Annotated in this window: 57 protein-coding genes and 1 tRNA gene (2 of these 58 running past the window's edge); 32 read left to right on the forward strand and 26 right to left on the reverse strand. The window is 48.6% G+C overall.

Annotated elements, in window-relative coordinates; translation table 11 throughout:
* A protein-coding gene (locus tag C504_RS18390) for a TetR/AcrR family transcriptional regulator (protein WP_018689779.1) crosses the window boundary here: on the reverse strand, nt 1-445 show its 5' portion. Its footprint begins 173 nt before the window's first position; only the first 445 of its 618 coding nucleotides appear in the window; it begins with the start codon at nt 443-445; the stop codon falls past the left edge of the window.
* A 211-nt stretch (nt 446-656) separates the two neighbouring features.
* Between C504_RS18390 and C504_RS0112945 the strand changes: the two genes are divergently transcribed.
* Nucleotides 657-1,808, forward strand: a complete 1,152-nt coding sequence (locus tag C504_RS0112945) for an efflux RND transporter periplasmic adaptor subunit (protein WP_018689780.1) — start codon at nt 657-659, stop codon at nt 1,806-1,808.
* Complete coding sequence (locus C504_RS0112950) at nt 1,808-5,053, forward strand: efflux RND transporter permease subunit (protein WP_018689781.1); 3,246 nt, start codon at nt 1,808-1,810, stop codon at nt 5,051-5,053. The genes C504_RS0112945 and C504_RS0112950 overlap by 1 nt, the downstream gene beginning before the upstream one ends.
* A 52-nt stretch (nt 5,054-5,105) precedes the next feature.
* Here C504_RS0112950 and C504_RS0112955 read toward each other — a convergent pair whose 3' ends face one another.
* From C504_RS0112955 to leuD, 4 genes are all read right to left on the reverse strand, one after another.
* Nucleotides 5,106-6,146, reverse strand: a complete 1,041-nt coding sequence (locus tag C504_RS0112955) for an aspartate-semialdehyde dehydrogenase (protein WP_018689782.1) — start codon at nt 6,144-6,146, stop codon at nt 5,106-5,108.
* Nucleotides 6,147-6,370: 224 nt separating this feature from the next.
* Nucleotides 6,371-7,474, reverse strand: coding sequence for a 3-isopropylmalate dehydrogenase (leuB, locus tag C504_RS0112960; RefSeq protein ID WP_018689783.1), 1,104 nt, complete (start codon nt 7,472-7,474; stop codon nt 6,371-6,373).
* 70 nt (nt 7,475-7,544) lie between these two features.
* The gene (locus C504_RS0112965; RefSeq protein ID WP_018689784.1) at nt 7,545-7,928 is read right to left on the reverse strand and encodes a RidA family protein; all 384 of its coding nucleotides are present in this window, start codon (nt 7,926-7,928) and stop codon (nt 7,545-7,547) included.
* Between the two features lie 6 nt (nt 7,929-7,934).
* The gene (gene leuD, locus C504_RS0112970; RefSeq protein WP_018689785.1) at nt 7,935-8,540 is read right to left on the reverse strand and encodes a 3-isopropylmalate dehydratase small subunit; all 606 of its coding nucleotides are present in this window, start codon (nt 8,538-8,540) and stop codon (nt 7,935-7,937) included.
* Between the two features lie 136 nt (nt 8,541-8,676).
* Here leuD and C504_RS0112975 point away from each other — a divergent pair, with 136 nt between their 5' ends.
* Both C504_RS0112975 and C504_RS0112980 read left to right on the forward strand, forming a co-directional pair.
* Entirely contained in the window at nt 8,677-9,576 is a 900-nt protein-coding gene (locus C504_RS0112975) for an HpcH/HpaI aldolase/citrate lyase family protein (RefSeq protein ID WP_018689786.1), read from the forward strand.
* Nucleotides 9,577-9,606: 30 nt separating this feature from the next.
* Entirely contained in the window at nt 9,607-9,813 is a 207-nt protein-coding gene (locus tag C504_RS0112980; RefSeq protein ID WP_018689787.1) for a DUF1737 domain-containing protein, read from the forward strand.
* Nucleotides 9,814-9,854: 41 nt separating this feature from the next.
* Here C504_RS0112980 and C504_RS0112985 read toward each other — a convergent pair whose 3' ends face one another.
* From C504_RS0112985 to C504_RS0113025, 9 genes are all read right to left on the reverse strand, one after another.
* Nucleotides 9,855-10,298, reverse strand: coding sequence for a metallopeptidase family protein (locus C504_RS0112985; RefSeq protein ID WP_018689788.1), 444 nt, complete (start codon nt 10,296-10,298; stop codon nt 9,855-9,857).
* 122 nt (nt 10,299-10,420) lie between these two features.
* Nucleotides 10,421-11,734: an NAD-dependent dihydropyrimidine dehydrogenase subunit PreA gene (preA, locus tag C504_RS0112990; protein ID WP_018689789.1), complete on the reverse strand. Its 1,314-nt coding sequence runs from the start codon at nt 11,732-11,734 to the stop codon at nt 10,421-10,423.
* A gap of 14 nt (nt 11,735-11,748) precedes the next feature.
* On the reverse strand, nt 11,749-13,098 hold the full coding sequence (locus C504_RS0112995) for an NAD(P)-dependent oxidoreductase (protein WP_018689790.1): 1,350 nt from the start codon (nt 13,096-13,098) through the stop codon (nt 11,749-11,751).
* 144 nt (nt 13,099-13,242) lie between these two features.
* Nucleotides 13,243-14,241 carry an ABC transporter substrate-binding protein gene (locus C504_RS0113000; RefSeq protein WP_018689791.1) on the reverse strand — a complete coding sequence of 333 codons (999 nt, stop codon included), beginning with the start codon at nt 14,239-14,241 and terminating at the stop codon, nt 13,243-13,245.
* A gap of 66 nt (nt 14,242-14,307) precedes the next feature.
* Nucleotides 14,308-15,174 (reverse strand): ABC transporter permease, encoded by an 867-nt coding sequence (locus C504_RS0113005; RefSeq protein ID WP_018689792.1) that lies wholly within the window; start codon nt 15,172-15,174, stop codon nt 14,308-14,310.
* A complete protein-coding gene (locus tag C504_RS0113010) occupies nt 15,175-16,047 on the reverse strand; it encodes an ABC transporter permease (protein WP_018689793.1) in 873 nt (290 codons plus the stop codon).
* Nucleotides 16,040-16,819, reverse strand: a complete 780-nt coding sequence (locus C504_RS0113015; RefSeq protein ID WP_018689794.1) for an ABC transporter ATP-binding protein — start codon at nt 16,817-16,819, stop codon at nt 16,040-16,042. The genes C504_RS0113010 and C504_RS0113015 overlap by 8 nt, the downstream gene beginning before the upstream one ends.
* Nucleotides 16,820-18,274 (reverse strand): dihydropyrimidinase, encoded by a 1,455-nt coding sequence (gene hydA, locus C504_RS0113020; RefSeq protein WP_018689795.1) that lies wholly within the window; start codon nt 18,272-18,274, stop codon nt 16,820-16,822. It abuts the gene before it with no gap.
* Nucleotides 18,275-18,446: 172 nt separating this feature from the next.
* Nucleotides 18,447-19,697 (reverse strand): Zn-dependent hydrolase, encoded by a 1,251-nt coding sequence (locus C504_RS0113025; RefSeq protein WP_018689796.1) that lies wholly within the window; start codon nt 19,695-19,697, stop codon nt 18,447-18,449.
* A 111-nt stretch (nt 19,698-19,808) separates the two neighbouring features.
* Here C504_RS0113025 and rutR point away from each other — a divergent pair, with 111 nt between their 5' ends.
* The 8 genes from rutR to C504_RS0113065 all read left to right on the forward strand — a co-directional run bounded on the left by rutR (nt 19,809) and on the right by C504_RS0113065 (nt 28,120).
* Nucleotides 19,809-20,471 (forward strand): HTH-type transcriptional regulator RutR, encoded by a 663-nt coding sequence (rutR, locus tag C504_RS0113030; RefSeq protein ID WP_018689797.1) that lies wholly within the window; start codon nt 19,809-19,811, stop codon nt 20,469-20,471.
* Between the two features lie 91 nt (nt 20,472-20,562).
* Nucleotides 20,563-21,594, forward strand: coding sequence for a LacI family DNA-binding transcriptional regulator (locus tag C504_RS0113035; RefSeq protein WP_018689798.1), 1,032 nt, complete (start codon nt 20,563-20,565; stop codon nt 21,592-21,594).
* 103 nt (nt 21,595-21,697) lie between these two features.
* Nucleotides 21,698-23,002: an ABC transporter substrate-binding protein gene (locus C504_RS0113040; protein ID WP_018689799.1), complete on the forward strand. Its 1,305-nt coding sequence runs from the start codon at nt 21,698-21,700 to the stop codon at nt 23,000-23,002.
* A 138-nt stretch (nt 23,003-23,140) separates the two neighbouring features.
* Nucleotides 23,141-24,007, forward strand: coding sequence for a carbohydrate ABC transporter permease (locus C504_RS0113045; RefSeq protein ID WP_018689800.1), 867 nt, complete (start codon nt 23,141-23,143; stop codon nt 24,005-24,007).
* A 13-nt stretch (nt 24,008-24,020) separates the two neighbouring features.
* Nucleotides 24,021-24,851, forward strand: coding sequence for a carbohydrate ABC transporter permease (locus tag C504_RS0113050; RefSeq protein ID WP_018689801.1), 831 nt, complete (start codon nt 24,021-24,023; stop codon nt 24,849-24,851).
* 10 nt (nt 24,852-24,861) lie between these two features.
* Nucleotides 24,862-25,866, forward strand: coding sequence for an ABC transporter ATP-binding protein (locus tag C504_RS0113055; RefSeq protein WP_018689802.1), 1,005 nt, complete (start codon nt 24,862-24,864; stop codon nt 25,864-25,866).
* Entirely contained in the window at nt 25,866-26,639 is a 774-nt protein-coding gene (locus C504_RS0113060; RefSeq protein ID WP_018689803.1) for an L-iditol 2-dehydrogenase, read from the forward strand. The genes C504_RS0113055 and C504_RS0113060 overlap by 1 nt, the downstream gene beginning before the upstream one ends.
* Nucleotides 26,627-28,120, forward strand: a complete 1,494-nt coding sequence (locus C504_RS0113065; protein ID WP_018689804.1) for a mannitol dehydrogenase family protein — start codon at nt 26,627-26,629, stop codon at nt 28,118-28,120. The genes C504_RS0113060 and C504_RS0113065 overlap by 13 nt, the downstream gene beginning before the upstream one ends.
* Nucleotides 28,121-28,242: 122 nt before the next feature.
* Here C504_RS0113065 and C504_RS0113070 read toward each other — a convergent pair.
* Nucleotides 28,243-28,317, reverse strand: a tRNA-Gly gene (locus tag C504_RS0113070).
* A gap of 189 nt (nt 28,318-28,506) precedes the next feature.
* Here C504_RS0113070 and C504_RS0113075 point away from each other — a divergent pair.
* The 5 genes from C504_RS0113075 (at nt 28,507) to C504_RS0113095 (ending at nt 31,859) form a co-directional block, all read left to right on the forward strand.
* Complete coding sequence (locus tag C504_RS0113075; protein ID WP_018689805.1) at nt 28,507-29,013, forward strand: prolyl-tRNA synthetase associated domain-containing protein; 507 nt, start codon at nt 28,507-28,509, stop codon at nt 29,011-29,013.
* 68 nt (nt 29,014-29,081) lie between these two features.
* Complete coding sequence (locus tag C504_RS0113080; RefSeq protein ID WP_018689806.1) at nt 29,082-30,146, forward strand: thioredoxin family protein; 1,065 nt, start codon at nt 29,082-29,084, stop codon at nt 30,144-30,146.
* Between the two features lie 145 nt (nt 30,147-30,291).
* A complete protein-coding gene (locus C504_RS0113085; RefSeq protein WP_018689807.1) occupies nt 30,292-30,972 on the forward strand; it encodes an LON peptidase substrate-binding domain-containing protein in 681 nt (226 codons plus the stop codon).
* Nucleotides 30,973-31,095: 123 nt separating this feature from the next.
* A complete protein-coding gene (locus C504_RS0113090) occupies nt 31,096-31,272 on the forward strand; it encodes a Trm112 family protein (RefSeq protein WP_035266768.1) in 177 nt (58 codons plus the stop codon).
* Complete coding sequence (locus C504_RS0113095; RefSeq protein WP_018689809.1) at nt 31,269-31,859, forward strand: TetR/AcrR family transcriptional regulator; 591 nt, start codon at nt 31,269-31,271, stop codon at nt 31,857-31,859. Before C504_RS0113090 ends, C504_RS0113095 begins: the two co-directional genes overlap by 4 nt.
* A 52-nt stretch (nt 31,860-31,911) precedes the next feature.
* Here C504_RS0113095 and C504_RS0113100 read toward each other — a convergent pair whose 3' ends face one another.
* Nucleotides 31,912-33,180 carry a ubiquinone biosynthesis hydroxylase gene (locus C504_RS0113100; protein ID WP_018689810.1) on the reverse strand — a complete coding sequence of 423 codons (1,269 nt, stop codon included), beginning with the start codon at nt 33,178-33,180 and terminating at the stop codon, nt 31,912-31,914.
* Nucleotides 33,181-33,304: 124 nt separating this feature from the next.
* Here C504_RS0113100 and C504_RS0113105 point away from each other — a divergent pair, with 124 nt between their 5' ends.
* The 6 genes from C504_RS0113105 (at nt 33,305) to xth (ending at nt 40,648) form a co-directional block, all read left to right on the forward strand.
* Nucleotides 33,305-34,177 carry an acyl-CoA thioesterase gene (locus C504_RS0113105; RefSeq protein WP_018689811.1) on the forward strand — a complete coding sequence of 291 codons (873 nt, stop codon included), beginning with the start codon at nt 33,305-33,307 and terminating at the stop codon, nt 34,175-34,177.
* A 228-nt stretch (nt 34,178-34,405) separates the two neighbouring features.
* Nucleotides 34,406-34,744, forward strand: a complete 339-nt coding sequence (locus tag C504_RS0113110; RefSeq protein ID WP_083923191.1) for a P-II family nitrogen regulator — start codon at nt 34,406-34,408, stop codon at nt 34,742-34,744.
* A gap of 29 nt (nt 34,745-34,773) precedes the next feature.
* Entirely contained in the window at nt 34,774-36,105 is a 1,332-nt protein-coding gene (locus tag C504_RS0113115) for an ammonium transporter (RefSeq protein WP_018689813.1), read from the forward strand.
* A 236-nt stretch (nt 36,106-36,341) separates the two neighbouring features.
* A complete protein-coding gene (locus tag C504_RS0113120; protein ID WP_018689814.1) occupies nt 36,342-38,993 on the forward strand; it encodes a DNA translocase FtsK in 2,652 nt (883 codons plus the stop codon).
* A 105-nt stretch (nt 38,994-39,098) separates the two neighbouring features.
* On the forward strand, nt 39,099-39,728 hold the full coding sequence (locus tag C504_RS0113125; RefSeq protein ID WP_018689815.1) for an outer-membrane lipoprotein carrier protein LolA: 630 nt from the start codon (nt 39,099-39,101) through the stop codon (nt 39,726-39,728).
* A 107-nt stretch (nt 39,729-39,835) separates the two neighbouring features.
* Nucleotides 39,836-40,648, forward strand: a complete 813-nt coding sequence (gene xth, locus C504_RS0113130) for an exodeoxyribonuclease III (protein ID WP_026317484.1) — start codon at nt 39,836-39,838, stop codon at nt 40,646-40,648.
* 12 nt (nt 40,649-40,660) lie between these two features.
* Here xth and C504_RS0113135 read toward each other — a convergent pair whose 3' ends face one another.
* Nucleotides 40,661-41,128 (reverse strand): cyclic nucleotide-binding domain-containing protein, encoded by a 468-nt coding sequence (locus C504_RS0113135; protein ID WP_018689817.1) that lies wholly within the window; start codon nt 41,126-41,128, stop codon nt 40,661-40,663.
* A 105-nt stretch (nt 41,129-41,233) separates the two neighbouring features.
* Complete coding sequence (locus tag C504_RS0113140; protein ID WP_018689818.1) at nt 41,234-41,917, reverse strand: response regulator transcription factor; 684 nt, start codon at nt 41,915-41,917, stop codon at nt 41,234-41,236.
* A gap of 160 nt (nt 41,918-42,077) precedes the next feature.
* Here C504_RS0113140 and C504_RS0113145 point away from each other — a divergent pair, with 160 nt between their 5' ends.
* Nucleotides 42,078-42,605 carry a L,D-transpeptidase family protein gene (locus tag C504_RS0113145; protein ID WP_245555202.1) on the forward strand — a complete coding sequence of 176 codons (528 nt, stop codon included), beginning with the start codon at nt 42,078-42,080 and terminating at the stop codon, nt 42,603-42,605.
* A gap of 18 nt (nt 42,606-42,623) precedes the next feature.
* On the opposite strand, the gene C504_RS0113150 is transcribed toward C504_RS0113145, so the two are convergent.
* From C504_RS0113150 to tsaD, 3 genes are read right to left on the reverse strand one after another with little or no spacing between them, the layout of a single operon-like run.
* Nucleotides 42,624-43,058 (reverse strand): EVE domain-containing protein, encoded by a 435-nt coding sequence (locus C504_RS0113150; protein ID WP_018689820.1) that lies wholly within the window; start codon nt 43,056-43,058, stop codon nt 42,624-42,626.
* 59 nt (nt 43,059-43,117) lie between these two features.
* Nucleotides 43,118-44,113, reverse strand: a complete 996-nt coding sequence (locus C504_RS0113155) for an NAD(P)H-dependent glycerol-3-phosphate dehydrogenase (protein WP_018689821.1) — start codon at nt 44,111-44,113, stop codon at nt 43,118-43,120.
* Nucleotides 44,110-45,192: a tRNA (adenosine(37)-N6)-threonylcarbamoyltransferase complex transferase subunit TsaD gene (tsaD, locus tag C504_RS0113160; protein WP_026317486.1), complete on the reverse strand. Its 1,083-nt coding sequence runs from the start codon at nt 45,190-45,192 to the stop codon at nt 44,110-44,112. Before tsaD ends, C504_RS0113155 begins: the two co-directional genes overlap by 4 nt.
* Nucleotides 45,193-45,291: 99 nt before the next feature.
* On the opposite strand from tsaD, the gene hemC reads away from it, so the two are divergent.
* The 6 genes from hemC (at nt 45,292) to C504_RS0113190 (ending at nt 51,272) form a co-directional block, all read left to right on the forward strand.
* Complete coding sequence (hemC, locus tag C504_RS0113165; protein WP_018689823.1) at nt 45,292-46,236, forward strand: hydroxymethylbilane synthase; 945 nt, start codon at nt 45,292-45,294, stop codon at nt 46,234-46,236.
* Between the two features lies 1 nt (nt 46,237).
* On the forward strand, nt 46,238-46,981 hold the full coding sequence (locus C504_RS18395; protein WP_169385127.1) for a uroporphyrinogen-III synthase: 744 nt from the start codon (nt 46,238-46,240) through the stop codon (nt 46,979-46,981).
* Nucleotides 46,982-47,064: 83 nt separating this feature from the next.
* A complete protein-coding gene (locus tag C504_RS0113175) occupies nt 47,065-48,414 on the forward strand; it encodes a COG4223 family protein (RefSeq protein WP_018689825.1) in 1,350 nt (449 codons plus the stop codon).
* 22 nt (nt 48,415-48,436) lie between these two features.
* Nucleotides 48,437-50,062: a heme biosynthesis protein HemY gene (locus C504_RS0113180; protein WP_018689826.1), complete on the forward strand. Its 1,626-nt coding sequence runs from the start codon at nt 48,437-48,439 to the stop codon at nt 50,060-50,062.
* A gap of 20 nt (nt 50,063-50,082) precedes the next feature.
* Nucleotides 50,083-50,559: a tellurite resistance TerB family protein gene (locus C504_RS0113185; RefSeq protein WP_018689827.1), complete on the forward strand. Its 477-nt coding sequence runs from the start codon at nt 50,083-50,085 to the stop codon at nt 50,557-50,559.
* Nucleotides 50,556-51,272, forward strand: coding sequence for a glutamine amidotransferase (locus C504_RS0113190; protein ID WP_018689828.1), 717 nt, complete (start codon nt 50,556-50,558; stop codon nt 51,270-51,272). The genes C504_RS0113185 and C504_RS0113190 overlap by 4 nt, the downstream gene beginning before the upstream one ends.
* On the opposite strand, the gene C504_RS0113195 is transcribed toward C504_RS0113190, so the two are convergent.
* Entirely contained in the window at nt 51,269-52,513 is a 1,245-nt protein-coding gene (locus C504_RS0113195; RefSeq protein WP_018689829.1) for an MFS transporter, read from the reverse strand. The two genes, C504_RS0113190 and C504_RS0113195, sit on opposite strands and share 4 nt — an antisense overlap.
* A 131-nt stretch (nt 52,514-52,644) precedes the next feature.
* On the opposite strand from C504_RS0113195, the gene C504_RS18965 reads away from it, so the two are divergent.
* Complete coding sequence (locus C504_RS18965; protein ID WP_018689830.1) at nt 52,645-52,938, forward strand: YggT family protein; 294 nt, start codon at nt 52,645-52,647, stop codon at nt 52,936-52,938.
* Nucleotides 52,939-53,019: 81 nt separating this feature from the next.
* Here C504_RS18965 and ppa read toward each other — a convergent pair whose 3' ends face one another.
* Nucleotides 53,020-53,547 (reverse strand): inorganic diphosphatase, encoded by a 528-nt coding sequence (gene ppa, locus C504_RS0113205; protein WP_018689831.1) that lies wholly within the window; start codon nt 53,545-53,547, stop codon nt 53,020-53,022.
* Between the two features lie 125 nt (nt 53,548-53,672).
* On the opposite strand from ppa, the gene C504_RS17910 reads away from it, so the two are divergent.
* On the forward strand, nt 53,673-54,287 hold the full coding sequence (locus tag C504_RS17910) for a hypothetical protein (RefSeq protein ID WP_018689832.1): 615 nt from the start codon (nt 53,673-53,675) through the stop codon (nt 54,285-54,287).
* Between the two features lie 3 nt (nt 54,288-54,290).
* Here the strand turns inward: C504_RS17910 and C504_RS0113215 are convergent, their stop codons facing one another.
* From C504_RS0113215 to C504_RS0113225, 3 genes are all read right to left on the reverse strand, one after another.
* On the reverse strand, nt 54,291-54,800 hold the full coding sequence (locus tag C504_RS0113215; RefSeq protein WP_018689833.1) for a GNAT family N-acetyltransferase: 510 nt from the start codon (nt 54,798-54,800) through the stop codon (nt 54,291-54,293).
* A 106-nt stretch (nt 54,801-54,906) separates the two neighbouring features.
* Nucleotides 54,907-56,727: a translational GTPase TypA gene (gene typA / locus C504_RS0113220; protein ID WP_018689834.1), complete on the reverse strand. Its 1,821-nt coding sequence runs from the start codon at nt 56,725-56,727 to the stop codon at nt 54,907-54,909.
* A gap of 108 nt (nt 56,728-56,835) precedes the next feature.
* Nucleotides 56,836-57,671, reverse strand: the end of a protein-coding gene (locus tag C504_RS0113225; RefSeq protein ID WP_018689835.1) for a M3 family metallopeptidase. Its footprint extends 1,204 nt past the window's final position; 836 of the gene's 2,040 nt are visible here — the last part of the coding sequence; its start codon lies off the right edge, out of view; it ends in the stop codon at nt 56,836-56,838.

The raw sequence follows: 57,671 nt of genomic DNA on the forward strand, positions 1-57,671 counted from the left end.
ACCTGCTTAAGTCTGCATTGCCTTGTTTGATAGCACGCTCAATGCCCTCGGTGATAATGACCAGCATATCTGCTTTCCACTTAACTTCGATGTCTTGAGCAAGCTCCTGATTGATGCCGGTTAGTTCAACGCCATGCGGGGTTTCATCGACATAGCGGTGCATTTTGAGAATCGCATTATCAATGCAGGCGAATAATTGGTCACGCAATGTGTCGTGCTTATTAAAAGCGTCTTTGGCTGAAAGAGCAGAGTTCTCCATCAGTTGATGGCTTATCGCCCTAAAGATGTCGGATTTGTTTTTGAAAATTTGATACAATGCAGGGCGCGATATTTTTGCTTCACGCGCAATATCGTCCATCGAGGTTTTCTTAAACCCGTAAGTAAGGAAAACGGTCAGCGCTGATTGTAGAATCAGGCCGCGCTTATTGTCGCAGAAATCTAGCATGATGTTGACACTATGACATTCTTTGGTATTTTGTCAAACGTGATGTTCCTGACATTTGGATTAAGGTTATGAAATCAGTACCTTACGTTGAGTTATCTTGTACGCTTAAAATATTGGTTAACTCAAATGATTGGCCAGCCATTGATAATTAAAAAAAACTAGGGTTTAGGAACATAAATAATACCTTACGTGGAAAGTTACGGATAAAACGATGAAACTTCATCAATTTGCAGCAATGGTTGTTTTGCTGTTGGCAGCCGCGTGGGTGTTAACGGGCGACTTTTCTTTCGTTGGTAGTGCTTCTACTGAAGATGGCAAGCCAAATACTGTTGTCGAGAGACAAGAAGAACAAGCCAAAACTGAAGATCGAGCATTGCAAGCGGTTGGCGTGGCAAAAGTGCCATCAATTCAGCATGCTCGTTCAGTTCGCATTTCTGGCATTACCCAAGCAGATAAGAGTTCTGAAATTTCAGCCCGCACGTCGGCTGCCATTGATGAGCTGAAAGTTTCGCAGGGCGATGTTGTTGTAAAAGACCAAGTCATTTTGAAATTGGCCTCTGAGGGCCGTGTAGAAGCATTGGCAAGCGCGCAGCAAAGTCTTGAACAAGCTCAGATTGATGCAGAGGCTAAGCGTAAACTTGTTGAACGTGGAACGCTTCCTAAAGTTCAGCTCGATCAAGCAATGTCGGCACTGCGCTCAGCAGAGAGCGGGCTTGAAAAAGCCAAAGTTGAAATGAGCCTTCTCGAGGTTAAAGCACCGTTTGCCGGTGTGGTTGATAATTTGAAAGTAGAGGCTGGCACATCTGTTCAAGCTGGAACGCCTGTTGCTACGCTTGTTGCTTTGGACCCAATTATCGGCATTGGCGAAGTTAATGAAAGCGACCTACCAATTGTTAAGGTTGGCAATGAAGCCTCGCTGCGGTTGGTCACAGGAGAAGTTGTTTCCGGTAAAATTCGTTATATCAGCCGTGTCGCACAGGCAACAACACGTACCTATACGGTAGAAGTTGAAGCGCCAAATGCTGACATGAACATTCCAGTTGGTATGACATCGGAAGTTATTTTAAAGGGCGAACCTGTTTCTGCAAAACCAGTTCCACGCTCTGTTGTTACGCTTAATGTTGATGGTGAGCTCGGTGTCAGAGCCGTTGATGAGAACGATGTCGTTTTGTTTTATCCGATTGATATTGTCGATGACTCGACCGGCGGGTTAATCCTTGGCGGCATACCGGAAGATGCGCGTATCATTGTTCAAGGACAAAATCTTGTATCGGAAGGCCAAAAAGTTCAGGCCGTTGAAGCAGATCAAGAACAAATCGATAAGTTAATTGAAGAGACACGCAGCCAGATTGAGGGTCAGTAATGGGTTTTCTCGATATTGCAGTTAAAAATGCGCGCCTCACAATTATGGCGCTTTTGTTCTTTTTGGTCGCTGGTGCACTTTCTTATATTAGCATTCCAAAAGAAGCCGAACCTGACGTTCAAATTCCGGTCATTTATGTAGGCCTTAGCCTGCAGGGTGTTTCGCCAGAAGATGCGGAACGTTTGTTGGTTCGGCCATTAGAAACACAACTTAAGAACATTAAGGGCATCGATAAGATGTCCGCGTCTGCTTATCAGGGCGGCGGCAATGTTGTTGTTGAGTTCGATCCAAGTGCAGATCTGTCGACTGCGCTTGATGATGTACGCACGAAAACCGATCAGGCCAAACGCGATTTTCCTTCGGGCACAGACGAGCCAACGGTGTCAGAAGTTAACATTTCGGAATTCCCCGTTCTTGTTGTGACATTATCGGGCGATGTGCCTGAACGTGTTTTGACACGTAGCGCAAAGGCGCTGCAGGAACGCATTGAAGAAGTGCAAGGTGTTCTGGAAGCCAAATTGCAGGGATCACGCGATGAGCTTGTCGAAGTCATCATGGATCCGGTTAAGCTGAGTTCATATAATCTTCAGCTGGACAATCTGATTGCCGGTGTTCGCGGCAATAACCAATTGGTTGCTGCAGGAACATTGGAAGGCGATCAGGGCAAATATGCGGTCAAGGTTCCTGCGCTGCTCGAAACCGTTGAAGATATTGCGAACCTGCCTATTGCTGTTAACGGCAATGCAGTTGTGCGCGCACGTGATCTTGCGACGATTCGCTCAACCTTCGAAGATGCACAAACGGTTGCGCGCCTTAATGGCAAACCAGCGATCGCAATCGAAGTTTCTAAACGTGCCGGTTCCAACCTTATTCAAACCGTCGATTTGGTTAAGGTTGCATCAGAAGCATTTAAAGCGGAATTGCCGACCGGTATTGATGTGTCATTCAGTCAGGACAAATCAACTGATATCCGCACAATGCTCGAAGACTTGCAAAACTCGGTGCTGACTGCGGTCATACTGGTTTTCATTGTTATTCTTTTCTATCTGGGTTTCCGGTCGTCATTGCTCATTGGTCTGGCTATTCCAACCTCGTTCCTGATGGGTATTATGTTCCTGTCTTTGGCAGGACTTACCGTTAATATCGTTGTTTTGTTCAGCCTTATTTTGGCTGTGGGCATGTTGGTTGATGATGCCATTATTGTGACTGAGTATGCCGAGCGGCGTATGGCTGAAGGCATGCCGGCAGGACCAGCCTTTGCTGAAGGTGCGCGCCGTATGTTCGGCCCAGTGGTTATTTCTACACTGACCCGTATTGCCGCTTTCTCGCCATTGCTGTTCTGGCCTGGCATTGTTGGCGAGTTCATGAGCTATATGCCGATCACATTGATCGCAACGCTCTCTGCCTCAACGATCTATGCATTGTTGTTTGCGCCAACACTTGGTTCGATTTTTGGTAAGGCGCGTGTTGAGCCTAAAAAACCAGATGGTCTTTATATGGCGGTCATCAAAAAGACCGTGCGCTATCCTATCGCCGTTCTTTTGCTTGTTTGTGCATTGATGGTTGGCATTGTCACCAGCTTTACACAAAACAATAATGGCGTGGAGTTCTTCCCGAGCGTCGAGCCTGAATATGGACTTCTTTATGTTAAGTCGCAGGGTAATCTTTCGCTTGAAGAAAAAGATCATGCTGTTCGGGTTGCTGAACAGCGTCTTTTAAACTGGCCAGGTATTGATACTGTCTACACGCGTGTTGGCAGTGCAGGCGGCGGTGCTTCACTTGGCGGCGGCGGTGGCGGCGAAGACACAATCGGTACGATTCAATATGAGTTTGTAGATTGGCGTGAACGCAAGCCTGCATCAGATATTTTGGCAGATTTGCGTAGTTCGCTTTCTGGTTTTGCTGGCGTTGAGATTGAAATTTCTGTCCCAAATGCTGGTCCGCCTCAAGGTAAGGCAATTCAGGTCCAGCTTTCAGCCGATGATCCAGTTGGTATGGATGTGATGGCCAAGAAAATTGGCGAATATCTCAACACTATTCCTGAAGTGCGTGACCTCTCAACCGGCTTGCCACCTTTAAGCGTCGATTGGGAACTTAAAGTGGATCGCACGGAAGCGGCTAAATTTGGCGTTGGTCCTAATTCAATTGGTACTGTCGTTCAGTTGGTGACAACCGGACTTGTGCTTTCTGATTACCGGCCTGCTGGCGCTGATGATGCAGTTGATATTCGTCTGCGTTTGCCAGAAGATCGCCGGACGCTTTCGATGCTTGATCAGCTGCGTATTCAAACACCATCTGGTGCGGTGCCGATCTCTAATTTTGTGAAACGTGAGCCTGCTCGCTCGCTCGGTACTTTGAGCCGCATTGATGGTTCGCGCACAATCACAATATCGGCTAACCTTGCAGAAGGTGCGCAGGATGCGGTGTTTCAGGCGAAAGTTGCTGAACATTTGAAGACACTTGATTTTCCTGCCAATATTGAGTGGGAAATGGTTGGCTCAGATCAGGAAAGTGCGGAAGCATCTGCCTTTCTTGGTAAGGCTTTCGGTGTTGCGATTTTCTTGATTTTTGCACTGCTTCTGGCTCAGTTTAACCGCTTTACATATGTCGCCTTGGTTTTATCTGCGGTGGTTATGTCCACGGTTGGTGTGCTTCTGGGCTTGCTTATCATGGGTATGCCATTCTCGATCATAATGACGGCGGTCGGCACGATTGCGCTTGCAGGTGTTGTGGTGAACAACAATATCGTTTTGATCGACACATATGCCTACCTTCGTAACCAAGGTATGGATAAAACGGAAGCCGTGTTGGAGACGTGCCGCGAGCGTGTTCGTCCGGTGATGCTGACAGCTGTGACGGCGATTTTGGGTGTTCTGCCGATTGCCTTTGGTGCGAATTTGGCGCTCCTTAGCCAAGAAGTGACATATGGTGCACCTTCAACACAATGGTGGATTTCATTGTCGAGTGCGATTGTATTCGGCTTGGCATTTTCAACGATCCTCACATTGGTTGTCACGCCAGCATCCTTGATGCTGTTTACGCGTGACAATGCGTCAATTGAATCGGGCAGTCTTATGGGTAATTTCTGGCGCCGTTTGCGCGGTAAAATGAAGCGCTCGGAACTATCAGATGCTATGAACGACGAACCGATTGCACAGGTCGATCCTAACCAGCCTAAAGCTGATGAAGGCGATCTTGAAGAAATGCCATCAACGGTTACGCCCTACCCTAAAGCGGCAGAGTAATAAAAAAGGCCGGTGCTAAACACCGGCCTTTTTATTTGATCTGATAATACTATCAGGCTGCAGCTTGCGCCTTTGGTGTTATCAGTTTGCGATTAACCAAAACCTCTGCAATCTGAACAGTGTTGAGTGCAGCGCCTTTACGCAAATTGTCAGAGACAACCCACATATTCAAACCGTTATCCAATGTTGAATCTTCGCGGATGCGGCTAATGAATGTTGCGTCTTCACCGGCAGCTTCAATCGGTGTGACATAACTGTTTTCAGCAGGATTATCGACAACAAGACAACCTGGTGCCTCGCGCAAGATTTCCCGTGCTTGATCCGCTGTGATCTCGTTTTCAAACTCGATGTTCACAGCTTCTGCGTGGCTGATGAAAACCGGTACGCGTACAGCTGTACATGTCACTTTGATTTTCGGATCGAGCATTTTCTTTGTTTCGGCAGAAACCTTCCACTCTTCTTTTGTGGAGCCATCTTCCATAAACTCATCAATATGCGGGATCACGTTAAACGCGATACGCTTGGTGAATTTTTTGCTCTCGTCGAATGTGTCGCCAACGTAAACCGAACGTGTTTGCGCGAACAATTCGTCCATCGCATCTTTGCCAGCGCCGGAAACGGACTGGTATGTAGACACGACAATACGTTTGATTATAGCAAAATCATGAAGTGGCTTAAGCGCGACAACGAGCTGTGCTGTCGAACAGTTTGGGTTGGCAATGATGTTCTTTTTTGTGAAACCAACAATTGCATCGGCATTCACTTCTGGAACGATCAAAGGCACATCTGAATCATAACGGAAAGCGGAAGAGTTATCGATGACAACACAACCCTTTTTGCCGATTTTTGGTGACCATTCTTTTGAAACTGAACCACCAGCAGACATAAGGCAGATGTCTGTGTCGGAAAAATCATAATTTTCCAACGCCTGAACCTTTAGCGTTTTGTCGCCGTAGGAGACTTCTTGGCCTAATGAACGGCGCGATGCCAAAGGCACAATAGTTGATGCTGGAAATCCGCGTTCGTGAAGGATTTCTATCATTTCGCGACCAACATTTCCAGTTGCGCCAACGATAGCGATTTTGAAACTCATTGCTCTTTTCCTGTCTCTCCCCGGTTGCGGTCAAAGCGCCACTCTTCCCGCCCACGGGGAGAGTGTGGGGCGGAGCGAGTTAAACGGTCTTCGTTTTCGTAGGGATCGTTTTAAGCATGATGGCGATCTTTTGATGCACTGCGGCGCAAATGTCAATTGTTTGCGCTTTTCAAATGGTACTGACGCGGCATACCGCGTCAGTTTGTTGTAATTATAGCGGTTTATTAAGCGCTGTAAGCTTTGCGGATGGCTTCACCCATCTGTGTGGTTGTGATCTGCGTACAGCCATCGCTCATGATATCGCCGGTGCGAACACCGCTATCAAGAACGGTTGCAATTGCTTTTTCCAAGCGCTCAGATTCTGCAATCATATTGAACGAGTAGCGCAAGCACATCGCAAAGGACGCAAACATAGCAATCGGGTTGGCAATGCCTTTGCCTGCGATATCGGGCGCTGAACCATGAACGGGCTCATAGAGTGCTTTGCGTGCGCCAGTTTTTTCATCTGGGGCACCAAGTGATGCAGATGGCAACATGCCAAGGGAACCCGTTAGCATCGCTGCAACATCAGACAGCATATCGCCGAACAGATTGTCGGTCACAATAACATCAAACTGTTTTGGCCAGCGCACCAATTGCATGCCGCCTGCATCAGCAAGCATATGCGACAATTCCACATCATCATATTTGGCTTTGTGTGTTGCTGTCACAACATCATTCCAAAGCACGCCAGATTTCATGACGTTGCGTTTTTCCATTGAACAAACTTTATTGCCGCGCGCACGTGCCATTTCAAAGGCAACGCCCGCAATACGTTCAATTTCATATGTTTCGTAAACTTGTGTGTCGATGGCGCGTTTTTGGCCATTGCCAAGATCGGTGATTGTTTTTGGTTCACCAAAATATACGCCGCCAGTCAGCTCGCGAACGATCAGGATATCAAGACCTTCGACGACTTCTGGGCGAAGGGATGAAGAGTTCGACAATGCTGGATAACAAATAGCAGGACGCAAATTTGCAAATAGGGCCATGTCTTTGCGAAGACGCAATAAGCCTGCTTCGGGACGCACGTCATAAGGAACATCATCCCATTTTGGTCCGCCTACGGCACCAAATAGAACGGCATCAGCAGCAAGCGCCTTTTCCATGTCGCCATCGGAAATAGCTTGACCATGAGCATCATATGCCGAGCCACCAACTAAACCTTCGTCGGTTTTAAAGTTTGCGCCATCTTTTTCATTCATGTGTGAGATCAGCGCTTTGACCTCAGACATAATTTCAGGGCCAATACCATCGCCAGGCAAAAGGAATATAGAGCGTTCAGTCATCAAGTACATCCGTCTTTAGAGGTTATGTTTACATATTGTTACAAAGTATAGAAACTGAGTTCAATTGTTTTTACTCGCTGCGAAGCGCTGTTGCTTCGATTTCAATTTTCATTTCAGGCTTAATAAGGCCAGCAACGACCATGGTTGCGGCAGGGCGAATTGTTTTGAACCAGCGGCCAAGAACGGGAAACGCAATATCTGCATAGGCAGCGTCGGTGACCGTATATTGCATTCGAACGACATCGCTTAATGTGAAGCCTGCCTGTTCAAGCGCCTTTTCGATTGTAGTCAGTGCATTATGGGTTTGCTCTTCCACACTGTCGGGCATCACCATCGTTTGATAATCATAGCCCGTTGTGCCTGAAACAAAGCACCAATCGCCTTGAACCAACGCGCGTGAATAACCCGCAATCTCTTCAAAAGGTGAGCCTGATGAAATGAGTTTGCGGGTCATAATGTGTTACGCCCAAGGACGGTTTGTTGCGGCTTTGCTCTCATAGGCATCGATTGAAGATGCTTTTTCGAGTGTTAGGCCAATATCATCCAAGCCATTGAGCATGCAGTGTTTGCGATGTGGGTCGATATCAAAGCCGATAGTGCCGCCGTCTGGTCCTTTAATTTCCTGTGCTTCCAAATCAATAGAAACAACAGCGTTTGAACCACGCGATGCATCATCCATGAGCTTTTCAAGATTTTCAGGGCTGACAACAATCGGCAAAATGCCGTTCTTGAAGCAGTTATTATAGAAAATATCAGCAAAGCTAGTCGAGATGACACAGCGAATACCATAATCGACAAGTGCCCAAGGGGCGTGTTCACGCGATGAGCCGCAGCCAAAATTTTCGCCAGCGATCAAAATTTTAACATCCTTGTAAGCAGGTTTGTTTAGAACAAAATCCTGTTTAGGAGAACCATCTTCATTGAAACGCATTTCTGCAAAGAGACCTTCGCCAAGACCTGTGCGCTTGATTGTTTTGAGGTAATCCTTCGGGATGATCATATCTGTATCGATATTGATGATCGGCAAAGGTGCGGCAACGCCTGAGAGCTTATTGAACTTATCCATGACGTTCTTTCCAGTTTGTAAGAGTTGAAAGCGGTTTATCAAACTCATTCACGGAAATGAAGCCTTCTGACGGCTCAATCGACCAAAACCTTGAATGATTGAGAAAAAAGCTATTTGTAGAGCTAAGGAGCTTTCTATGCGAAATACATCAAGACCCGTTAAACTGCGCCGTTCAGTGCTTTATGTGCCAGCGGACAATGAACGGGCACTGGCCAAATCCCATAATTTGGATGCCGATTGTCTGATTTATGATCTTGAGGATGCTGTTGCGCCTGAGGCCAAAGCGCAGGCACGAGAGAATTTGCGAAAACACTTTGCGGATCACCCGCATGCGCGTGCTGAACGCGCGATTCGCATTAATGCGCTATCGACAGAGTTTGGTACCGAGGATCTCATGTGCGCGCGTGCATGCCAGCCTGATGCAATTGTCTTGCCGAAAGTGAATATGTCGCGGGACATACTTGAGCTTAGCGATGCACTTGATGAGATGGACACGCCTGAAGATTTGCAAATATTTGCGATGATAGAAACAGCCAAAGGCATATTGAACATTGGCGATATAGCTGATGTGTCTGATGCTTCTGGCGGACGTTTGAGCTGTTTTATTGTTGGTCTGAACGATCTAATTACAGAAACGCAGATCAATGCAGAACATGCGCGCCAGCATGCACATTCTTGGTTGATGCAAATTTTGCTTGCTGCACGGGCAGGCACAATTGATGTCATCGACAGCGTTTATAATGATTATCGCGATACGGATGGTTTCAATAGCGAATGTTTTTCTGCTGTTGAGATGGGGTTTGATGGCAAATCGCTCATCCATCCATCACAAATTCAGGCCACTAACCTTGCATTCATGCCCAACGAATCCGAACTGATAGAAGCTGATGCAATTGTGAGTGCATTTCGTTTGCCAGAAAACCAAACTAAAGGTGTCATATCTTTGAATGGAAAAATGGTAGAGCGGCTGCATTTGGTACAGGCAGAAGCGCTTTTGGCGAAAGCTGCGATTGCGCGGGCTTCGCTTGGCCATTAATCGCGAAGATTTTTACAACAGGATAATAAAATGATTGCTTACCGCCTGATTACCAATGACGACACTTCTGAATTTTGCCACAGAATTACAGAGGCTCTTTCAAAGGGCTGGACGCTTTATGGTAGCCCGTCTTATGGCTTTGATGCCACAAAAGGCGTTATGCGCTGCGCACAGGCGGTGACTAAAGATGTGCCAGATCAAGAATATAGTTCTGATCTAAAATTAGGCGCTCTTTGATCTTCTCTTAGTTCTATCATTTGTGGCGGCCGATTTGGCCGCTACTCTATGTCGCTTGCTCGTTCGTCGAGGGAATTTTCTATATCGGCAATCTGGAACTCATTTAAGCCAAAATGAATGCCAAGTTCGTTGATAAGAATATGTGTGATGATGTCGTGCAGCGTTTCATCATTTTCGCACCAATAATCTAAAATCGCGCGGCGATAGAGCGTGATTTTGTTGCCGGAGCCCTTTTGGCCCGGTGTCCACTTGCCGCTTACACCGTCCCCTTCAAACAATCCTAAAATATCAAACGGTGATTCCAGACCAAGATCGTCTGTAATATCTTCGCTTGGAAAATCGGTGATGTGTATCGGTACATTCGCGGTTAGCGTGCGAAATTCTTGCGGCAGCGCTGCGTAAGCAAGATATGCAATACCTTCTAGCGCCGCTATGTCTGGTGCGAAACGGTCCGCCCAGTCTTTTGTTGTGTCTTTGATTGCCATAATAATCCGACTTTTAACGCTTTACTTTAGCGCGGCAAGCATCTCTTGGCGATAGCGATCAAGCAATCAATAAAAAGCCGCCATTGCGGTGCAGCGGCGGCTTTAAATCTTTGGCGTTTTGCTTACTCAGCAGGCTCTATCGCCGCCATTGGGTTATTTGGATGTGTTGTCCAGTTTGCATAATCACGATCGATTGGTTTTTGTGTGCGCGGGTCGCTGCCCGTCGTCATTTCTTCCATCGTGATACAATTATCAATTGGGCAGACATTCACACAAAGATTACAACCAACGCATTCTTCGTCGATCACTTCAAACTTACGCGCACCATCCACCATGTTCGTAATTGCTTGGTGTGATGTGTCTTCACACGCGATATGGCAACGACCGCATGAGATACATAGATCCTGATCGATTTTGGCTTTTGTTATATAATTGAGGTTCAAATATTGCCAATCTGTGACATTCGGCACGGCCATGCCGCGGAAGTCCTCAATGGTTTTATAGCCCTTTTCATCCATATAATTAGACAGACCTTCGATCATTTCTTCAACGATCTTGAAGCCGTAAGTCATTGCCGCTGTACAAACCTGCACATTGCCGCAACCAAGCGCGATATATTCGGCCGCATCGCGCCAGGTTGTAATGCCGCCAATGCCTGAAATTGGCAGACCAGCGGTTAGTGGATCACGGGCGATCTCGCCCACCATGTTAAGCGCAATTGGTTTGACCGCTGGGCCGCAATAACCACCATGCGTACCTTTGCCATCGATGGTTGGCGTTGGTGCCATCAAATCTAGGTCAATAGAGACAATAGAGTTGATCGTGTTGATGAGTGATACGGCGTCTGTACCACCATTTTTAGCAGCGCGTGCCGGATGGCGTACATCGGTAATGTTCGGGGTCAGCTTGGTAATCACTGGAAGGTTTGAATGTTGTTTGCACCATTCAACAACCATCTGAATATATTCGGGCACCTGACCAACCGCTGCGCCCATGCCGCGTTCGCTCATGCCGTGCGGACAGCCAAAGTTCAGCTCAACGCCGTCACAGCCCGTTTCAAGCACGCGGTCGAGAATACGTTTCCAAGGCTCTTCCTCACATGGCACCATAAGCGATGCAACGAGTGCGCGATCAGGCCAGTTCTGTTTTACTTCCTTCATCTCGCGAAGGTTTATTTCCAGATCACGGTCGGTGATAAGCTCGATATTATTGAGGCCTGCGAGGCGTCGATCAGCGCCCCAAATCGCGCCGTAGCGCGGTCCGTTCACATTGACAACGGGCGGTCCAGCTTCGCCAAGCGTCTTCCAAACAACACCGCCCCAGCCTGCTTCGAAAGCACGCTCAACATTATATTTTTTATCGGTTGGCGGTGCCGAAGCTAACCAAAACGGGTTCGGTGATTTAATGCCAACAAAATTGCTTGTCAGGTCTGCCATAGACGTAATCTCCCTTAACCCATCAATGTTTTGTGAATGTTTTCAGCGGCAACTTTGCCGTCTTCAACAGATGCAACGGTCAAATCTTCACCGCCAGCGACACAGTCGCCGCCTGCCCAGATTTTTGCGTGGCTGGTTTTTCTGTTTTCATCAACGCCGATGCGGCCTTTGACGAGCTCAATGCCGGTTTTGGTAAACGGCGTATCATCAGGCGATTGGCCAATGGCTTTGAACACCTGATCCGCATTGAGGGTGACTGTTTCGCCTGTGCCGCTCAATGAACCATTTGCGCCAGACGTATATTCTAGTTCGATGGCGCTTACCATATTGCCATTCATGTGAAGGGCTTTTGGTTGCAACCAATGGCGGATTGTAACGCCGTTGGTTTGCGCAACTTCTTGCTCATAAGCACTCGCGCCCATCGCATCAGCTCCGCGGCGATAGCAAATGGTTACATTTTCTGCGCCCAGAAGTTTGATCTGCGTTGCGATATCAATCGCGGTCATGCCGCCGCCGATGACGACAACATTGCGGCCAACGGGCAGTTTTGACAGATCGTCGGTCTGGCGCAATTCTGCAATATATTTGACCGCATCAATGCAGTTTTCTGCATCATCGCCTGCAAGCGACAAATCATTTACATGAGGCAGGCCAGCGCCGATAAAGACTGCATCAAATGTACCGACTAAATCGTCGAGCATGACGTCTTTGCCAAGGGCTGCGCCATATTTGATATCAATGCCGCCGATGGATGTGATGAAATCAACTTCGTTTGATGCAAAATCATCGGTTGATTTGTAAGCGGCAATACCGAATTCATTGAGGCCGCCAGCTTTTTGCCGTGCTTCGAAAATGGTAACATCATGGCCATGCATCGCTGAGCGGTGCGCGCAGGATAGGCCCGCTGGTCCCGCGCCAATGATAGCGATTTTTTTGCCAGTGCTTGCAGCGCGCTCAAACGGCTGAGAGCCAATATCGGCCATGTAGTGATCTGTTGCGTAACGCTGTAGCAAGCCGATTTTGACAGGTTTGCCTTCTGCCGTTTCGCGCACGCAGACTTCTTCGCACAATGTTTCTGTTGGGCAAACACGTGCGCACATACCGCCCATGATGTTCTGCTCAAAAATTGTCTTGGCGGAACCGTTTGGATTGCCAGTTGCGATTTCGCGAATAAAAAGCGGAATGTCGATGCTTGTCGGACATGCTGTCATGCATGGCGCGTCATAACAAAAATAACAGCGGTCTGCTTCAACAACAGCTTCGTGTTTTGTCAGAGGTGCGTGTATGTCCTCGAAATTTTTCGAATATTGATCCGGCGATAACCGTCCGGACTGAATGTCTGTTGAGGCGTTTGAAGAGGCCATATGCATGCTCCGACTTGGATTCAAGTTTGCGCGATATGTGAAGCGTACAAAATTTTATCAAAAGGTCAAATTTTTTCTTGAAAACTTGGAACATAAAAAAAGGCCGCATCGCTGCGGCCTATCTAAGTTGTTATATTTTATATGTTATTTAGACATAGACATCGCTTTTTTAGTAACGACATCAGACCATGCACCTTCTGGTTTTTTGGTGATTACGGGTGCATCGCCGCCAGTCAACAATGACTCGACGGTCGTTTCAGCAGCTGCAACATCTAAAGATCCGTCTGTGCCTTCAGTCAATTTATTGACTTCTTCCATCATGCGGCGCTGGTGTTTTTCTGTTTGCGCACCAGATGCATCATTTTCCAAAACGATGTCTGCTGCTTCTTCAGGATTTTCGCGTGCATATTCCCAGCCCTTCATAGAGGCTGCAACGAAGCGTGCGAGTTTGTCGACCATTTCAGGATCGGCAAGATTGTCTTCCAATGTGTAAAGACCGTCTTCTAGTGTCGCAACGCCTTGGTCTGTGTAGTTGAACACCACCAAATCGTCCGGCGTAAAGCCAGCGTCGATGACCTGCCAATATTCGTTATACGTCATTGTTGAAACGCAATCGGCCTGTTTTTGGATAAGTGGATCAACGTTAAAGCCTTGCTTTAGAACAGTTACGCCATCATCGCCGCCTTCTGTCGACATGCCAAGTTTGCTCATCCATGACAGGAATGGAAACTCATTGCCTGAAAACCATACGCCAAGGGTTTTGCCTTTGAAGTCTTCAGGCGATGCAATGCCTGTATCTTTGCGGCATGTCAGCATCATGCCAGAGCGTTTGAACGGCTGAGCGATGTTGACCAGTGCTACGCCTTTTTCACGTGCAGCAAGGGCTGCTGGCATCCATTCAACAACAACGTCAGCACCGCCGCCTGCGATCACCTGTGGTGGTGCAATGTCTGGACCGCCTGGTTTAATTTCAACATCAAGATCAGCTTCTTCGTAAAAGCCCTTATCTTTGGCGACATAGTAACCGCCAAATTGTGCCTGTGTGACCCATTTTAGCTGAAGTGTCAGCTTGTCGGCGGCCAATGCCGTTGTCGCAGAAAGCGCGAATGCAGCGCCTGCTGTTAATGCGATAATTTTCTTCATTTTCGTCTCCTCGGTTGCACTTGATCGTTAAACGGAGCTTAGGCTCTCTTAGTCTTTCCCGTGTTCTTAGCGTCCCCGATTAGAGGGATGCCAAAATGTAATGGAGCGTTCTAGCAGCGCGATAAGTCCATAAGAAATGGATCCTGCGAGTGCTGCTACAAAAATTGTGGCCCAAACCATATCAACATTCAATCGGCCAATTTCTGCTGAAATTCTAAAGCCCATGCCGACGACGGGTGTGCCGAAAAATTCAGCGACAATCGCACCGATGAGCGCCAATGTTGAATTGATTTTAAGCGCATTAAAAATAAACGGCATGGCGGCTGGCAAGCGCAACTTGAACAGCATCTGCCATTTGGATGAGGCATAGGTGTGCATCAGGTCGCGTTCCATGTGTCCGGCCACATTTAAGCCCGCCACTGTGTTCACCAGCATTGGGAAGAATGTCATGACAACGACGACAGCTGCTTTTGATTGCCAGTCAAAGCCGAACCACATCACCATGATTGGCGCGATGCCGATGATTGGCAGCGCGGATACAAGATTGCCGACAGGCATAATGCCTGCTTTCCAAAACGGTGAGCGATCAACCAAAATAGCGACCAGAAATCCTAGGCCGCAGCCCATGGCATATCCTGCAATCACTGCTTTCAAATAGGTTTGCCTGAAATCAGCCCAGAGGATCGAACCGGAATTTGTAATGCGCTCCCAGATCATAGAAGGCGGTGGCAGCAAAACGGTTGGTACACCAAAACCGCGTGTAATGCCTTCCCAAAGCGCCAATAGTGCTGCGCCAAAAAGAACTGGAATTGTAAGATTGATAAGCGTGGCAAGCGTCGTGCTTTTCGGCGACATTTTGGCAAGGCGTGTATTGGTAAACCATGCGGCAAGCCAAAAGATAATACAGATTATGAGAAGCGTTGGGTTTTCCATTTATGCTTCCCTCATACCCATGCGGCGGTTAAGCCATGCGCCAACCAAGCCAACAATGGCAACCAGCGATCCAGCTAGAATTGCCGCCACGATCAGCGCCGACCAGATTTGCACCGTTTGGCCATAATAAGAACCGGCTAGTAATCTTGCGCCAAGTCCTGCAACGGCCCCCGTTGGCAATTCACCAACAATGGCGCCAACAAGCGATGCAGCGATTGCGATTTTCATTGATGTGAAAAGATAAGGCACAGCGGTTGGCCAACGCAGTTTCCAAAACACTTGTGCGCGGCTGGCATTAAATGTGCGCATCAAATCCATGTTGATTGCATCGGGAGAGCCCAGTCCTTTGACCATGCCAACGGCAACGGGGAAAAACGACAGATAAGTCGAGATTGTCGCTTTGGGCACCAATCCGGTGATGCCGATGGAATTAAGCACCACGATAATCATCGGAGCGATGGCAAGAATGGGAATGGTTTGCGAGGTGATAATCCAAGGCATTAAGGATTTATCCAAAACGCGCGAATGGATGATGCCGACCGCCAAAATAATTCCGAGTACCGTACCGAACACAAAGCCCAGCATTGTTGCGGATAAGGTAATCCAGGCGTGATAAACAAGGCTGCGTTTAGAGGTGATGCTTTTTTCGGCGGTCGTCTGCCAAATTTCGACGGCGACTTGATGCGGCGCTGGTAACACGGGGCGCTCTTGCGCCATTGTTTTTGGCAATGCTTCGCTAAGAGAAACTTGCTTGCCAATGCGTTCAGCCTGATCATATTCAAATTGGAGATTTAAAAGAGCGGCACCAGCATACCAAATCGCGATAATCAGCGCGACGACAGTTAAAACGGGAAGTGCGCGGTCTTTAATCATAGGCATGGCCTGCTTTTAGACCTTCACGCACACGGTGCGCGATTTTCAAGAATTTTGCACTTTCACGTATTTCGAGCGGGCGTTCATCGCCAAGATCACAATCTATAATATCGTATATTTTGCCCGGGCGTGGGCTCATCACGACAATCTTGGTCGATAGATAAACCGCTTCGGGAATGGAGTGGGTCACAAACACCACTGTTTTCTGTGTGCGATGCCAGAGCTTATTGAGTTGCTCGTTCAAATGATCGCGAACAATCTCATCGAGCGCTCCAAAGGGTTCGTCCATCAGCAGCATATCGGGCTCTACCGCCAACGCACGTGCAATTGAGGCACGCTGCTGCATCCCGCCGGATAATTGCCATGGGTGTTTTTTCTCAAAGCCTGTCAGATCAACCAGCGCCAGATTTTGCTCAATACGCTTTTTTTGTTCGGCTTTGGATATGCCCATCACTTCAAGTGGCAGGGCGATGTTTTGCTCAATCGTGCGCCATGGATAAAGCGCTGCGGCCTGAAACACATAACCATAGGCACGCGCCAAGCGCGCTTGCTCTGGTGTCATGCCATTGACGGAAATTTCGCCGCCCGTTGGCTGCTCCAAATCAGCAATCACGCGCAGAAGCGTGGTCTTGCCGCAACCCGACGGGCCGATGAGCGAAACAAATTCGCCTTTTTCAATATCAAGATTGATGTCCGATAGGGCGTGTACCGGACTGTCGGCGGTCTGAAACGTAAGGTCCAGATTTTTTGTGGAGATAACCGTATTAGACACTTAAACCCCTGTCGCTGGAATGCCGGTGCGTTTGACCGGTGTTGGTGCGCTGAGTTCTTTCCATTTGGAAAGCGCGGCATTAACCGGCGCATTGGGCTCGCGCTTGACGAACTGGCCGTGGCCTTCTTGCGTTTTCACTTCACCATCGGCAATCGCGACCATGCCGCGTGTCATTGTAAAGCGCGGCAGGCCTTTGACCTTCTTGCCTTCAAACACATTGTAATCAATCGCAGATTGCTGGCCATTTGCAGAAATGGTTTTTTCCTTATTTGGGTCCCAGACCACAAGGTCGGCATCCGCGCCGATAAGCACTGCACCCTTTTTAGGGTACATATTCATGATTTTTGCGATGTTAGTCGATGTGACGGCCACGAACTCATTCATCGTCAGGCGGCCCGTTGAAACGCCATAGGTCCATAGCATCGGCATACGGTCTTCAAGACCGCCAGTGCCGTTCGGGATTTTGGTAAAATCGCCAACGCCTGTGCGTTTTTGCTCGGTTGTGAACGCGCAGTGGTCGGTGGCAACAACAGAGAGCGAGCCTGCTTGCAGACCAGCCCAAAGCGAATCTTGGTGCTGTTTATTGCGGAAAGGTGGGCTCATCACGCGGCGTGCGGCATGGTCCCAATCATCGTTGAAATATTCGGTTTCATCCAGTGTTAGGTGCTGGATCAGCGGCTCGCCCCAAACGCGTTTACCGTTCTGGCGGGCACGGCGAATTGCCTCGTGGCTTTCCTCGCACGATGTGTGAACCACATAGAGCGGTGCGCCTGCCATATCGGCAATCATGATGGCGCGGTTGGTGGCTTCGCCTTCCACTTGGCTTGGGCGCGAATAGGCGTGCGCCTCTGGGCCATTATTGCCTTGTGCTAAAAGCTGAGCGGAAAGTTCAGCGATCACATCGCCGTTTTCTGCATGAACCATCGGTGTTGCCCCAAGCGCTGCGCAGCGCTTAAAGGATGCATAAAGTTCATCATCATTGACCATCAACGCGCCCTTATAGGCGAGGAAATGTTTGAAGCTGTTGATGCCTTTTTCTTTAACGACAGTTTCCATCTCGTTGAAAACCTGTTCACCCCACCATGTGATTGCCATGTGGAAAGAATAGTCACAGTTCGCGCGGGTCGATTTGTTGTCCCACATCTGAATGGCTTCAAGCAGCGATTGGCCCGGTGACGGCAGGCAGAAATCGATCACCATGGTTGTGCCGCCTGCGAGGCCAGCGCGTGTACCGCTTTCAAAATCATCGGTTGAATAGGTGCCCATGAACGGCATTTCTAGGTGCACATGTGGGTCAATGCCGCCTGGCATGACGTAGCAACCTGTTGCATCTAACTCATCACCGCCGGAAAGGTTTGGCCCGATTTCTGTGATCACACCGCCTTCGACTTTTACATCCGCCTTATAGGTCAGATCTGCGGTGACGATGGTTCCGTTTTTGATGATGGTGGTCATGATGTTTCTCCAGCTTGTTCAGAGATCGTGAACGATCTTAATTCCGCGGTATTAAATTGGCGAGCCTAATTGCATTCGGATTCCCCAGTCTGATTTGATTATGAGAAAACGGCTATATCTTCGCTCTGACTTGCCTCAATCTCTAAGCCATGTTTATCGCTCGCTACTTTCCTCACCCCACTATCTCCGCTGTTTCGACAACCGCATGGAACAGCACTTCAGCGCCTGCGGTTGACCATTCCTTGGAAATCTCTTCAGCTTCATTGTGCGAAAGGCCATCAACACAAGGGCACATCACCATGGCGGTGGGTGCCATGCGGTTAACCCAGCATGCATCATGGCCAGCGCCTGAAATGATATTCATGTGCGAATAGCCAAGACGTTCGGCCGCATTGCGAATGGAAGTAACGAGTGTTTCGTCAAAAGTTACAGGGTCAAAACCGCCGACCTTTTCAAATTCCACTTGCAAGCCCATTTCGTCGCAGATTTCCTTTGCCCCTTTTTCAAGGCGCGCTTCCATATCCTGAATAACGTCGAGATTTGGCGAGCGGAAATCGACGGTGAAAACAACTTTGCCCGGAATCACATTGCGTGAGTTTGGATAAACATCAATGTGGCCTGCCGCGCCGACAGCGCTTGGTTTATGTGACCATGCGATTTCATCAACAAGTTGAAGCACGCGCGCCATGCCAAGACCTGCATTTTTGCGCATTGGCATTGGGGTTGAGCCGGTGTGGCTATCCTTGCCGGTAATCGTTACTTGTGTCCAAGATAGGCCTTGGCCATGGGTGACGACACCAATGTCCTTGTCTTCAGCTTCAAGAATTGGGCCCTGTTCGATATGGAGTTCGAGAAAAGCATGCATTTTACGGGCGCCTACTTTTTCGTCGCCTTTCCAGCCGATGCGTTCTAATTCCTCACCAAAGGTTTTGCCTTCAGCATCGGTTTTTGCGTAGGCCCATTCTTTTGTAAATTGCTTTGCAAACACACCAGAGGCCATCATAGCAGGGGCAAAGCGTGTACCTTCTTCATTGGTCCAGTTGGTCACAACGATTGGGTGTTTTGTTTGAATGTCGAGATCATTGAGTGTGCGTACAATTTCAAGACCGGCTAAAACACCGAGCACACCATCATAACGTCCGCCGGTTGGTTGTGTATCAAGGTGAGAGCCAACATAGACGGGCAGCGCATCAGGATCAGTGCCTGCGCGCGTCATAAACATGGTGCCCATTTCATCGACACCCATTGTCAAACCGGCATCTTCACACCACTTTTGGAATAGGGCGCGGCCTTGCGCATCTTCATCTGTAACTGTCTGGCGGTTGGAACCTCCGGCGATTCCGGGACCAATTTCGGCGATCTCGTGAATAGAATTCCATAGCCGATCGCCATTTATTCGTAGATTTTCGCCTGGAGACACCATATTTACCTCAAAGTACATTCAAAATAAAACTTGACTACTTGGTCAAATTTGAAGGCTATGAGAGCAATCGCGTTAGGTCAAGCGTGTTTAAAGAACTTTTTGGAGGCTGTGTTGGCTGGCAAAGAAAATCAAATCGTTGAGGCTGGCAAAAAGCAACCTAAAAAGAAGCGTAGCCGCATTCAAACGGAGAATCGTGCGCTCATTTTAGACGCTGCGTTGCAGGTTTTTTCAACCGACGGCTATCGCGGTGCTACGCTCGACCGTATTGCTGAAAAAGCAGGGATGTCGAAGACAAATCTGCTGTATTATTTCCCGTCAAAAGAAGATGTTTACCGCACCGCACTTGAACAAATCGTGGTCAATTGGCTCGACCCATTTCGTGACATTGATGGTGATGGCGATCCGATTGAGCAACTGCGTCGGTACATTACGCTTAAACTGAAAGCGTCGCACGAAAATCCCGAAGCATCACGGCTTTTTGCCAATGAAATCCAGCGCGGCGCGCCGCTCATTAAGGATTTTCTTGAGACAACGCTTAAAAAACTTGTCGATGAAAAAGCAAAAGTTATTCATCGTTGGATTGATGATGGAAAGCTTGCGCCAGTCGATCCTTATCATTTGATTTTCTTAATTTGGGCCACAACGCAGCACTATGCGGACTTTGATGTTCAGGTGAATGCTTTGCTGGGAAATCAAGCAAGTAAGCCCGGATTTTACGAACAATCAGCGCAGGCTGTTTTATCCATTATTTTAAACGGTATTCGGCCACGTTAATTTTTATTGCTCTGTGCTGCAATTGACAATCTGGTTTGTTTGTTTCCATTGTAAGTTACAAATTTTACACGCGTAACTTTAGGACGTGCCGATGACTGTCACTAAAATTAAGAACATGGAAGAGTTTGCGACTGTTAGCGGCCTTTCACGCCCGACAGTTTCAAAATTCTTCAATGATCCTCAAAGTGTGCGGCCTTCTACGCGTACCCGTATTGAGGAGGCGCTGGAGCGTTTTGATTACCGTCCCAATATTTACGCAATCAACCAAAACCGCCAGCTCACCAAAACAATTGGCATTGTTGTGCCCTATCTGGCTGACCCGTTTTTTGCCGAAATTGCGCGTAACCTTGAGACGCGCTGTATTGAGGAAGGTTACTCGCCTTCGCTTTTTAGCTCGCATGGGCGGCAAGAGCAGGAAAATGATATTTTAGAAACGCTGCGGTCTATGAAACCAGCCGGCGTTTTGATGGCACCTTTGGGCCGAATTTCAGACAAAGGCCTCGTCGAGCGGTTTTGCAATGATGTGCCAACGGTGCTGTTTGACAGTAAGGTTGAAGGTGTGGGCCATGTGTTTATTGGCTCTGACAATATGCAATTTACATCGATGATGGTGGAATATCTTAATCGCACTGGCGATGCGCCCTGTTTCTTTGAAATGAAAACACCAGCGAACCCGAATGCGCGCAAACGCAGGCAAGCCTATATTCAAGCGATGGAGCGTTTGGGGCATCAACCGAAATTCGTTCAGGTGGATGGCACGGGCTGGGAATTTGAAGAAATCGGCCATCGCGGCGCTATGGAGGCGATCACGCATGATGCATTTGAGACCTCGACCGTGCTGTGCAGTAACGACCGACTAGCCATTGGCTTTTTGGCGGCTTGCTACCAAAAAGGTGTGCGGGTGGGGCTCAAAAAGGACTGCCATTTACGCGTGGCTGGTCACGATGATCACCCCTTTTCGAAGTTTACGTGCCCGTCTTTGACAACTGTAGCGCAGGATTATTCTGCTATTGCAGAGAAAAGTGTTCGAAGGCTTTTTGAGCTCATTGCGGGCGAAAGCGATGCAGCGCCCTCCGCAGATACTTTGTTTGAAGGAAAACTGGTCATGAGAGATTCTGCGTGAATGGCATATTAATGCCTTAAAATTTACGCGCGTAAAAAAACTATTGACCGCGCGTATTTTTATCGCTTAGGGTAAGGTATCCATTACCAAGGGAGGAAATAGGATGCTTTCCAAGAAAACGCTTGGCTTGACGACTGCTATTGCAATCGTTGCAGCTACCGGCGCTCATGCCGAATCACTTACTATCGCGACTGTTAACAATGGCGATATGATCCGCATGCAGGGTCTTACTGAGGATTTCACCAAAAAAACTGGACACACTGTTGAGTGGGTCACATTGGAAGAAAACGTGCTGCGTCAGCGCGTGACCACTGATATTTCAACAAAGGGTGGTCAGTTCGACATCACAACAATCGGTATGTACGAAACTCCGATCTGGGGCAAAAACGGCTGGCTCGTTGCGCTTGATGATATGTCTGCTGAATATGATGTTGACGATATTTTGCCTGCGATGCGCGGTGGTTTGTCAGTTGACGGAACGCTTTATGCTGCGCCGTTCTATGGCGAAAGCTCCATGATCATGTATCGCACAGACCTGATGGAAAAAGCTGGTCTTGAAATGCCGGATGCGCCGACATGGGAATTTGTGGCTGATGCAGCACGCAAAATGACCGATAAAGATGGCGAAGTTTACGGTATCTGTCTTCGCGGTAAGGCGGGTTGGGGTGAGAACATGGCGTTCCTCACAGCAACTGCAAACGCTTTTGGCGCACGTTGGTTTGATGACAATTGGAATGCTCAATTCGATACAGATGCATGGAAAAACACGCTCAACTTCTATATTGATTTGATGAATGACGCGGGCCCTCCAGGCGCTGCTAATAACGGCTTTAACGAGAACCTTGCACTGTTCCAGCAAGGTAAATGTGGCATGTGGATTGATGCGACAGTTGCTGCATCATTCGTGACTAACCCAACAGATTCAACAGTTGCTGACAAAGTTGGTTTCGCACTTGCGCCGGACACAGGTCTTGGCAAACGCGGTAACTGGCTGTGGGCTTGGGCATTGGCAATTCCTGCCGGTACTCAAAAAGAAGCAGCAGCTAAAGAGTTTATCGAATGGGCAACATCGAAAGAATATATCGAGCTTGTTGCTGAAAAAGAAGGTTGGGCTAATGTGCCTCCAGGCAGCCGTACTTCGCTTTACGAGAACCCAGAATATCAAAAGGTTCCGTTTGCTAAGATGACGCTTGAGTCCATTAACTCAGCTGATCCAACAAATCCAACCGTTGATCCGGTTCCTTATGTTGGCGTCCAGTTTGCTGCTATTCCGGAGTTTGCCGGTATTGCAACGCAAGTTGGTCAAGAGTTCTCTGCTGCCCTTGCAGGTCAACAGACAGCTGAAGAAGCCCTTGCCAAAGCACAGGCGCTTACCAATGACGAAATGGAAGCTGCTGGCTACAAATAAGCTTAAGTGGGTCTCCCAACAGAAGCTCGGGCACAAACAATCGTGTCCGGGTTTCTGTTCAAATCTGAAAAACTTCAAATACTGACGACCTATTTGCCATAATCAAAACAAAACTGGCATTCTTGAAAGGGTTAAGTCATGGCGACACAACATTCACGATCTGCTGCAAAACTGATGAATGCTCCGGCGGTGTTTCTTCTGCTCGTCTGGATGCTCGTGCCGTTGTGCATGACTTTATATTTCTCATTTCTCGACTATCGGCCACTGCGCGGTGTTTATGAGTGGGCCGATGGTTTTGAAAATTATGCCCGCTTTGTAAGTTCAAGCTCATTTACCGATAGTGTTTTGACCACGCTCATAATGGTGGGCGGTATTTTGATGATTACGGTCATTGGCGGTGTGCTTCTGGCTTTGTTGCTGGACCAGCCTATTTGGGGTCAGGGCATTGTGCGTATTTTGGTCATCGCCCCCTTCTTCGTTATGCCAACTGTTTCAGCTTTGGTGTGGAAGAACATGTTTATGAATCCCGTGAATGGGCTGTTTGCCTATTTATGGAAATTCTTCGGGGCAACGCCGATAGATTGGCTGAGCCAAGCGCCGATTTTTTCAATTGTTTGGATCGTGAGCTGGCAGTGGTTGCCATTTGCAACGCTGATTCTTCTAACAGCCATTCAATCGCTGGATAGCGAACAGATGGAAGCTGCGGAGATGGATGGTGCCAGCGCGCTTAGCCGCTTTGCCTATATTACTTTACCGCATTTGGCGCGCGCGATAACCGTTGTTGTTCTTATTCAGACGATCTTTCTGCTCTCTATTTTCGCGGAAATCTTTGTGACCACCAATGGTGCCTTTGGAACCCGTACGCTGACTTATCTTGTTTATCAGCGAGTACTTGAGAGCCAGAACATCGGCCTTGGTTCGGCGGGCGGTATTATTGCGGTCATTCTTGCAAACATTGTTGCGATCTTCCTGATGCGGATCGTTGGCAAGAACCTAGATAATTAGGGAGGAGTGTATCATGGCACGTGAAGTCTCAAGAAGACGGAAAACCGTTGTAACCATCATCGCTTGGGCGATTGGTTTGCTGATCTTTTTCCCAATTTTATGGACGATCCTGACGAGCTTCAAAACGGAAGCTGAAGCAATTGCTGATCCGCCAAGTCTGTTCTTTTTTGATTGGACCTTGGAAAATTATGAGGTTGTTGGAGAGCGCTCTAACTATGGCAAGTTTCTTTGGAACTCCGTGATCTTGGCCGTCGGCTCAACCATTTTTGGATTGATGATTGCCATTCCATCGGCTTGGTCAATGGCGTTTCAACCCGGCAAACGCACCAAAGATGTCATGATGTGGATGCTTTCCACCAAGATGATGCCTGCTGTTGGTGTGTTGTTTCCAATCTATATTCTGGCGCGCAATACCGGTTTGTTCGACACGCATATTCTGCTGATCGTCGTGCTTATGTTGATGAACCTGCCGATTATCATTTGGATGCTCTACACGTATTTCAAAGAGATTCCGGTCGATATTTTGGAAGCTGCGCGCATGGATGGCGCCAGCCTTAAATCGGAGATCATTTACGTGCTCACACCAATGGCGCTGCCGGGCATCGCATCTACCATGCTGCTCAATATTATTTTGGCATGGAACGAAGCTTTTTGGACGCTCAACCTAACCACGATCAACGCTGCACCGCTCACAGCCTTTATTGCAAGCTATTCAAGCCCTGAAGGTCTGTTCTACGCAAAGCTATCGGCAGCATCGACAATGGCGATTGCGCCAATTCTTATCATGGGCTGGTTCAGCCAGAAGCAACTTGTACGCGGCCTGACGTTTGGCGCGGTGAAATAGGTAGATAATCATGGGACGTATTACACTTAAAGACGTAACAAAGAGCTTCGGTGAAACGCAGGTTATTCCGCCGCTCAACCTTGAGATCAATGATGGCGAGTTCGTTGTTTTTGTCGGTCCATCGGGCTGCGGTAAATCAACACTTTTGCGGTTGATCGCAGGCCTTGAAGATGTGACCAGCGGGTCGATTAACATTAATGATATGGATGCGACCAATATTCCGCCAGCTAAGCGCGGTCTTGCGATGGTCTTTCAATCCTATGCGCTTTATCCGCATATGAGTGTGCGCAAAAATATTGGCTTTCCGCTTAAAATGGCTGGTATCGAGGGCGCGCAAGCCACCAAGAAAATCGATGAGGCGGCCAAGGTTCTTAATCTAACGGACTATTTAGACCGCAAGCCCGGTCAGCTTTCTGGCGGACAAAGGCAGCGTGTTGCGATTGGCCGTGCGATTGTTCGCGAACCAGATGCATTTTTGTTTGACGAACCATTGTCCAACCTTGATGCGGCACTGCGTGTGAATATGCGTCTTGAGATATCTGAACTGCACCATCAGCTTAAAACGACTATGATTTATGTAACGCATGATCAGGTCGAAGCGATGACGATGGCCGATAAGATTGTTGTCTTGCGCGCTGGTAATATTGAGCAGGTGGGCTCGCCCATTGAACTTTATAAAAACCCACAAAATCTGTTCGTTGCTGGTTTTATCGGTTCGCCAAAAATGAACTTCATCAACGGCACCAGCGCTTTAGAATATGATGCGCACACGATTGGCGTTCGCCCTGAGCATTTGCGTGCATCAAAAAGCGAAGGCGTTTGGAAAGGTGTGGTTGGGGTTTCTGAACATTTGGGATCTGACACGTTTTTGCGCGTGAATGTCGACGGGATTGAAGATGGCTTGGTCGTTCGCGCCGAAGGCGATGTAGAGCTTTACCATGGCGATACAGTTTATCTGTCGCCTGAAAATGACAGCCGCATCTATAAATTTGATCGAAATGGGCAGGCTATCTAATGAGCCGTTTGACAGGAAAAGCGGCCATTATAACGGGCGCAGCACGCGGTATCGGTAAGGCCTTTGCGCAAGCCTATATTCGTGAAGGCGCATGTGTGGCCATTGCCGATATTGATCTGGATAGAGCCAAACAAACAGCTGCGGAGTTGGGCGATAAAGCCATTGCTGTGCACTGCGATGTAACATCACATACCAGCATTGATGCGGCTGTTGAGGCAACGATTGCTGCATTTGGTCAGATCGATATTCTTATCAATAATGCGGCCATCTTCAGCGCCGCACCGATCATTGAAATTGAGCGTAGCGATTATGCGCGCGTCTTTGACATCAATGTGTCTGGCACATTGTTTATGATGCAGGCCGTTGCACGCCATATGATTGCGCGCGGCAAGGGCGGCAAGATTATCAATATGGCAAGTCAAGCCGGACGCCGCGGCGAACCGCTGGTTGCTGTTTACTGTGCGACCAAAGCGGCAGTTATTTCGCTGACGCAGTCTGCGGGCCAAAATCTCATTCAACACGGCATCAATGTGAACGCGATTGCACCGGGTGTTGTTGACGGTGAACATTGGGAAGCTGTCGATGCGTTTTTTGCCAAATATGAAAACAAAGCGCTTGGACAAAAGAAGAAAGAAGTTGGCGAAAGTGTTCCTTATGGCCGTATGGGCGTAGCGGAAGATTTGACCGGCATGGCTATATTCTTGGCCAGCGCAGAAGCTGACTACATCGTTGCTCAAACCTATAATGTGGACGGCGGCCAATGGATGAGCTAACCGCGCTTTCTAGCATTACATTGAAGGACCTGCCGTCAGGCGTGCGTGTTCCGCACTATGATCGCTCTGTGCTTTCTGCTGGTATTGTTCATATTGGACTGGGCAATTTTCACCGTGCGCATCAAGCTTGGTATTTGCACCGATTGATGGATGCAGGCCTGTGTCATGATTGGGCGATTATTGGTGCCGGCGTTCGTACCAATGATGCGCAGCAACGCGAAAGACTAATCGCGCAAGATTGCCTGACCACTTTGATTGAGCTTGACCCTTCGGGCATGTCGGCGGAAATCAGCGGTTCGATGATAGATTTTTTGCCCGTCGAAGAGGGTAATCAAGCGCTGATTGAGCGCATGGCTCAGCCTGATATTCGCATTGTTTCACTCACGGTGACAGAAGGCGGTTATTATATTGACCCTTCAAGTGGTGGTTTTGATGCAAGCCACCCAGACATTGTGTATGATTCGCAAAATCCTACACATCCCAAGACCGCATTTGGCGCGATGGTTGCAGCTTTAAAATTACGCCGAGAAAAAGAACTTGGTCCTTTCACGGGGCTTAGCTGCGATAATTTGCAGGGCAATGGCACAATTTTAAAGCGCGCTGTTGTGGGCTTAGCTGGTATGTCTGATCCTGATTTGGCGACATGGATTGAAGCTCAATGTACGTTCCCGAACAGCATGGTCGATTGCATCGTTCCGGCAACGGGTCCGAAAGAGCTTGAGCTTGTGCATTCATTTGGCATTGATGACAAAGCGCCCGTTACCCATGAGAATTTTCGCCAATGGGTCATCGAGGATGATTTTTGCGCCGGACGTCCTGATTGGGATAAAGTAGGCGCAACTTTGTCTGGCGATGTTCATGAATATGAAGCCATGAAGCTGCGTATTCTCAATGGCGGTCATCAAATGATTGCTGTTCCGGCTGACTTGCTCGGCATCGATACCATATCGGGCGCGATGGCTCATGATGGCATTCGCGCCATGTTGCAGAAAATTATCAAGCAAGAAGTCGCACCGAACGTAAAATCTGTGCCGAACATGGCACCGCTTGACTATTTGCAGCTTATTGAGCGGCGTTTTTCAAACCCAGAGATCGTTGATACCACACGGCGCGTTGCCTTTGATGGTTCAAGCCGGCAGACGGGCTTTATCGTACCGTCCATCCGTGATGCGCTGGCTGGTGGCCAGCCTATTGATGGTTTGGCGCTCATGAGTGCTTTATGGGCATGCTATTGCTTGGCGCAGCGCGAGGATGGCTCAGCGATTGCGCCGAATGATCCCTACTGGGATGAATTACAAATAGTTGCTCATACTGCACAAAGTAACCCGATAGCTTGGCTAGAGATGCGCAAATATTATGGCGACCTTAGCGAAAACGCGGTGTTCTCGTCAGCCTTTGCTTATTGGTACGAAGTCTTGGCCCGTGACGGCGTTGAAGCGGCTCTATCCGCTTATAATAGCGACAAGGTGCCTGCCGTTTAAAATCGGCGGGTGCATATATTAGATCGCAAAGATGCGGCGGGTAACCGCTGCTCAATATTATTTTCATTTCAGGAAATTGTGCAATCATACGCTTTGGTATGATTGTCTGTGTTCGTCGAAAATGGAGCGGGCGAGGCGATTCGAACGCCCGACCCCAACCTTGGCAAGGTTGTGCTCTACCCCTGAGCTACGCCCGCTCATCTTCGTGAAATGCTAAGCATTCCTTCGAACTGCCGCTATATGCGTCAAGCGCTAACTAATTGCAATATGATTTTGCAAAAAATTTGTCACATAATTTCGAAGTGGTTTTCAACGTGCGCTTGCAATGCTCTATTATGTTCAAGATACAGGGCCAACATTAGATTTTATTCAAGGCGGTATAGCGGATGAAGAGCAGCAACGATCTATTTTCATTCTTGAGTGAACTTTCAATCGACGTGAAAAATACAGAGCACGAAGCGGTGTTCACGGTAGCCGAATCACAGGCGCTGCGTGATGAGATTGGGGGCGGGCATACCAAGAACCTTTTTCTTAAAGACAAAAAGGGCCGCTACTTTCTTTTAACGGTATTAGAAGATGCCGAGATTAATTTGAAAACAGTTCATCAAAAGATCGGGGCGCAGGGGCGTGTCTCTTTTGGTAAGCCAGAGTCGCTTATGGAATATTTAGGCGTTATGCCCGGTTCCGTCACAGCCTTTGGCATTATTAATGATACGGACAATCAGGTTAGCTTGATATTAGATGCGCGTCTGATGGAAAATGACATCATAAATTGCCATCCACTGCGCAATACAGTCACAACATCCATTGCGGTTGAAGATTTAAAGAAGTTTGTCACGGCAACGGACCATGCGTTGCAAATCATTGCTTTGGATGAAAAACCGACTTCTTGACTTGAAAATAGTGCATGAAAACGCGACATGCAGTCATAATTGTAGATTGATGCGATAGGAATGAACAGATGAGCAATAACGACAATCCTTTTGCACCCAGTGCAGGCAGCGGTTATGGCGCAGCTTCTGTTGGATATGGCGGGCAGTCTGTTGATCAGGCAGCACCTCAGGCGCCACAGCCTGCGCCTCAAGCACCGCAACCGATCGTGGGGTCAACGATTATCGGCGCTGGTTCAGCTTCGGGTGATTCTGGTCCATTGATTAAAGACACAACAACAGCTGAATTTACAGCCGATGTTATCGAAGCATCGAAAACAACGCCGGTATTGATCGATTTTTGGGCACCGTGGTGCGGGCCGTGTAAGCAGCTAACACCGATTATCGAAAGCGCGATTCAAAAAGCGGGCGGCAAGGTCAAGCTTGTTAAAATGAATATTGATGAACATCCGGCAATTCCAGGTCAGATGGGCATTCAGTCTATTCCGGCGGTTGTTGCATTTATCGATGGTAAGCCTGCCGATGGTTTTATGGGCGCAAAGAGCCAGAGCGAAGTTGACGCTTTTGTTAAAAAGATTGCCGATAGCGCAGGCGCTGATGATACGGCGGCGATGATTGAGCAAGCTTTTGAGCAGGCACGCGCAGCGATTGATGCGGGCGATATCAATGGCGCAGCGCAAATATACCAAGCGGTGATGCAGCACGCGCCTGACAATGCAGATGCCTATGGTGCTCTTGCTGGTTTGATGGCTGATTATGGCCAGATTGATCAGGCACAAGCGATGCTTGATCAAGCACCAGAACAATTTGCAAATCATGCCGCCTTAGCTGGCGTAAAAGCAAAGTTGGAACTGGCAGCAAAAGTTGCAGGACTTGGTGATCCTGAGGCGCTAAAAGCACGCCTTGATCAAAATCCTGCAGATCACGATGCAGCGTTTGACATGGCGCAAATTGAAAATGCACGCGGTAATAAGGATAATGCCGCTGATTTGTTGCTTGGCATTATGAAGGCTGACCGCGAGTGGCGCGAGGATGGTGCGCGCAAGGAACTTCTCGTGTTCTTTGAAGCGTGGGGACCAATGGATCCTGCAACGCAATCTGCGCGCCGCAAATTATCAGCCATTTTATTCCGGTGATGATTTTTAGGTTTAGCGCATTGGTGCTAAATCCAAACTCAGCTCAAAGTCGATAATCCAAGCCGATCTTTGCCTTGCAATTTCGGTTTGCTGTTCCATCTCTTGTTTAAGTGAAACAACAGCCCCCATAATTGGATCAGTTTTAATGAAGGCAGGAAATTTTACTTATAAGGATCTCAACGACATTCCAGCCGTCGTTCCTGTTTTCCCGCTTTCCGCTGCATTATTGCTGCCGGGAAGCCAGATGCCTTTGAATATTTTTGAACCGCGCTATCTGGCGATGTGTGATGCTGCGCTAAAAACTAACCGATTGATCGGCATGGTTCAGCCGGTTTTTAGTGGTGATATAGGCAGCAAGGAAAATCCTAACCTCTGCAAAGTTGGATGTCTTGGGCGGATTGTCTCATTCACCGAGAGCGGAGATGGTCGCTATCTCATCAACCTCCAAGGCGTAAGCCGCTACCGGATTATAGAAGAGGTGAGCGCGAAGACGCCGTTTAGGCAGTGCCGCATCGCAGCCTTTGCCCATGATCTTTCTAGCCAGAGCAATAATGGGGATGATGTAAACCGCGACGAGCTTCTTGAAACATTCAGGCTTTACCTTGATGCCAATGATCTTGAGGCAGACTGGGAGAACGTCAACAAGGCGGGCAATGAATCACTGGTCAATGCTTTGTCTGTGATGTCGCCTTATGGTCCTGCCGAAAAACAGGCTTTGTTAGAGGCTCCTGATTTGAAAAGCCGCGCCGATACATTGATCGCACTGACGCAGATTGCCCTTGCGCGTGATGCGGATGGCGATGAGTATGCACAGACGTTGCAATAGTGACATCCGGCTCTATGCTTGGGCCGATTGAAGCAAGGGCGTTTGATGGCTGATCCCAATAATATTGATATTGTACCTATCGAAGAAGGCGTCAAAGCGGACAATGTTTTGCTTGCTGGACAGATGATGCAATTGCTTGTTTGCCCGCTCACGAAGCAATCTTTGAAATATGATAAGGAGCGCCAAGAGCTTATATCAGTCTCAGCGCGATTGGCCTATCCTGTGAGAGGCGGCATTCCTATTTTATTGCCATCAGAGGCGCGCCGTCTTGATGAAGATGAAATGAAAAAGAAGAAATGAGTGACGCGCCTTTAAAGAGCAAACAAAAGCGGGGTGCGCTTCGCCGCGATGCGTTGATTCAAGCCGCCGCTGCCTTGTTTTGGATTAAGGGATATACCGGAACTAGCCTTGCCGATGTTGCCAAGGCCTCGGATGTGCCGCTTGGCAATCTTTACTATTATTATAAAACCAAAGCGGATTTAGCGCTGGGTGTTGCCAATTTTTTTGCCGATGAAACCCGTGCGCTGATTGAATCGGTATCAGAGGAAAAAACGGAACCGCGTGCGCGTTTGAAATTTCTGGTGGAGCGCATGCGCGCGACACAGGGCAAACGGCTTAGCTATGGCTGCCCTATTGCGGCTGCATGCCGCGACTTTCGTGAAACTGCACCCGAAGCGAGCACGCGCGCAGGTGAAAGCTTTTCACTTCTGATTGCGTTTATTGCCGAGGAGCTGGGTAAGACGGGGCGCAAACCGTCGGTTGCTTTGCTTAAAGCGCGTCATGTCATTGCCGACTGGCAAGGCGGCATTGCACTGGCGCACGGATTGCAACAACCCAATGTGTTGGCTGAAACATATGCGCGTATGGAGCGCACGCTTGCCAGTTGAGTAATTGCAGGAAAGTAGGGCTGGTTTTCCTGCAATTATATAAAACAAAAAGTTAGATTTTTTCGCCGCGCAGCAAGCGCGGTGTTTGGCCTGAAATGCCGGAAGCTTGGCTGATGAAATAATCTTTTAGCTTTGGCAAACGGTCAACCACACCAAGCCCGAATGAACGCAAAGCACGTAACGGTGCGATGTCATTGGAAAACAGCCTGTTTAAAATGTCGGTGGTTGCACCCATTTGCACGGTGTCGAACCGGCGCCAGCGCTGATATTCTTCCAGAACATTGATCGCGCCAATATCAAGACCAAGGCGGTGTGCTTCGACGATTTTTTCTGCCAGTGCTGCCGCATCCTTGAAGCCTAAGTTCAACCCTTGGCCAGCAATGGGATGAATGCCGTGGGCTGCATCACCAGCGAGCGCAAAGCGCGGTTTTACAAAGTCACGGGCCAATGTCAGGCCAAGCGGATAAGCGCGTGGTTTTGTTTCGACTTTGATGTCGCCCAGCTTGAGCCCGAAGCGTTGTTCTAACTCTATATCGAATGTAAATTCGTCGCCATCGATCAGGCGCTGTGCTTTTTCGGTGCTTTCCGTCCACACAATGGATGAGCGATTATTGGTAAGTGGCAAAATTGCAAAAGGACCAGCGGGCAGGAAATGTTCTTCGGCGCGGCCTTCATGATCGCGTTCATGGGCAATGGTTGCAACGATACCGGACTGGCCATAATCCCAGTGAACTGTCTTTATGCCTGCCATATCGCGCAGGCGGGAGTTTACCCCATCACAAGCAATAAGCAGTTTGGCGCTGATTGTATTGCCGTCCGCTAAGTGTATCTCGGCAGATTGATTTTCTTCGTTGTTTTCAAAATTCGTAACACCAACACCTTGAATGATATCAACGCCAAATTCGTCGCAGCGTTTACGCAATGCGCGGATCATTTCGACATTGGGTATCATGCGGGCAAAAGGTTCGCCCTCTTCGACATTGCCTGCAAACGTCAGAAAGACGGGCCGAACCGGATCGCTTGTTCTGCTATCGGTGACGACCATTTCATTGATGGGCTGTGCGTGCGGCAAAATATCTTGCCAGCAATTGAGCTGTTCAAGCATGCGCACCGCAGCGGCGGCAACAGCAGATGCGCGACCGTCATTTTGCCACACATTTTCAGGCGCTGCATCGACCACAACAATTTTTAAGCTTGGCGCTGAGCTGGCGATAGAAACCGCAGTTAAAAGACCAACATAACCAGCACCCGCAATGAGGATATCTGCTTTTTGCGGCAGTTTGTGCTTTGCCGGTTCTTTAGATGTTGCTGCTTTTGCCATTTGAGCGGCCTACCTTCCTGCTGTGGTTCAACGCGTGAACCCGTGTATGCAGTTGACTTAATACGCCTTCCTTGTAGCAAGACACTTAGTAATTTTCCATCGATGAGAATACAAGGAAAAACCGATGTCTGCTGCCATGGATGAGCTATTAGAAACTTTGGACCTTACACATCTGGAAGACAATGTGTTCCGTGGTCGCAGCCCGCAAGCAGGTTGGCAGCGGGTTTTTGGCGGACAGGTGATCGGTCAGGCGCTTATTGCTGCGCAGCGCACGGTTGCAAGTGACCGCTTCGTCCATTCGATCCATTGTTATTTCCTGCGGCCTGGTAATCCTAATGTGCCGATCGACTATCATGTTGATACACTTCGTAACGGTATGAGTTTTACAACGCGGCGTGTGGTTGCGCATCAAGATGAAAAACCAATTTTTGCCATGTCTGCATCGTTTCAAATCGAAGAAGACGGGTTGGAGCATTATATGCCGCAGCCTCTTAACATTCCGATGCCGGAAGATTTGGCTGGCGAAAAAGCATTGGTTGAACAAATCAAAGATAGTCTGCCGGAGAATGTGAAAAAATATTGGGGCCGTGAGCGACCTGTTGAGCTTCGCCCTGTTTCTTTAAAGCATTATATGAGCAAGGACCCTTTGCCGCCGCTTCAAGATATGTGGCTTAGAACAACGGGGGATGTTCCCGATAGCCGTGTCGTACAGGCTGCGGTTCTTGGCTACTTATCGGATATGACTTTGCTTGATACGGCGCTTTTTGCTCACGGCAGGTCAATTTTTGATAGTGATCTGCAGGTTGCCAGCCTTGACCATTCCATGTGGTTCCACAGGCCCAACAAGCTGGATGATTGGCTGCTTTATAGTCAAGATAGCCCAAATTCCTCAGGCGCGCGCGGCTTCACACGTGGCTCGCTTTATGCCCGTGATGGTTCATTGGTTGCTTCTGTTGCACAAGAAGGCCTCATTCGGCAGGTTAAGCCTAAAAATTAGGCAGAATCTAAGTGCCGCCTATTTTTTCATCTGTTCAAATGTTGGGCATTTTTGAATGTATTCGCGTTTAAATGGAATATTTGTTATAAAATACAAATAGTTAAATAAAAATTTTCGACTTGGCACGCTACGTGAATAGTCCCCAGTGAAGCGAAGCACGGTTTCGTGTTTTTCGTAGTGAGCCCGACATGGTGTCGGATCACAAAATGAAACTGGGGAAATACGCGCATGAAAATAGTCATGGCAGTTATTAAGCCTTTCAAGCTGGATGAGGTGCGTGAAGCACTTACCGGTCTTGGCGTTCAGGGTGTTACCGTGACAGAAGTCAAAGGTTACGGCCGTCAAAAGGGCCACACAGAGATTTATCGCGGTGCTGAATATGCCGTGAGTTTCTTGCCAAAACTAAAGCTCGAATTGGTGATCGATGACGATCTAACTGACAAAGTTATTGAAGCCATCACTGGTGCTGCAAAAACCGGCCAAATCGGTGACGGCAAAATCTTCGTCTATTCCATTGATCATGCGGTACGCATTCGTACCGGCGAAACGGATTCTGCAGCGCTTTAAGCGGCAGCATTTCGTCAGGAGAAAATTACATGACCATTTCTAAACTTTCAAAACTGACAGTGTTGGGTAGCGCCGCTGCCTGCTTGTTGTCAGTGCCTGCATTTGCGCAGGACGCAGCACCGGCAGTTACGCCGGACGTTGCTTATATTCTCAATACATTGCTTTTCCTCATCGGCGGTTTTCTCGTCATGTGGATGGCGGCAGGCTTTGCAATGCTTGAAGCTGGATTGGTGCGTTCGAAAAACGTTTCCATGCAGTCTTTGAAAAACGTCGCTCTGTTTGCGATTGCTGGCATTATGTATTGGCTGGTTGGTTACAACCTAATGTATACAGGTGTTGATGGCGGCTTTATCGGCTCAATCGGTTCATATAGCTTTGATCCTGTTGGTCTTGAAGGTGCAGATACTGCTGCACTTCTTGATACAGGTTATTCAACAGCATCTGACTGGTTCTTCCAGATGGTGTTTGTGGCAACAGCTGCATCTATCGTATCTGGTTCGCTTGCAGAACGTATCAAGCTTTGGCCTTTCCTTGTCTTCACAGTCGTATTGACAGGCTTCATCTACCCAATCGCCGGTTCATGGCAATGGGGAGCTGGCTGGTTGTCTGAAATGGGCTTTTCAGACTTTGCCGGTTCAACACTTGTTCACTCTGTTGGTGGCTGGGCTGCTCTTGCTGGCGCTCTTCTACTTGGCGCACGTACAGGCAAATATGATGCATCAGGCCGCGTTAACCCAATGCCTGGTTCAAACATTCCGCTTGCGACTTTGGGTACGTTCATCCTGTGGCTCGGTTGGTTCGGCTTTAACGGCGCATCGCAGCTTGCAATGGGCACAATTTCAGATGTTTCAGACGTGTCACGTATCTTCGCGAACACAAATATCGCGGCTGCAGGCGGTGTTGTAACAACAATCGTTCTTCTTCAGCTTCTATACAAAAAAGTTGATGTAACGATGGTTCTCAACGGTGCACTTGCTGGTCTTGTTGCGATTACTGCTGAACCGCTTGCCCCAGCCGTATGGCAGGCGCTTGTTATCGGTGCTGTTGGCGGTGCGATTGTGGTCTTCACAGTTCCGCTTCTCGACAAGCTAAAAATCGATGATGTTGTTGGTGCTATTCCAGTTCACTTGTTTGCCGGTATCTGGGGCACAATCATCGTGCCATGGACAAACAGCAGTGCTTCATTTGGTACGCAGTTCATCGGTATCATTGCTTATGGTGTGTTTACACTGGTTGCCTCGTTTGCCGTGTGGTTCGTCATCAAATCGGTTATTGGTCTACGTGCTAGCGCCGAAGATGAAATGATGGGTCTCGACAAAGCTGAAGTTGGTGTCGAAGCCTACCCAGAATTCCGATCATAATTAAAAAAATATAGGAAGGGGCGGCTTCGCCCCTTTCATAAGAATACAAAATGATCCTCCCATCCCGTCGTGATGTTTACATCACAACACCTTGTCCGGCCCAGATTTACTTCTGGTGCCGGATCTTTTTTAATTACGTAAACAACGCGGAAATTTGCATGGTTAATGAGCGCTTAACCATACGCGGCTAGATTAAACCCTAATTCCTTGAGTAGATTCAGTATTAGGGACGTAAAATGCAGGTCAAACGCGATCGCTTTGCTTCGGCAGATTCGGATTTTGATGCCTATGAGCTTCCACAAGAAGCCCATAGCAGTAAAATGACCCATTTGCTGTGGCGGCAAGCGGAAATTGCTGGCGGGCTGGTTTTGCTGTTGTTCGTTGTATTTGTGATTGCCGCCTTGGCGACATGGAATGCAGCGGACCCAAGCTTTTCTCATGCAACCGATTCGCCTGTAACCAATGCCATGGGGTTTGCTGGTTCGGCCGTTTCAGACCTGCTTATTCAATTTTTTGGCCTTGCCTCTCTTGCTGTTCTCGTGCCGCTTTTGTTTAAAAGCTATGCGCTTGTGCGTGGAAATCATTGGAACTTGGCGCTGCGCCGTTTAGGTGCTTGGCTTTCAGGCAGCTTACTTTTTGCAGCATTTTTGGGCTGTTTTCCAACAACGCAAGCATGGCCAATGCCAACGGGCCTTGGCGGTGTTATGGGCGATATGGTCCTTAAAATACCGGGCCTATTTCTTGGCGGTTACCCGCAAGGCTTTTTCGCATTTCTAGTCGGTGCAGTTCTGTTTGTGCCTGCATTGTGGTCGATTGCGATTGCCTCTGGCTTCCTTTGGAAACAAAAAGCACACAATGAAAATGATATGCCGCATGATGCCATGGCACATGATGAGGGCGAAGGTTTTGTGCGCTTTGTTAGCTTGGGCGCGATCATGCATGGATTTTATTCTGCAAAAGCTGCGATTCGCCGCCGCTTGCCACAGCGTGCTAAACCAGCTGCAATAATGGCACGGCGTGCTGCACATTATGATGAGCCATCTTTTGAGGCTTCAGCGCAGGGGCACCCTGTTGAGCCAGATATGGGCTATGCTGCACCAGATTCTTATGAAGTTGATGATGCAAATTATTCAGCTGAATATGCTGGCGAAAATTGGGATGGCGCTGAAGATTGGGCGCCGCAAGTGGCTCCAAATGATGTGCGCCCAGATGCTACACCGCGCGTTGCAGCGCCTGCACAAATTGCACCTGCTTCTGGCGGATCAGCACGGGTTGAGCCTGCTGCACCGAAACCAAAGCCAAGTGTTCGCGTTCAACGCGAAGCCCAGCCGTCACTGATTAAGGACAATGGCTATGAATTGCCGCCAGTGCATTTGCTCAATGAGCCAAAAAACACTGTGCGCGATGAAAGCCTTTCACCCGAAGCATTGGAGCAAAATGCCCGTGTTCTTGAAGGTGTTTTAGAAGATTTTGGCGTTAAAGGTGAGATCATTCATGTACGGCCCGGTCCGGTTGTTACAATGTATGAGCTAGAGCCAGCGCCTGGTATCAAATCATCCCGTGTCATCGGCCTTGCTGAAGATATTGCCCGCTCTATGAGCGCTATTGCAGCGCGTGTGGCGGTGGTTCCTGGCCGTAATGCCATTGGTATCGAATTGCCAAATAATTTGCGTGAGACGGTTTATTTCCGTGAAATGATTGCGTCTGCAAATTATGATAATTCCAAAGCAAAACTGGCAATGGCGCTGGGTAAAACCATAAATGGTGAGCCGGTCATTGCCGATCTGGCAAAAATGCCGCATTTGCTCGTGGCTGGTACAACAGGTTCTGGTAAATCGGTTGCTATCAACACCATGTTGTTGTCACTGCTCTACAAATTGTCACCTGCTGAGTGCCGGTTGATTATGATCGACCCAAAAATGCTCGAACTATCTGTCTATGACGGTATTCCGCATTTGCTGACGCCGGTTGTTACTGATCCTAAAAAAGCCGTTGTCGCGCTTAAATGGACCGTGCGCGAAATGGAGCAACGCTATAAAAACATGGCGAAGCTCGGTGTACGAAACATTGATGGTTTTAACACCCGCGTAAAAGAGACAATGGATAAGGGTGAAGAAATTACCCGTACTGTTCAAACGGGTTTTGATCGTGAAACCGGTGAAGCGATTTACGAAACAGAAGCACTTGATCTTGAGCATATGCCATATATCGTCGTGGTGATCGATGAGATGGCTGACTTGATGATGGTCGCCGGTAAAGAGATTGAAGGGGCGGTTCAACGCCTTGCGCAGATGGCGCGTGCAGCGGGTATTCATGTTGTTATGGCAACGCAGCGTCCATCGGTTGATGTTATCACCGGTACAATTAAAGCTAACTTCCCGACCCGTATCTCGTTCCAAGTAACATCGAAGATCGACAGCCGAACTATTCTTGGTGAAATGGGCGCTGAACAGCTGCTTGGCATGGGCGATATGCTCTATATGGCTGGCGGCGGACGCATTCAGCGTGTTCACGGACCATTTGTGTCAGATGAAGAAGTTGAAGAAATCGTCAAGCACCTGAAACTACAGGGCGTGCCGCAATATCTTGAAGCTGTGACAGAAGATGATGACGAAGACGATGGTGATTCGGGCTCTGGCGGCGGTAATAGCGCTGGCGGCATGGGCGATTCGGAAGATCCTTATGATCAAGCGGTTGCCGTTGTGCTGCGTGATCGCAAAGCATCAACCAGCTATATTCAGCGCCGCCTTGGCATTGGTTATAACCGCGCTGCATCATTGATTGAACGTATGGAAGATGAAGGTGTGATCGGCCCTGCAAACCATGCAGGTAAGCGCGATATTTTAGTGCCATCGGAAGAAGAGCAACAAATGGGCGGCATGATGTAGGCGATAATTGCAACATTGTGCCGGATTGCCGCCACATAACAGTCAAACTATCTCCTTATGAACTGCGTATGAAGTCCCTGAGGGCAAGATGGAAAAGAGAACATTATGAATAAGAACACTGCTTTAATACGTCGATCATTTCTTGCGCTCTGCACAGGCGCTGTCTTGGGGGCGTCCATCTTATCGTCGCCAGCTAGAGCTGATGCGCCTCAAGCGATTGCGGATCATTTCTCAAGTGTCAAAACCATGATGGGTGAGTTTGTGCAGTTTGGCCCATCGGGCGAACAAACGGGCGGAAAGTTCTTTATCGAACGGCCGGGTAAAGTTCTTTTTCTTTATGAAGAACCATCGAAAATTCGTGTGGTGTCTGATGGCTCCACCGTTGTTGTGAACAATAAGAAGCTGGATACTTGGGATACATATCCATTAAACAAAACGCCGCTTCAGATTGTGCTGGGCGATAAAATTGATCTGTCCGGCAACAAAGTTAAGTCTGTTAAGCAGGCCGACGATCTGACCACCATTGTCATGCATGATAAGCAAGTTTTTGGTGACAGCGAAATCACCATGATGTTCGACCCTAAGAATTATGATTTGCGCCAATGGACGATTAAAGACGCAAAAGGCAAAGATACCACGGTAATGATCTTTAACGTCAAAGAGGGCGTGAAGTTTGGCGCACGCACATTTGCGATTGATTACAACCGTATTCGCGAATCTAAAAAGAACAACTAACTCTTAAAAAATCTAATTTGTGAGCGGCGGCACCTTTTCAGGTGTCGCCGCTTGTGTTTTTGCCGCTGGGTCTGCACAAGATCAACCTCACTTATGAGGATCAGCGCATGGCAGATAGTTCGTTTTCATTGGCAACTTGGAATATCAATTCGGTGCGTCTGCGCCGTGAGATGGTTGAAAGTTTTTTAAATGAACATCAGCCGGACGTCTTGTGTTTGCAGGAAACGAAATGTCCTGACAGCGATTTTCCAGCCGCAGCGTTCGCAAAATTGGGCTATTCCCACATCGCGATCCACGGCCAAAAGGGCTATCACGGCGTTGCAACGCTTTCAAAATATCCGCTGACTGAAATTAACAAACGCAAATTTTGTGAAATTGACGATACGCGGCATATTGAATGTATCGTTGATACGGGGACGAAAAAAATACGCGTCCATAATTTCTATGTTCCTGCAGGCGGCGATGAGCCAAATCGCGAGATCAATGTGAAATTCGCCCATAAGCTGGATTTTCTTGAAGAAATGCGCGCGATTACGGCTGAGCCTGGTTCAGCTGATGGGTCCATTCTTGTTGGCGATCTAAACATTGCGCCGCTGGTATCAGATGTTTGGTCGCATAAGCAGCTTTTGAAAGTTGTCAGCCACACGCCAATTGAAACCGAAACGCTGGAAGATTTGCGCGTTAAAGGTGGTTGGGCCGATTTGATTCGCAGTCATATTCCAGAGCCAACACCCGTCTTTACATGGTGGAGTTACCGCTCGAAAGACTGGCAAACATCGAACCGTGGACGTAGACTTGACCATATTTGGTCTTCTGAAAACCTAGTGGCGCCGCTTGAAAATATTGAAATTATTAGTGAGGCGCGCGGCTGGGAGCGTCCATCGGACCACGTTCCTGTTATTGCGCGTTTTGCACTTTAAGCGCACTGGCGCTTAAAAATCGTGCCTATCGTCAAACCGATGTTCCATGGTGCCGATGCTGGCTAAAAACTCTTGGAGTCTTTCCAAGATATCACGATGAATATCGGCTGCGATTTCTGGATATTCCGACAACATGCGGTGAAACAATGAACGGTTGATGCGAATCAGTTCGCAATCGGTCTTGGCCACTGCGCCTGTTAATCGGTTGGTATCTGTGAGCATGGCCATTTCGCCAATAATCGCGCCCGGCCCGACTGTTTTGACGGTTTTCATTTCATCGCCCGCTAAACGGACCAGATCAATCTCGCCGCTAGCGACAACAAAACCACAGTCAGCGCGGTCATTTTCACGGAAAATGTTGCGACCCTTGCTAAATCTCAAACGCTCTGAGCCAAACGCCAAAAGACGCAATTGCTCTGTGTGCAATGCGTCGAAAATTTGTGCGGATGCAATGATCCGAATGTCATCATCCAATGACAAAGCAAGTCCCCTAAACTGATATCCATATTAGCCCATCAGGGGCTGTTATAGTAGCGCAGTTCATTTGAAAAGATCGCACAGAGCGAAACTGCATCTATTGCTTGCTCAAGGGACCAGTTTATAGCCGCCGCTTTCTGTCACTAGAATGGCAGCGTTAGACGGATCGCTCTCGATTTTTTGGCGCAAACGATACACATGTGTTTCAAGTGTGTGCGTTGTGACGCCAGAATTATAACCCCAAACCTCTTCAAGCAATGTGTCGCGGCTAACGACCTTGCCGCCTGTGCGGTAAAGAAACTTGATGATTGCCGCTTCTTTTTCCGTCAATCGCACTTTGCCGCCATTAGCATCCAAGAGCAATTTTTGGCTTGGTTTGAACGTATAAGGGCCGACTACAAAAGTTGCGTCTTCGGACTGCTCATGCTGGCGCAATTGTGCGCGCATACGCGCTAGCAGAACGGCAAATTTGAACGGCTTGGTGATATAATCATTGGCACCAGCTTCTAGTCCAAGGATTGTATCTGAATCAGTGTCGTGACCTGTCAGCATAACGATCGGCGATTTGAAGCCGCCTTTGCGCAAAAGCTTTACAGCTTCACGGCCATCCATATCTGGCAGGCCAACATCCATCACGATGAGGTCAATCATTTGGCTGCGTGCAGCTTCAATACCCTTTGCAGCAGAAGCTTCTTGCAAAACTTCGAACTCTTCATAAAGGGACAATTGCTCTACGATTACTTCGCGAAGGTCGTTGTCATCATCAACCAGTAGGACTGTGCGTGTCGTCATAGATCACCTTATCGGCTAGAATTCAGTCTCGATATGTTCATCGATACGAATATGTTACTTAAATATATATACAGCAACAAAGGGCTAATCGTAAAATATCGTCAATTCATGACCTATTGCGGTATTTTTCTTGAGGGGCAATTAAATTTCGATGAACTTTTTGAGAACTCTCCGTGTACAGCGCCAACCGGGTGATCCTTGCAAAGGCATTATTGTTGCTCAAAACCGCATTATCCGTTGTGCTTTGGGGCGCTCTGGTCCCAGCGTTTTTAAACGTGAAGGGGATGGCGCAACGCCAGCGCACCGTCCTTTGCGTCCGATCAGCGGGTTTTTTCGCAGCGACCGTGTGCAACGGCCAAAGTCCACATTGTCCTTTGAAGCGCTTATGCCAAATGACGGCTGGTGTGACGCGCCAACGCACCCAAATTATAATATGCCTGTCGATCTGCCGTTTGGCGCTTCCCATGAAAAGATGATGCGCGACGACAAGCTTTATGACATTGGCATCATTCTGGATTGGAATATGCCAGTGACGGGCCGAAAGCGTTTTGGTGGTTCGGCGATATTCTTTCATCTTTGCAGGTCTGGCTACAAGCCGACAGAAGGCTGCATCGCAATTGAAGAAGCCGACATGCGTTGGCTACTCCAATATATGACAATCGATACGACAATAATGGTTTGCCGATAAACTAAGCCTCGAGCTTGTTTATAGGGGCGGGTTTTCCAACTCGCCCATGCGGCAAACTTCCAACCATTCCTGCTTCGTAACGGGCTGCACAGATAGGCGCATGGATGTAACGAGTGACATTTTTTCCAGTGCGGGATTAGCTTTTACCGCTTTGAGCGTTACAGGTTTTGGCATGTCGCAAACCGCTTTGATGTCCACGCAGTCCCAGCGGTCGTCATTAATGGTTGTGTCAGGGTGGCTGAGCGCACAAACTTCCGCGATGCCCACAACTTCTAGCCCTTCATTGGAATGGTAGAAGAATGCTTTATCGCCGATTTTCATCTGGCGCATATTGTTGCGCGCTTGATAGTTGCGGATACCGTCCCATTCTTCACCGGCTTCGCCTTTGGCTTTTTGCATTTCCCATGACCATTTGAATGGCTCGGATTTAAACAACCAATAGTTCTTTTCCATTACATACTCTCTGTCGGGCTTTATGTTTGATCGCTTAGCTAGCTAATTGAGCGGTTTGGTCAAGCGGGCTTAATGACTGCTTCTGATTTTAACGGGCGGGCCATCAATTGGGCAATGGCTTCATCGACATTGATAGAGCCAGATAATAATTCATTGACGGCAAAAATCAGCGGCGCATCAATATTGTTATTCTGTGCGATCGAAGCGGCAATTTGAGCTGTTTTGACACCTTCGGCTAATTTCATATGTGTGAGATCTTCGCCGCGCCCGATGGCGGCGCCATAGGCGAAATTACGTGATTTTTCAGAGCTGCAGGTCAATACGAGGTCGCCAAAGCCAGATAGGCCGCTCAATGTTTCGGCTTGTGCGCCCAAGGCCAGTGCAACGCGCTGTAATTCAGCAAATCCGCGTGTTGTGAGCGCAGCAAGAGCGCTTGCGCCCAAGGACCGTCCGTGAACAATGCCAGCCGCTATGGCCAAAACATTTTTCAAAGCGCCGCCATAATCAACGCCCAATTGATCATTGCTGGCATAGCAGCGTAGATTTTTATTCGAAAGTGCAGCACAAAGCGCCAGCGCTGTTTTGGTTTCATCAGCGGCAATTGTTACGGCTGTGGGCAGATTGCTTGCAACATCAATGGCAAAACTTGGGCCGGAAAGCGTTGCAACCTGATGGTTTGGGAAAATGCGGTGCAGAATTTGCCCCATTGTTTCGCCCGTGTTCTGATCGATACCCTTGGCGCAAGAAATAATTACTGTACCGGAACCGATGCTCGAGGCAATCTTTTGCGCCGTATCAGCCAGTGTTTGAGCAGGCGTTACCAGCAAGATGATATCTGCGCCTGAAATGCTTTCCAGCAAAGCATCGCTAAAGGTGAGGTTCGTGCTCAGTTGTACGCCGGATAAATATTTATCGTTACGGCCGCTCTCACGCATCAATTGCATTTGCGCTGGATCGCGGCCCCACAATGTTACAGTTTTGCCATTGGCGGCTTGGTTTGAGGCAAGGGCAGTTCCCCATGCGCCTGAACCTAAAACAGTGATTTTGTTGCTCATGCTTTTGCGCCTTTTTTGCCTGAGCCGATAATCGGTGCGCTATCGCTATCCAATGGCCAGCGTGGGCGGGGAATAGCGTCCATATCAGATTGTGCACCAGCTGCCAGCTGTTCAAGCCCTGCCCAAGCAATCATTGCTGCATTGTCGGTACAAAGCGCGATAGGCGGCGCAAGGAATGAAAAGCCTTGCTCGGCACATGCTGCCTCCAGCATCGTGCGTATTGCCTTATTGGCCGCGACACCGCCCGCAACAACAAGCGTTGGTTGGTCATCGATAAATTCATTTCGGTAACGTGACAAGCTGCGCGAAACACGATCTTTGAGCGATTCTGTAACGGCAAGTTGAAACGAAGCGCATAGATCATTAATGTCATGTTCTTTAAGCGGGCCAAGCTCGGTTGCCTGTCTGCGCAGGGCTGTTTTCAAGCCTGAAAAGGAGAAATCCAAACGATCTTCACCTTTGAGCGGACGGGGCAAAGAAAAGCGCTTTGCATCGCCTTTAAGCGCATGTTGTTCAACAGCAGGGCCGCCCGGATAGGCAAGCCCTAAAAGCTTAGCCGTCTTATCAAATGCTTCGCCCAGCGCATCATCAATTGTTGATGCCCAGCGCTCATAATCGCCAAGCGAACGCACAAGGACGATTTGTGTATGCCCGCCTGAGACCAGCAACAATAAATAGGGAAATTTAATGCCATCGGTGAGGCGTGCGGTGAGGGCATGGCCCTCCAGATGATTAATCGGCAAGAAGGGCTTGTTCTGCGCATAAGCAATGGCTTTGCCAGTCATCACACCAACGATTAAGCCGCCCACCAAGCCTGGACCTGTTGTCGCAGCAATGGCGTCAATATCGTCCCAGCTGCAGTCGGCATCGCTTAATGCACGTTGAATTATGCCGTCGAGTTTTTCCACATGCGCGCGTGCGGCAATTTCAGGCACAACGCCGCCAAAGGCTGCATGGTCGTCAATTTGGCTATGGACGACATTTGATAGGATTTCACCTTGGACAAGATTGGCGTCGCCGCGCACGATAGATGCAGCGGTTTCATCGCAACTTGTTTCAATACCCAATATGGTTAGCATAATAGATGGCTTGTTCTTAAGATCGGTTTGTTGCATCACACAGCTAGACCAAAGCGGACCGCGTGCTGCTTGGATTTGGCCTAACACGAATGAAAAAGGTTGCAAATAGTGGCTTCGACCCCGCAAAAAATCGGGATTGGTACCCGTGGCAGTCCGTTGGCATTGGCGCAGGCGCATGAAGTGCGTGATCGCTTGATTGCCGCACACGGCTCAGATGCTGTTGATATCGAGATTCACGTCATTTCTGTTGTGGGTGACCGTGTTCAAGATCGCTCGCTTTCCGAGATTGGCGGCAAGGGACTTTTCACCGAGGAGATCGAAGCGAAGCTCTCCAGCGGTGATATTGATATCGCTGTTCATTCGTCCAAAGACATGCCGACCAAATTGCCAGATGGTTTGGCGCTGATTGCGTTTCTTGAACGCGAAGATCCGCGCGATGCCTTTATCAGCCATTCGGTAAAAAACATTCTGGAAATGCCAGAAGGTGCGGTGCTTGGAACCTCCTCTTTGCGGCGTCAGGCGCTGGCACTGCGTGCGCGTCCTGATTTGAAGATTGTTGGCTTTCGCGGCAATGTGCAAACACGGCTTAAAAAATTAAGCGATGGTGTTGCCGATGCGACATTGCTTGCCAGTGCCGGTCTTCGCAGGCTTGGCATGATAGATATTGCTGCTGATCTGATTGATATGAGCATTTTTCCACCTGCGCCGGGTCAAGGTGCGATTTGTGTTGAAGGCCGAATTGGTGATCAGCGAGTACTCGACCTTATTGAACCGCTAAGACATCAACCAACTGAAATTGCACTTGTGTGCGAACGTGCCTTTCTTGCGACCCTTGATGGATCGTGCCGTACACCGATAGCAGCTTATGCGACGATTGATGGGGACCATATTTCTTTTAGCGGCACAATTTTGCGCCCAGATGGCACAGAGGCATATGACATTAAAATGGAAGGGCGCATTGGCGAGGCGGCGGAAATCGGCATGCGCGCTGGTGCACAGCTAAGAGCGACCGCAGGCGATGATTTTTTCAAGGACTGGCAATAATTTGAATAAGGCTAACGCGCCGACAATTCTTGTTACGAGGCCAGAGCCGGGCGCTTCTGTTACCGCAGAGAAGTTGAAAGCCGCTGGCTTCAATGTCGTCATTCAGCCTTTTACGCAGATGGTTGCGAAACCTGTCATCGCCGATCACGCTAGGTTTCGCGGTGTAACCGCTATTATTGTGACAAGCGCTAATGCGCTGCGCTATCTATCAAATGATATTGCGGCAGAACTATCTAGTTTGCGGGTTTTTACCGTTGGCGATGCAACGCAGCAGGAAGCCCTGCGGCAAGGGTTTAAAAATGTACGCTCTGCCGATGGGGATGCGCAAAACCTAATCAGTTTACTTCGACGCGAACTCACAGCCACAGACCGTGTTGTTTATCTTTGCGGTGCCATTCGCACACCAGACATAGAAGAAGAGCTTGATCGCCTGAAATTAGATTTCACTGCGCTTGAAACATATCACACGCAAAAAATAAGTCAGTTAACTGGTAAATTAGATGCACTCTTCGTAAAAACCAATATTGATGCCGTTTGTTTTTACTCAAGTGTGTCAGCGCAGCTTTTTGCGGGTTATGTTGAAGCGGCTGTCGATCAATCTAAGATGCTGAATATACATTACTTTTGTATATCAGAGCGCGCTAAATTAAGCTTGCCAGAGCCATTAAGAGGCCGCGCATATATATGCGAAAAACCCAAGGATGATGCGATGATCGATCTCCTCGTTAAGCACTATAACGCATAGTTGTAAGATTCTTTGTCCTTGCTGCTTTCGCTTTGCTATCACCATGCTAAATATCTATGAGACAATCCCAACTGGAGACAGAAATGGCCAGGTCCAATAATACACGCCGCACCCCGAACACGCGAAAGCCTGTAACAATTGATCTTGAGGCAAAGCCGGTTGAGACCGACGATGTGTCGGTTGATACGACGCCAACTGATTCTGTCGATGTTCCTGCGGATGAGAGCCAAACTCCAGAACCGGTAGCGTTTGATGCGCTCGATGATAAAAAATCTGAAAAGCCGGATGCTGATGATTCACCATCTAACCCACAGGAAGAGGCTGCGCCAAGTGCTGCACCGAGCGCTAAAAAATCAGGTAATGGCGGCTCGGGCGCTGTTATGGGCGGATTGATTGGCGGCCTTATTGCACTCATAGGGCTCGGCGGTTTGCAGTGGGCCAATGTGCTGCCCTCATTTGGGAGCGCGCAAACACAGGCCGCAGACACCACATTGCTGGAAACCGATATTGCGACGTTGAAAAGCCAGCTTGCTAAGCTGGAAGAAACCTCAAGCGGTAATAATGATGCGGCTGCCATGTCATCTGATGTTGAAGCGCAATTAAGTGCAGCTTCGATTGCTTTTGAAAAAGCTACAACGCGCATTCAAGTCATTGAACAATCGGTTGCTGATCTTGGTGAAAAGGTCGGCGCACTTGAATCCAATGTTTCAAGCGCCGGTACTGGTGAAGCTGGCAGCATTTCGGTTGCCGTTAGCGAACAATTATCAGCTTTGACTGAACAGCTCAGCGGGCTTGAGGAAAATATCGCCCAGCAAGGCACGAAATTAAGTGCTGTTGAAACCGCACTTACCGAGCAGATCAATGCGCTTGAAAGCCGTGTTGTCAGTGTCGAGGACATTACAGCCGATGGCAATACCAATGCTGGTGTTGCAACAGCGATTGCATCTGCGGGTCTGAAATCAGCAATTGATCGCGGCGGCTCTTTCATGGCCGAGCTTGAGGCTTTTGCCACGGTTTCGCAAAAAGCAGAAATTATTGATGGCTTGCGCAATTACGCTGCTGCTGGCGTTCCAACGATAAACCAGCTGTCGGATGAGTTTTCATCTGTTGCCAATAAAATTGTCGCAACCGGACAGGGTCTTGATGAAAATGCCAGTGTTACAGAGCGTTTGATGCAATCGGCACGCTCGCTTGTTCAAGTGCGTCCTGTTGGCGAAGTTGAAGGCGAAACACCTGGTGCCATAGCAGCACGCATCGAAACACGGTTGAAAAGCAGCGATCTTGCTGGTGCGCTTGCGCAGTGGGAAACGCTGCCTGAAGCTGCCAAAAATGTATCGGCAGCGTTTGCCGAGAAAATGCGGGCACGGCAAAGTGTGGATGAGCTGGTCGCACAAGCGCTGACCAGTGCGATGGCAACCACATCCGCGAATTAATTCGATCAAAGGGAAATAACAGATGTTACGCGTATTATTCTTCGTATTGATCGTTTTTGCACTTGGCTTTGGCTTTGCTTTTCTTGCCGATATTCCAGGTGAAGTTGTTTTAACGGTCGCCAATCAAGAAATCACAATTTCGCTTATGGTTGCGGCCATTGCTATTGTTACGGTAATCGTCGCTGTGATGTTTATCTGGTGGGTATTAAAGCTTTTGCTCACATCGCCAGACCGTGTGCAGCGGTTTTTCCGCTCACGCAAACGCGATAGAGGGTATCAATCCTTATCGACGGGCATGATTGCGGCGGGTGCTGGTGACGGCGCTACTGCGCGCAAAATGCTTAAGCGGGCTGACGGCCTGCTTGATTCGACGACAGAACCACTTTTGCATCTGCTGGACGCGCAAGCGATGATGCTTGAGGGGCGTTATGATGATGCGCGTAAAAAATTCGAAGAAATGCTGGAAGATCCTGAAACGCGTTTGCTTAGTTTGCGCGGGCTTTATGTTGAAGCACAACGCCTTGGTGAGCGCGATGCACAGCGCCATTATGCCGAAAAGGCTGTTGAAGTCGCGCCGCAGCTTAACTGGGCAAGCAATGCAGCCCTTGATCTTAAAACGGCCGATGGTGATTGGGATGGTGCCATTCGCCTGCTCGATAAACAAAAAAGCGCCAAACAGGTTAGCAAAGAAGATGCAGCGCGTAAGCGCGCTGTTCTTTTAACGGCAATGGCGATGGAATTTGCAGAAACGGATCCTGCAAAAGCAAAATCTGCAGGTATGGAAGCGCATAAGCTTGCGCCGGAATTTGCACCAGCGGCGGTCGCAGCAGCAGAAGCTGCCTTTGGGCTTAATGAAACACGGCGCGGCGTGAAAATCCTAGAGACAACATGGCGCAAAGAGCCGCATCCGCAAGTTGGCCTTGCCTATGTGAATGCAAAAGCTGGCGAATCGGCTGCCGACCGGCTTAAACGTGCCAAGCGGCTTGAGCAGATCAAACCATCCCATGTGGAAACCAATATGATTGTTGGTCAGATGGCGATGGAAGCGGGTGAATTTGAAACAGCCCGCCGTGCTGTGGCTGATGTGCTTAAAGCTGAACCGCGCGAAAGCGCCTTTGTGTTGATGGCCGATATTGAAGATGCTGAAACAGGCGATCAGGGCAAAGTGCGTGAATGGATGGCGCGGGCCGTTCGTGCGCCGCGCGATGCAGCGTGGACAGCAGACGGCTTTGTTTCGCAAAAATGGGCACCGTTTTCACCATTAACTGGCAAGATCGACGCATTTGAATGGAAGGTGCCTGTTGAAACTGTTGGCGCAAAAATGATCGAAAACGATCTTGATCCAATGGAGCCGGGCAAAACAGCTGAAGTATTAACCGCAGAAATTGCAGCCGCTGGCGCAATTATTGCAGGTGTAGTGGAAGCCGATATTGAAAAGGCGGCTGAGACACAGCCACCTAAAGAGGCAAAAAACACTGCCGCTGAGGTTGCTCAAGCGATTGTGGTTGAGACACCTTTGAAAGAAGACGTGGAACAAGACGAGGCTCTTGATAGTTCTGCGGAAGAGCTAAAAGTGCCAATTCCGGATGATCCGGGTATTGATCCAGATGAAAAACCGGAAGAAGATCGGCGGTTCCGGTTGTTCTGAAGAAAATTTAGGGACGAAATATGTTTGACAAAATACTGAACTTTTTAGGCACTCTTGGCGAGGATCGCCAAGCCTCAAGCGATGATTTTGCAGACAATGATCCTCGTCTATGCGCGACGGCCTTAATGTACCATGTCATCCGCGCCGATGGTGTGTTGCGCGACGTTGAAAAAGAACGGTTTGAAACGCTGGTGCGCCGCGAAAATGATTTCGAAGGCGCGGAGCTTAATAAGCTGCTTGAGGCCGCAAAGCTTGCCGATAATGAAGCGATTGATCTCTATAAGTTCACCAGCGTATTACGCATGGGTTTAGAGATGGAAGACCGCGTTCACTTTGTCGAACTCTTGTGGGAACTGGTCTATTCTGATGGCGAGCGTCACGAATTGGAAGACAATGTTGTCTGGCGCATATCTGAACTGTTAGGCGTTGACGGCAGCGACCGTGTTGCGATGCGCCAACGTGTTCAAAGGCGCATGGAGGGCGATGCTGAAGGATGAGTATTGTAGAGCTTAAAAAGCCGATCCTCATCATTCTTCATCAAGAAACGTCAACACCTGGCCGTGTTGGCCAGCGGCTTATGCAACGTGGTTATGGGCTGGATATACGCCGCCCACGCTTTGGCGATGCGTTGCCTCACACATTGGATGAACATTCCGGCGTGGTTGTCTTTGGCGGCCCCATGAGCGCCAATGCTAAAGAAGAATTTATGCGGGTTGAAACCGATTGGCTTTCAGTCCCGCTGAACGAAGATAAACCGTTGATAGGCATTTGTCTCGGCGCTCAAATGTTGGTGAACCATCTTGGTGGCAGCGTTTATGGCGAACCAGCAGATAATGTTGAAATTGGTTGGTATGATTTAGAGCCAACACAAGCAGGCCAAACACTGTTGGATTGGCCTGAGAAGATTTATCAGTTTCATACCGAAGGCTTTACGCTTCCTTCTGGTGCGGAACTTTTAGCCAAATCTGCTGACTTTCCTAATCAGGCTTTTCGCTATGGTAAGAATGCTTGGGCTGTGCAGTTTCATACCGAACTCACGCTGGCGATGATGCACCGCTGGGTCGTGCATGGTGCACATCGTTTTGAATTACCCAATGCACAAATTGGCAAGGACCATTTATTGGGGCGCTATCTTTATGATGCACCGGTTTCTAAATGGCTCGATGATTTTCTCGACATTGTTTTTGGCAAACAGAATTTCGCCGTTTAATCGCGGTGTTCTAAATGGCGTGCATTGAGCAATTTAGGGAATTTCCATGCCCAAATGCCTGCAACTGCAATTGCGCCAACACCGCCAAACACAACAGCTGGCACTGCGCCAAGCCATGCAGCCATAAAGCCTGCACGGAACTCGCCCAGTTCGTTTGAAGCACCAAGAAACACCATGTTGACCGCATTAACGCGGCCGCGTACTTCGTCCGGTGTCCACAATTGCAGCAATGTTTCGCGGATATAGACGCTGACCATGTCCGCAGCGCCAATCAGGCCGAGCGCGATGATGGATAGCCACGTGCTTGTGGAAAGCCCAAAGATTATTGTGAAGACACCAAATAGCCCCACAAAGGCGAACATGATGCGTCCAGCATGATCTCGCACTGGAGAGGCTGCAAGCCACGCAGCAACAAGCAGAGCGCCAATGCCAGGCGCTGCCCGCAACAGCCCAAGTCCCCAAGGGCCAAGATGTAGAATATCACGTGCGTAAATCGGCAATAATGCGATAGCACCGCCTAAGAGAACGGCGAAAAGATCGAGTGAAATTGCACCCAAAACCACTTTTTCTTTGCGGATATAGCGCAGCCCATCAAACAGCGATGAAAAGCTCGTTTTGATAATTTTAGCGGGTGCTTTTGGTTTTGGAATTAAAACAATCAGAAAGAGCGAAATCGCGAATAAAACGGAGGCGACACTATAAGCAATATTAGCGCCCAATCCATAAAGAAGGCCGCCAGCGACAGGACCGCCAATGGAGGCTAATTGCCATGCGGATGAGTTCCACGCAACGGCATTTGGAAATATGTGTGTGGGTACAAGATTGACGACAAGGGACTGCGATGCAGGTCCGTAGAATGCGCGTGCAATGCCAAAGCCGAAAAGTGCCACAAAAATAGGAAGCGGTGATGCAAGGCCGCGGATGGAAAAATATAAGATCGCTAAAGCACAAACAAGTTCTGCTGCTATAGCAAGGCCCATTACGGTGCGCCGTCCATAGCGGTCGGCAACAGCTCCGGTGACAAGAACCAGCAAAAGCACGGGCGCGAATTGTACCAAGCCAATGATACCCAAATCCATTGGGTTGCGCGTTAAATCATAAATTTGCCAAGCAACGGAAACGGCGACGATCTGAATTGCGAATGTGGAAAAAAGGCGTGCTGTCCAATATTTCGCATATGCCGAATAGGAAAACGCGGCAAAGCGGGTGGGTTGCTCAGATATTGGTGTTTCACTTTCCATTCGTCATCGATAAGCACTTTATTTGTGATAACCAAGCTTTTTATCCACGCTTAACGATCGTTAATGCGCATTGGTCTTGCCTCACGGGCAAGGCTTGCCTATTTGGTAGGAGACCAACTAAGGAGAGCGTTGTGGGCCTGACAATAATTCAAACCCTTTTATATGCTTTGGGCATATATAAATTCATCGTTATTGGCGCGATTATTTTCTCATGGCTCTATGCGTTTAATGTGGTGAATAATTCCAACCAATTCGTCGCGATGCTTGGTAGCTTTTTCTACAAAGCAACAGAGCCAGTGCTTGCACCTATTCGCCGGTTTATTCCCGATCTTGGCGGAATTGATATTTCACCAATCGTATTGTTCGTGATTATCTATTTTGTTGAGCAAGCCATCGTGAATGTGCTGGCACCTGCGATCATATAGTCACGCATAAAATAGGCTGAAACTAAAAATGCGCTGAAACCTTGAGTTCCAGCGCATTGTTTTAGTCAATAATCATATTGATTATTTTTTGGCGCGTGCAATCGAGTTAACGATTAGTTCGCGTGCTTTTTCGTGACCTTCCCATGCGCCGATTTTGACCCATTTGCCTGGCTCAAGATCTTTGTAGTGCTTGAAGAAGTGTTCAACTTGATCAAGTGTGATCTGCGGAAGATCCGTGTGTGTTATGACGTTTTCATAACGCTTTGTAAGATGGCTTGACGGAACAGCGATGATTTTTTCATCTTCGCCAGAATTGTCTTCCATGTTCAAAACGCCGATTGGGCGTACATTGATCACGCAGCCCGGTACCAATGCGCGGGTGTTCATGACCAGCACATCAATTGGGTCGCCGTCATCTGACAAAGTATGCGGCACGAAGCCGTAATTGCCCGGATATGTCATCGGCGTGTATAAAAACCGATCTACCATGAGCGCGCCGGACGCTTTGTCCATTTCATATTTAATCGGTGAGCCGCCAACCGGCACTTCGATGATTACATTTACGTCTTCAGGTGGGTTATCACCAATCGCAATTGCGTCAATATTCATTGATTTATCTCCAGTTGCGCTCTGATAAACCGTCAAAAGCGTTGGTGCAACATAGACGAAGGCTAAATTTGTATCTGGACTGCTTTTCTGAAATCGTTAGATTTCATTTAAATTGGGAGATTGAAATGCGTAAACTGTTGATTTCAGGTCTAGTCGGTTTTCAAATCATTGCTGCGCCGTCCTTTGCGCAGGAAATAGCCATGAGCACGGAAGTCTCTAGTGTCTATACGGATCTCAACATTGATGAAGCCTGCGTCGCCTATCAGATGGATATGCTGGGCGGTAGTTTCGCTTGTTCGGGCTATAAGGGTTACAGCGTCATTTTTCAGGAAGGCGATGCACGCGAATCTGTATTTTATGGCTTTGTTGGGGATTGGTTTGGCGAAGGCGCGTTTGAAAGCTTTCAAGCTTTTAACAATGTTGGCGATAAAATCGAATGGCGCTTAGTGGGCGATATTCCCTATGCCGCAATCTTGCGTTGGCATATTTCTGCCGAAGATGGCACTGCAGACGGCGATCAGGGCCAAGTTTTGGTCGTCTCTAAGGTTGCACAGCCTGCTGTGGGCGATGGCTGCGTTGTTGGCTATGTGGATGCGCTTGAAAACGAAAATGCCAATGAAATGGCACGCGAGGTTGCTGATAGTTTGGCAAGGGATTTCCGCTGCCGGATTGATGAGCCTGAATTTCACGGCAATGAAGGGCTGGCTGCAGGTTTCCCGATGCGGACTTTCGGGCCTTAAGCTCTATTCCCAAACGTATGCGATTTTGCGCAAAGTGCGTCCGGCAAATGTCTCATAGCCTTCAGCAATGTCTTTGCCGCCCATATTGCCGTAAAAATCAAGCGCGCCGGAATTATCTTCCAGTGCCCAGACAACAAGTCCGGTGCAACGCAGTGTTTTGAGCCGTGCACGGGCTGCATTAAACAGCTTTGAGCCAAGGCCAACGCCTTGATATTCAGGGCGCAGATAAATTTCGTAAATTTCGCCGTCCTGCGGCAATGCGCGGGCGCGGTTAAGCCCAAAAGTCACATAGCCGGCAATCTGGCCGCCGCCCATATCAAGCACCATTACAGATGTGCCGCGATCAATGGCGCGTGCCCACCAGCGTTGATCACGCCGATTAATCATCTCACGCAAGGACTGATAGGGGATGATACCCGCATAGGTATAATCCCACGCAGAAGCGTGGGTTTGGGATATGGCCTCGGCATCGCTACGCTCTGCTGGCCTGATGTCAATGGTCAATGCGGTCATGGTTAAAGAACCATGAGTCATTAAACAAAACCCCGCAAGATGCGGGGTTTAATATTAACAGATGTTCACAAGTCGTTTGCTCAGACGTGTGTTTTGGCTTGCAAAATTAGCCGTCAGATTTCGACTTTGCCAAGCGTTTGCGATCAATTGGATCAAGGTGAATTTTACGCAGACGAATTGTTTTCGGTGTTACTTCCACCAATTCATCGTCCTGAATCCATGACAAAGCGCGTTCAAGAGACATTGCCTGCGGCGTTGTCAGTTTAACCGCTTCATCTTTACCAGATGCACGCATGTTGGTGAGTTTCTTGCCCTTAAGGACGTTCACTTCCAAATCGTTTTCGCGCATGTGAATGCCGATGATCATGCCTTGGTAAACTTTAACGCCTGCGCCAATGATCATTGGGCCGCGATCTTCCAAGTTGAACAATGCAAATGATACTGATTCGCCCTGATCGTTGGAAATCAGAACGCCTTGCGTCCGTCCGCCAATATCGCCCTTATATGGCACATAATCATGGAACAAACGGTTCATGATGGCAGTACCTTTGGTATCGGTCATCAATTCTGATTGATAGCCGATGAGGCCGCGTGTTGGCGCATGGAACACCAAACGAACACGGTTGCCGCCTGATGGTTTCAATTCAAGCATATCGCCTTTGCGCTCGTTCATTTTCTGAACAACAACGCCGGAATGTTCTTCATCAACGTCGATGACAACTTCTTCCACTGGCTCTAGGCGTTCGCCGTTTTCACCTTTGTGGAAAACAACGCGTGGACGCGATACGGCAAATTCAAAACCTTCGCGGCGCATTGTTTCGATCAAAACAGCAAGCTGCAATTCGCCTCGGCCTGAAACATAGAACGAGTCTTTGTCTTCGGCTTCTTCGATTTTAAGCGCAACGTTACCTTCAGCTTCTTTAAACAGGCGGTCACGAATAACGCGGCTTGTTACCTTGTCGCCTTCAGTACCGGCATAAGGTGAATCGTTGACGATAAAGCTCATTGTCACGGTTGGCGGGTCAATTGGCTGTGCTGTGAGCGCTTCGCTGATTGACGGGTCGCAATATGTGTCCGCAACAGTACCTTTTTGAAGGCCTGCAATCGCAACGATGTCGCCAGCATGGGCTTCTTCAAGCGTTGTACGCTCAAGACCGCGGAAAGCGAGGATTTTTGAAATACGGCCAGTTTCAACTGTTTTGCCGTCTTGTGCCAGCACTTTAACAGCTTGGTTTGGCTTGATCGAACCAGAATGGATACGGCCCGTAATCATGCGACCAAGGAAGTTGTTTGATTCAAGCAATGTACCGATCATGCGGAACGGACCTTCGCCAACGCTTGGCTTCGGTACATGTTTGAGCACGAGGTCGAGCAATGGCTCAAGGCTTGAGTTTTCTGGTTGATCTGGCACATCGGCCATCCAGCCAGCACGGCCTGAACCGTAAAGGATTGGGAAGTCGAGCTGCTCATCGTTTGCATCCAATGCAGCGAACAGGTCAAACACTTCGTTGACAACTTCTTCGTGACGTCCATCTGGACGGTCGATCTTGTTGATCGCAACGATTGGCTTCAAGCCAACTTTAAGCGCTTTGCCAACAACGAATTTTGTCTGAGGCATTGGGCCTTCGGCCGCATCGACCAGAACGATCGCACCATCAACCATAGACAGGATACGTTCTACTTCGCCGCCAAAGTCGGCGTGGCCTGGTGTATCAACGATGTTGATGCGGTGGCCTTTCCACTCGATGGAAGTCGCTTTGGCAAGAATTGTAATGCCGCGTTCTTTTTCGATGTCACCTGAGTCCATCGCGCGTTCTTGAACGCGCTCGTTCTCGCGGTAGACGCCAGATTGTTTCAATAATTCGTCAACCAGTGTTGTTTTGCCGTGGTCAACGTGCGCGATGATCGCAATGTTGCGAAGTTCCATGTTCATTTTCCGGATATGATTTAAGCGGCACAAAAGCCAATTTGTGCCGCTCATAGACGAGTTTGTGCGCTGCGAAAACCCTTAAGCGCAAAATAGTGCTCTATTTGGTTAAATCAGACCACGCCCTTTAAGCATTGCATCGGGGGTTGGAAGCTTGCCGCGGAAGCCAATATAGGCATCTTTTGGCTCCATTGTGGCCCCTGAAGAGTAGATATTATCCAGTAAACGCTTGGCGAGTTCAGGATCAAACGCATCGCCTTTTTCTTCAAAAGCTAGGAAAGCATCAGCATCCAGCACTTCTGACCACATATAAGAGTAATATCCTGCCGCATAACCATCACCAGAGAAGATATGCTGGAAGTGCGGTGAACGGTGACGCATCGCAATTGGGGCGGGCTTGCCTATTTTTGCCAATAGCTCGGCTTCAAACGCGGCCGGATTTTCCACACCTGTGTCATTTTGGTGATAGGCCATGTCGACCATCGCCGATGTGGTATATTCAACCGTATCATGGCCAATATTGAATGTAGTTGCTGCTAAAACCTTGTCGAGCAAGGCTTTTGGCATTGGTTTTCCTGTTTCTTTGTGGGTTGCAAATTCGTTCATCACGGCTGGCACAGTCATCCAGTGCTCATAAAGCTGCGATGGTAATTCCACAAAATCGCGCGACACACTTGTGCCGGACAGCGACGGATAGGTGACATTTGACAACATGCCATGCAGCGCGTGGCCAAATTCGTGAAACAATGTGCGCGCATCATCAAAGGACAAAAATGCTTCTTGCCCTTTTGGCGGTTTGGCAAAATTCATCGTGTTGGTGATAATCGCAGATTTGCCGAGCAATTTAGATTGGTATTGCATCGCGCTCATCCACGCGCCGGAACGCTTTGATGGCCGTGCAAAATAATCGCCAATAAACATTGCTTGATGTTCACCATCGGCAT

Origin of the sequence: Ahrensia kielensis DSM 5890 (genome assembly GCF_000374465.1) — a bacterium.
Taxonomy (GTDB): Bacteria; Pseudomonadota; Alphaproteobacteria; order Rhizobiales; family Rhizobiaceae; genus Ahrensia; species Ahrensia kielensis.

Bases quoted from the DNA above. Each gene is read 5' to 3' on its own strand.
- C504_RS0113125 (WP_018689815.1), top strand. From the start codon at position 39,099: ATGAATAAGAACACTGCTTTAATACGTCGATCATTTCTTGCGCTCTGC.
- ppa (WP_018689831.1), bottom strand. From the start codon at position 53,547: ATGAATATTGACGCAATTGCGATTGGTGATAACCCACCTGAAGACGTA.
- C504_RS0112980 (WP_018689787.1), top strand. From the start codon at position 9,607: ATGATTGCTTACCGCCTGATTACCAATGACGACACTTCTGAATTTTGC.
- C504_RS0113120 (WP_018689814.1), top strand. From the start codon at position 36,342: ATGCAGGTCAAACGCGATCGCTTTGCTTCGGCAGATTCGGATTTTGAT.
- C504_RS0113055 (WP_018689802.1), top strand. From the start codon at position 24,862: ATGGGACGTATTACACTTAAAGACGTAACAAAGAGCTTCGGTGAAACG.
- C504_RS0113065 (WP_018689804.1), top strand. From the start codon at position 26,627: ATGGATGAGCTAACCGCGCTTTCTAGCATTACATTGAAGGACCTGCCG.
- C504_RS0113140 (WP_018689818.1), bottom strand. From the start codon at position 41,917: ATGACGACACGCACAGTCCTACTGGTTGATGATGACAACGACCTTCGC.
- C504_RS0113075 (WP_018689805.1), top strand. From the start codon at position 28,507: ATGAAGAGCAGCAACGATCTATTTTCATTCTTGAGTGAACTTTCAATC.
- C504_RS0113105 (WP_018689811.1), top strand. From the start codon at position 33,305: ATGTCTGCTGCCATGGATGAGCTATTAGAAACTTTGGACCTTACACAT.
- xth (WP_026317484.1), top strand. From the start codon at position 39,836: ATGGCAGATAGTTCGTTTTCATTGGCAACTTGGAATATCAATTCGGTG.
- leuD (WP_018689785.1), bottom strand. From the start codon at position 8,540: ATGGATAAGTTCAATAAGCTCTCAGGCGTTGCCGCACCTTTGCCGATC.
- leuB (WP_018689783.1), bottom strand. From the start codon at position 7,474: ATGACTGAACGCTCTATATTCCTTTTGCCTGGCGATGGTATTGGCCCT.
- C504_RS0113185 (WP_018689827.1), top strand. From the start codon at position 50,083: ATGTTTGACAAAATACTGAACTTTTTAGGCACTCTTGGCGAGGATCGC.
- C504_RS0113215 (WP_018689833.1), bottom strand. From the start codon at position 54,800: ATGACCGCATTGACCATTGACATCAGGCCAGCAGAGCGTAGCGATGCC.
- C504_RS0113060 (WP_018689803.1), top strand. From the start codon at position 25,866: ATGAGCCGTTTGACAGGAAAAGCGGCCATTATAACGGGCGCAGCACGC.
- C504_RS0113100 (WP_018689810.1), bottom strand. From the start codon at position 33,180: ATGGCAAAAGCAGCAACATCTAAAGAACCGGCAAAGCACAAACTGCCG.
- C504_RS0113175 (WP_018689825.1), top strand. From the start codon at position 47,065: ATGGCCAGGTCCAATAATACACGCCGCACCCCGAACACGCGAAAGCCT.
- preA (WP_018689789.1), bottom strand. From the start codon at position 11,734: ATGGCAGACCTGACAAGCAATTTTGTTGGCATTAAATCACCGAACCCG.
- C504_RS0112965 (WP_018689784.1), bottom strand. From the start codon at position 7,928: ATGACCCGCAAACTCATTTCATCAGGCTCACCTTTTGAAGAGATTGCG.
- hydA (WP_018689795.1), bottom strand. From the start codon at position 18,274: ATGACCACCATCATCAAAAACGGAACCATCGTCACCGCAGATCTGACC.
- C504_RS0113195 (WP_018689829.1), bottom strand. From the start codon at position 52,513: ATGGAAAGTGAAACACCAATATCTGAGCAACCCACCCGCTTTGCCGCG.
- C504_RS0113035 (WP_018689798.1), top strand. From the start codon at position 20,563: ATGACTGTCACTAAAATTAAGAACATGGAAGAGTTTGCGACTGTTAGC.
- C504_RS0113155 (WP_018689821.1), bottom strand. From the start codon at position 44,113: ATGAGCAACAAAATCACTGTTTTAGGTTCAGGCGCATGGGGAACTGCC.
- C504_RS0112975 (WP_018689786.1), top strand. From the start codon at position 8,677: ATGCGAAATACATCAAGACCCGTTAAACTGCGCCGTTCAGTGCTTTAT.
- C504_RS0112995 (WP_018689790.1), bottom strand. From the start codon at position 13,098: ATGGCCTCTTCAAACGCCTCAACAGACATTCAGTCCGGACGGTTATCG.
- C504_RS0113150 (WP_018689820.1), bottom strand. From the start codon at position 43,058: ATGGAAAAGAACTATTGGTTGTTTAAATCCGAGCCATTCAAATGGTCA.
- C504_RS0112955 (WP_018689782.1), bottom strand. From the start codon at position 6,146: ATGAGTTTCAAAATCGCTATCGTTGGCGCAACTGGAAATGTTGGTCGC.
- C504_RS0113115 (WP_018689813.1), top strand. From the start codon at position 34,774: ATGACCATTTCTAAACTTTCAAAACTGACAGTGTTGGGTAGCGCCGCT.
- tsaD (WP_026317486.1), bottom strand. From the start codon at position 45,192: ATGCTAACCATATTGGGTATTGAAACAAGTTGCGATGAAACCGCTGCA.
- C504_RS0113025 (WP_018689796.1), bottom strand. From the start codon at position 19,697: ATGGTGTCTCCAGGCGAAAATCTACGAATAAATGGCGATCGGCTATGG.
- C504_RS17910 (WP_018689832.1), top strand. From the start codon at position 53,673: ATGCGTAAACTGTTGATTTCAGGTCTAGTCGGTTTTCAAATCATTGCT.
- C504_RS0113005 (WP_018689792.1), bottom strand. From the start codon at position 15,174: ATGGAAAACCCAACGCTTCTCATAATCTGTATTATCTTTTGGCTTGCC.
- C504_RS0112945 (WP_018689780.1), top strand. From the start codon at position 657: ATGAAACTTCATCAATTTGCAGCAATGGTTGTTTTGCTGTTGGCAGCC.
- C504_RS0113040 (WP_018689799.1), top strand. From the start codon at position 21,698: ATGCTTTCCAAGAAAACGCTTGGCTTGACGACTGCTATTGCAATCGTT.
- C504_RS0113110 (WP_083923191.1), top strand. From the start codon at position 34,406: ATGAAAATAGTCATGGCAGTTATTAAGCCTTTCAAGCTGGATGAGGTG.
- C504_RS0113180 (WP_018689826.1), top strand. From the start codon at position 48,437: ATGTTACGCGTATTATTCTTCGTATTGATCGTTTTTGCACTTGGCTTT.
- C504_RS0112985 (WP_018689788.1), bottom strand. From the start codon at position 10,298: ATGGCAATCAAAGACACAACAAAAGACTGGGCGGACCGTTTCGCACCA.
- C504_RS0113190 (WP_018689828.1), top strand. From the start codon at position 50,556: ATGAGTATTGTAGAGCTTAAAAAGCCGATCCTCATCATTCTTCATCAA.
- C504_RS0113050 (WP_018689801.1), top strand. From the start codon at position 24,021: ATGGCACGTGAAGTCTCAAGAAGACGGAAAACCGTTGTAACCATCATC.
- C504_RS0113000 (WP_018689791.1), bottom strand. From the start codon at position 14,241: ATGAAGAAAATTATCGCATTAACAGCAGGCGCTGCATTCGCGCTTTCT.
- C504_RS0113095 (WP_018689809.1), top strand. From the start codon at position 31,269: ATGAGTGACGCGCCTTTAAAGAGCAAACAAAAGCGGGGTGCGCTTCGC.
- C504_RS0113085 (WP_018689807.1), top strand. From the start codon at position 30,292: ATGAAGGCAGGAAATTTTACTTATAAGGATCTCAACGACATTCCAGCC.
- C504_RS0112950 (WP_018689781.1), top strand. From the start codon at position 1,808: ATGGGTTTTCTCGATATTGCAGTTAAAAATGCGCGCCTCACAATTATG.
- typA (WP_018689834.1), bottom strand. From the start codon at position 56,727: ATGGAACTTCGCAACATTGCGATCATCGCGCACGTTGACCACGGCAAA.
- C504_RS0113045 (WP_018689800.1), top strand. From the start codon at position 23,141: ATGGCGACACAACATTCACGATCTGCTGCAAAACTGATGAATGCTCCG.
- C504_RS0113010 (WP_018689793.1), bottom strand. From the start codon at position 16,047: ATGATTAAAGACCGCGCACTTCCCGTTTTAACTGTCGTCGCGCTGATT.
- C504_RS0113080 (WP_018689806.1), top strand. From the start codon at position 29,082: ATGAGCAATAACGACAATCCTTTTGCACCCAGTGCAGGCAGCGGTTAT.
- C504_RS0113090 (WP_035266768.1), top strand. From the start codon at position 31,096: ATGATGCAATTGCTTGTTTGCCCGCTCACGAAGCAATCTTTGAAATAT.